The following is a 57,671-nucleotide window of genomic DNA, read 5'->3' on the forward strand; positions in this document are numbered from 1 at the left end:
GTCCTCGGTCGAGTTCGCCGCGAAGAACCGCCTGGAGCTGGTCGACGGCGAGCGGCTGCGCGGCTGGCTCGCCGAGTACCTCGACCTCGACACGGTCTGACCGCTGGCCGGCCGCGTCCACTGGCCGGCCGTCCGCTGGCCGGTCGTGTCCGCTGGCCCCGGGATACCCCCGTTCGCGGGACGACGTCGGCCGCTGGTCCGTTGGATAGTGTCATTCGCTGATCTCGGAGATCGATCCCTCGTCACTATGCGTTTTAGGGATGCCCACGTCAGGCGTCGTTGAAGCCAAATGATCACCCTGCGAAGGCTGATTCTGTTACGCAACGTTACGTAGCGTCGCGAGAAGAGTTGCTAGTACCACCACTTTGGTGCTCTAATGTCACCATGCTTCGCCGAACGTCATAGATCGGTCGCTCCACGCGTACGGGTCGCGCCCAGGCTCGCCGGGGGCGGCGAGTGTGACGTTTGGCGGCGCGCATCCGTCTTCCCGGTCTTCTTCGGGCCGGGAAGCCGCTCAGTGGTGTCCACCGCCGAACTAGAGGCTCTCGATCTCTTGATAGCGCGTGGGGGCGCCGACAACCGTGCGGTCCTGGTCCCGCCACGTTTTCTGCTGCCGTGTTCGAGGGACGCGGACCGCGCGTGACCTGGTCCTGGCCGCAATTTGCGGACCGGATTCTTCGTTCAACCGAGAAGGGGAACGAACTCATGAGCAAGGACGGACTCGCGAGCGAGCCGCCGCACGTTCGCGGGAGGGAAGCGGTGATCGCGGACTCCGCGGGCGTCGTCTGGCGGGACGGCGCCCCGCCCGACTATCACCTGTCCCATCAGACCATGCCGTCGGAAAGGACCGTGCATCATCCTGCTGGCTCACTCGCCGACATAGTGGAGCGAGTCGTCCAGGTGTTCGAGATGGAACTGTCCCACAAGAAGGATCCCGCGCAGTGGGTCAGCATGGTCACCGATCAGCTGCGGGTGAGTGTGAATGGCGGCCCGGCCGTCGGAAGCGCCGAGCTGGCGGAGCGCGGGAGCTACAACGTCCTCATCGGCGAGAGTCCGTACTACTCGGCCAGCAGCGAGACCTTCGAGTCCTCTCATGAGATCTTCCATAACGCATTCCCGGGCGGATTCTTCTGGGAAGTCCTCGAAGTGTATTCGCCGCCGCCCACGATTGCGTTCAAATGGCGCCACTGGGGAACTTTCAGCGGGCCGTACCGAGGTATGAACCCGACCGGCGAACGGATCGAGATGTTCGGGGTCACGGTGGCTCGGGTATCCGATGACCTCCGGATCGTCGAGGTGCACAACTACTACGACAACTCCGATTTTCTTCGACAGCTGGCCTGCGGTCACGGGAGCTAGACGCGAGCACGCGCGGCCCGCGGGACGCGGCCCACCCCCGGCGGGGCCGACTGCTCGCCCGTTCCTGGCGGTGGGGAACGGGCCCGGCAGCAACATGCCCCGCCGCGGGGTGAGGCCGCTATCAGGCACCGAGCCTTTTCGAAGTCGCCTCACGCCCACGCAAACCCTGATCGATCCCGGCGAGGCGGAAAAGGATCAATGGGACGGATGGATGACATACCAATCCGCAAGTTATGACATGTTGTCGGTGGTAATCTCGGTTGCGCTGTCCTTCCTTGGCTGCTTTGCCGCGCTGGTGAGTGCCATCAGGATTCCGCTGAGCTCCGGCCGGCGCAGGCGGCAGTGGATTTCGGCGGCCTCGGTCAGCCTCGGCGGCGGGGCGATCTGGTCGATGCATTTCGTCGCGATGACCGCTTATCACCTCGGTGATATGGAAATTGTTTACAACGTGCCGCTGACCGCGCTGTCACTCGTGGTCGCGGTCGCGGCGTCGGGGCTGGGAATTCGTGTCGTGGCCACCGACCCACGCAGTCTCGGCCGCATCGCGGTCGGCGGGGTCACGGCGGGCCTCGGCATCGCGTTGATGCACTACACCGGCATGGCGGCGATGCGAACGGGCTCCAGGGTCACCTACGACCCGGGAAGAGTGGTCCTGTCGGTCGGAATCGCTGTCGGGGCCGCGCTCGCCGCGCTCGCCATCGCCTTCCGGGTGCGTAGCAGGACCCATGTCCTGCTGGCCTCGACGGTTATGACGGTCGCGGTGTGCGGGATGCACTACACCGCGATGACAGCCGTCCGGGTCGAACGCATGGACGCCACCGTACCGATGACCGGCGCGGATCCCATCGCCATGGTCCTGGCTGTGTGTGTGGTGACGTTCACTGTTCTCGCGGGTGTGATCATCCTGGCTCTCGGTGCTCTTTCGGAAGAAGGAAGCTTCCGTCTGGAAAAAAACTCGGGCCCGACCGGCCAAGTTGCCGCTGATGCCGTCCGCGGCGCCCCGAGCGCATTTTCGCCAAGACCAGTCCAGCGAAGGGCTGACGTCGACCCCACTCCGGTTCGCCCGAGCCACAGGCGTCCTATGAACACGTAACAAAGCAACTTCTGTTGTCTGATTCGGTGTTGATCTCCCGACGTGGTCGTCTCGACCGGGGCGGGGCGCGAGACGATCGCGCGCGGGGGCTTCCGAGCTGGACGAGGAGCCCGGCGGCGGGGGCGGGTGCGGTCGGCCGGTGGCGGGCGGAACCGGGCGGAGGTCGCCGGGTGTTGTCGCCGTCGCTTCGGGTAGGTGAACCGCCAAATCCCGAGAAGGTCGCCGAAAGCGGGTTCAAGCGATGCCGACGCTCCGTGCCCCCGATGGACCGGCAGCCGACGGGCACCTGGGCGGTCGCTACCGGCTGGGCAAGGTGATCGGCGGTGGCGGTGGCGGAACCGTCCACGAGGGCTCGGACCTGCTGCTGCGCCGCCCAGTCGCGATCAAGGAGATCCGGCTGCCGCCCATGGGGTCGGCCGCCGCCCGCGAGCTGGCCGAACAGCGGGTGATGCGCGAGGCGCGCGCGGCGGCCCGACTGCGGCACCCGGGGCTGGTGACGGTCTACGACGTGCTCCAGGCCGAGGGACGTTCGTGGATCGTCATGGAGTACGTCGACGGAGTCCCGCTGTCCCAGCTGGTCAAGGACCTCGGGCGGCTGGAGCCCGAGCGGGTCGCCCGCATCGGCATCACCCTGGCCTACGCCCTGGAGGCCGCTCACCGCGCCGGCGTCGTGCACCGTGACGTCAAGCCGGGCAACGTGCTGGTCACCGCCGACGGCCAGTCGCGCCTGACCGACTTCGGGATCGCGGTCAGCCGCGGCGACTCGACCCTGACCGGCGCGGGAACGCTGGTCGGTTCGCCGGCCTACATCGCCCCGGAACGCGTCCGAGGCGCGCGGGCCGTGTACGCGAGCGATGTGTGGGGGCTGGGCGCGACCCTCTTCACCGCCGTCGAGGGCGCGCCGCCGTTCGAGGCCGAGGGGCTCCTGCCGCTCCTCGCCGCCGTCGTGGAGAACCGCAGGCGCCCGTTCATCCACGCTGGCTCGCTGCGCGATGTCATCGACAGCATGCTGGCCGCCGACCCTGGCCGCCGGCCATCGCCCGCCCAGATCCGGAGCCACCTGCACGAGGTCCTCGACGGCCTCGCGGCCCCCGCGAACGGGCGGCGCGGGCGCACCAGACGGGCCGCCGTCCTTCGGCGCCCGTCCCGTCCCCGTGAGACCGGCCGGCCGGACCCGTGGCTGGAACTGCTCGCCGACAGCGACGGCGGGCCGGCAGACGGCGCCGCCCGGGACCTCGCGGCCGACGAGTTCGCCGACGACGGCGTGCAGGCGGGCGTCGGCGACCCAGCGGGCGCGCCGGAGACGGCCGAGGTCGGCACCCTGACGGCAGACGACGACGCCGAGCGCCTCGCCGACTCCGACAGTGTCGGCGGGGAAGGTGAGGCCGGTGACGGGGGTGACCGCGACGGCCGCGCCGAACCCGGCGGCACAGCCGAACGCAACGAGATCACGACATTCGACGCCGACGCCGACGCCGACGCCGACGCCGACGCCGACGCGGACCTCGGCGGCCGTGGCGACGGCGGCGGGACCTCCGTCCTCGGAGCCGCCGCCGAACCAGCCGGTGTCGGCGCGAGCCGTGCCGCGCCGCCTGCCGGCGCCGGCAACCGACGCCGCCCGCGCCGACGGGCGCTGCTGATCGCGGTGGCGGCGCTGGTCGCGCTCGGGGCGGTGGGGACGCCGCTGGGTCTGGCGCTCGCGGGCAACGACGGCCCAGCGGGCACAGCCGCCCTGGCTGGGCCGAAGCCGTCGATCGTCTCTTCCGGGCAGGTCAGCTCCGGGACACCGCCGCCGGCGGGCTCGTCGAGCCCGTCGGGCCCGGCTTCGAGCGTCGCCGGCCCGTCGAGCGCGAGCGCCCCGGCGACGGGCGCCGCGCCGGGCGAGGGCGACGACGCCAGCCTGGGCCCGCTCGTCCCGACCAGTACGGCCCCGGCACAGCCGCCGGCGGGTTACACCACGCGCTCCGGGCTGTCCGGCTGGTCCGTCGCGGTACCGAGCGACTGGCCCACCGCCCCGCGCGGCGCCGACCGCCTGGTCTTCGCGCCCGCGAGCGGCTATCCGGAGCTCCTGGTCGAGGCTCAGGCCGCGGCCGGATCGTCGGCCATCGGCGCCTGGCGGTCGCTGGAGGCAAGCGTGCGGGCGACGTCGCCGGGCTACCACCTGCTGTCCATCCGCCCGGCTGACGGTGCTGACGGCGCGAACGCCGCGGTCTACGAGTTCACCTTCACCTCGGGTGGCCGCACCATCCACGTTCTCGACCTGGGCGTCATCCGCAACGGCCACGGCTACGCGCTGCGCTGGCGGATGCCCCAGGACACCTGGACCAGCCAGCAGTCCCTGATGCGGCAGGTCTTCGCCACCTTCCGCCCCGGAGCGTGAACGGCGCCTCGCACGGAAGGCCCCACTCGGCCGCCACGAGCTTGATCGCGACTTCGGCCCTCGGGTGGTCGTAGCCGCATCCCTTCAACGACCACCGGAGGGCGCAATCGGTGATCATGTCGGCCGCCGTCGCGCCCGGCTGGCTGGGATGAGGGCGGAGCGGGCCCGGTGGCGGGCGGGTCGTCGTGGGCCAGCCGGCGGCTTGGGAGTCCGTAGGCTGGAAGCCCTACTCGCCTCGACGCCGAGACGTGATTCCTAAGGAGCAAGGTCCGTGGCAGGCACATCCGACCTGATGGACACAATCGTCAGCCTCGCCAAGCGGCGGGGGTTCGTCTTCCCGTCCAGCGAGATCTACGGCGGTCTGCGGGCTTCCTGGGACTACGGGCCACTCGGCGTCGAGCTGAAGAACAACGTCAAGCGGGCCTGGTGGAAGTCGGTCGTGCAGGGCCGCGACGACGTGGTCGGCCTCGACTCGTGCGTCATCCTCGCCCGCGAGGTCTGGGAGACCTCCGGGCACGTCGAGGTGTTCGTCGACCCGCTGACGGAGTGCACCAACTGCCACAAGCGCTACCGCGCGGACCACCTGGAGGAGGCCTTCGAGGCCAAGCACGGCCGGGCCCCGGCCGGTCTGGCCGAGGTCGTCTGCACCAACTGCGGCACCCGCGGCGCGTTCACCGAGCCGAAGATGTTCAACGGCCTGCTCAAGACCTATCTCGGCCCGGTCGAGGACCCGTCGGGCCTGGCCTACCTGCGGCCGGAGACCGCGCAGGGCATCTTCATCAACTACGCGAACGTGCAGTCCACCGCCCGGCGCAAGCCGCCGTTCGGCATCGGGCAGATCGGCAAGTCGTTCCGCAACGAGATCACCCCGGGCAACTTCATCTTCCGGACCCGCGAGTTCGAGCAGATGGAGATGGAGTTCTTCGTCCCGCCGGGCGAGGACGAGCAGTGGCACGACTACTGGATCACCGAGCGGACCCGGTGGTACACCGAGCTCGGCATCAAGCCGGACAACCTGCGTCACTACGAACACCCAAAGGAGAAGCTCTCCCATTACTCGAAGCGCACCGTCGACATCGAGTACCGGTTCAACTTCGCGGGCCTTCCGTGGGGTGAGCTCGAAGGCATCGCGAATCGGACCGACTACGACCTGACCGCGCACTCGAAGGGTTCTGGCGCGGACCTGTCGTTCTTTGACCAGGCAACCAACACCCGGTTCACGCCGTTCGTCATCGAGCCGGCGGCCGGGGTCGACCGGGCGACGCTCACGTTCCTGCTGGACGCCTATGACGAGGACGAGGCGCCGAACACCAAGGGCGGTGTGGACCGGCGGATCGTGCTGCGGCTCGACCCTCGGCTGGCACCGGTGAAGGCCGCGGTGCTGCCGCTGTCCCGCCACGCGGACCTCTCGCCGGTAGCCCGTGATCTGGCCGCCGACCTGCGCAGGCACTGGAACGTCGAGTACGACGACTCGCAGGCCATCGGGCGTCGTTACCGCCGCCAGGACGAGATCGGCACGCCGTACTGCGTCACCGTCGACTTCGACACGCTCAACGACCAGTCGGTGACAATCCGAGAGCGTGACTCGATGGCGCAGCAGCGCATCGCTATCGACAAGGTCGCGACCTACCTGAACGCGCAGCTCGGCCCGCTCTAGACCGGCGGTAGGGCCGAAGGACCGGGGCCGGGGGCCGAAGGGGCAGAACGGCGTCCGCTGTTCGGGGGACAGACTTCGGCCCACTCGGGGGACTGTTTGCTACTCTTGGGAAGACGACGTCGCCCAGGAACACCCCCCGAGTTCCGCGGACGGCGTCGTCTTCATTTTTCCCGTCGGCTTTCCGGTGCCGATCAATCCAGCTGGCCACCCTGCGCGACAGTCCCATCCTTCGCCGGCGGCTCGGGGGCGTCCGCGTAGGGCACCGACAGGTCCAGGGCGTGCGGGCCGAAGCGGTCCGCGAGGAAACGCTCGTGGGCCAGCAGCCGGTCGGCCTCGTCCCGGCTCGCGGCCTCCGTCGCCTCCCTGGCCACCTGCTCGAGCAGCGTGAGCTGGTCGAGCAGGACCTGCCGCGGGGTGCGTCCGTCGGGGAGCCGATGGCTGCCGGCGAACGCCCGCGGCAGGCTCAGGTAGGCCTCCAGCGCCGTCGGCAGGTAGTCGTCGACCAGCCGCTCGATCACGAAGGCCTCCGGCGAGCCGCGGCGTAGCAGGTCCGGGCGGTCGAACAGCTCGCCCAGCGTGGTCGCGAGCTGGTCGACCGCCTTGATCACCTCCGACGGGGCCCGGCCGATCAGAGCGTGCCGGCGGGCCTCGACGGCCGCGCGCAGCCGGGCGACGTCGACCCGGTCGTCGTACGGCTCCTCGTCGGGTGCCGCGGCGGCGCGGCTCGGGAAGACGAGCGCCCCGGCGGCGTACAGCGCGCCGACGCCGAGCGGCCACCACGGCGCCGGCACCACGCCGGTCACGCCGAGCGTCACCCCGACGATGCCGGCCAGGCTGCCCGCGGCGTTGCGCCCCGAGGTCAGCCAGCCGACCAGCGGGTTGCGCCGGCCCGTGCCGCCCGGCTGCTCGCTCCCGCCCGCCTCGTCGTGATCGCGGTTCCTACTGGTAGCCACGGATCTCCCGGAACACGTCGGAGAGGGAGACGCCCGGCGCGGTGGCGTCGAAGACCGCGCCGCCGGTGCTGGTCGCGATCTGGGTGAGCGCGGCCCGGTCCGCGTCGCCGAAGTCGACCGCGAACGTGCGCACGCCCCGGACGTCCGGTGGCCGGGTGTTGTACCGGGCCAGGAAGCCGGCGGAGTCCAGGCCCCGGTTGTTCTCGCCGTCGGTCATCAGCACGATCGAGGTCAGCGCGCTCGGGTCCGCCTTCATCCCGGCGGCGGCCGTGGTGTACGCGGCGTCGAGCGCGGAGTAGATCGCCGTGTTGCCGCCGGCCCGCAATGCGGCGCCATAGTCGGAGATCGCCTTGAGATCGGCCGACCCGGGGGTCGGATCACTCACGGTGAACTGCCTGGTGGCGGTGACCTTGTCGTTGAACGTGATGATCGTGACCTGTTCGCGGGCGCGGAACCGGGCGAACCGGCCGGAGAGGCTGTCGTCCGCCCCGGTGAGACCGGTGAGCGCCTGCTGCAGGGCCGCCAGCCGTGGGCCCTCCATCGAGCCCGACGTGTCCAGGACGTAGATCGCGCGGGTGGGCCGGCGGTACTGGTCGAGGTAGGCGGCCAGCAGCTGGTCGGCGACCTGCTCGGTGGCCGGGAACGGCAGCTCGGCCAGCGCCCGGGTCCCGAACCGGGAGTCCAGCGGCACACCGGGCACGGCCGGGCGCCGGCTGGTCTGGTCCTGGAGGCGGCGCTGCACCTGCGGCGAGCGCAGCCAGTTCACCACCCGGGTGTACTCGTCCCGGCGGTTGTCGGCCAGCAACGCCATCGGGTAGTCGGCGGTGATCACCCCGTCGCTTGGCCGGATGATCGTGAGCGGGCCGGCCGCGCCCGAACGCTGCAACGACAGCAGGACCGACTCGTAGTTGATCATCGCGCCGACGCTGGCGGGCGCGGCCTTGACGAAGGCGTCCGTCAGCCAGCCCGAGCTGCCGGCGGTGAGCACCTGACCGGAGAAGAAGCTCTTCAGCGCGTCCGGGCGGATGTCGGAGGCCTGCAGCGCGTCCGCCGTGCCGGCGAAGGCCGCGGCCACGCCGACGAGCGCGGAGAAGCCCGAGTTGGACGCGGCCGGGTTCGTCATCGCGTACGTGAGCTGGCCGGAGGCCACCTTCGCCGCGATGTCGGCCCAGGTCACCTTCGTGTCACCGGTCCAGCCGAACTGGGTGGCCAGTGGGGTACGCACCCCGAGCACGACGGGGGAGAGCATCACCGGGTTCCGGGCGAGTTCCTTGGCCGAGCCGCCGGGCAGCAGCCGCAGGTAGCGGTCGGAGGAGAACCAGGCCGCGTCGGCGCCGGCGGTGCCGTGCAGGATCCGGTCGGCGCCGTCGAGCGTTCCGGTGTAGCTCAGGGTGACGGTGATGCCGGTGGCCTTCTTGAGATCCGGCAGCAGCGGTTCGAGGTCGGACAGCTCCGAGCCGGCGAGGATGCGTAGCGTTCCCGGCTTGCTCGGTGGTGGGCTGGTCGTGCTGGTTGCCTTGGTACCGCTCGAACCCTGGGTGCAGGCGGCGAGCGCCAAGGCCAGCAGGACCGCGACGGCGCCGACGGCCCGCGTGGCGCGCGCTCCCGGCCGAAGCCGGTTGGGCACGACGGCCCGGTCAGCCCCGGCCGGGCGGGCGACGCGGCTCATCCGCCCGACCCCTGCCGGTACTTCGCGTCGATGCGCTTGATCATCGTCTCCGAGATGTTCTGGGTCGGCGGGTCGACGACGTTGACCAGCTGGGGTGGCACCGTGATCGCGGCCTGCTTGGAGCTGCTGGTCATCCGAGCCACGTCCGCGGTGCGGAAGCCGAAGAACGCGGCCCGGTCCTGGAGCTCCGGGTCCGTCGTCAGCAGCCGGCCGACGGCGTCGCCGGCGTCGGTCAGCGGGACGACCGTGTGCTTGGCGTAGATCGTCGGGCTCGGGTACATGAGCACCCGGCCGCCGGTGATCGAGCCGTCCTTCGCGAACTGGCTGGCCCGGAACTGAGACTCGTAGATCATGACCATCGGCGTCTTGCTCATCCCGATCGACAGGTAGTCGGCGTACGGCTCCTGGGTGGTCGAGTCGAGGAAGCCCTGGAGCAGGAAGAGCGGCGCGAGCGTGTCGGCGAGTGTCGTCGCTGTAGCGGGGTCCGCGACCACGTTGTTGTCGTTGGCGACGTAAGACGCCAGCGCGAGGTAGAGCGCGGCCGAGTTGGACGTCCGCACGTCCGTGGAGCTGATCAGGACCGACTTGTCGGTGGGGTAGTCGACGTTGCCCTTCAGCTGCGACCAGCGGGTCTTCTTGGCGACCAGGTCGAGATAGGTCTTCATGTCGAAGAACGTCGTGCCGCTCTTGTCGGTCTGGGTGACCCCGGCCGTGGCGAGCAGCCGCTCGATCGGGGTGAAGGTCGCGATCGCCATCGGCGTCGAGAACGGGGTGTAGCTGGCCCGGGTCACGCCCTGGTTCTGGCGGATCTGCTCGGCCTGGGTCGCGTTCGACGGGAAGGCGATGTCGTAGTTGGTCAGCTTCCGGTTGACGATCTCGCGTGACCCGGCGGTGTCGACGACCAGCTTGTAGCCCTCGGTGGCCAGCCGGGCGGCGACCTTCGGGTCGTTGAGGTAGGGCGCGGTCTCGGACCCGGCCAGCACCCGCACCGTCTTGAGCCCGGTAGCTCCGCCCGCGCCGTGGCCGCCGCCGACCAGCCGCGGGACGACGGCGAGGCCAATCACCCCGAGCACGAGGACCGCGGCGAGCACCGGGCCGACCACGCGGCCGTTACGGCGACTCGTAGCCACCCGGCCGCCCCCTTGTCTGCTGTGGGGAGGGGCTCGTCCCCTCCCAGGACGCCGCGGCGTCCAGTGGCGTCTGCTCGATCATTTGAGGCGGATCGTGCCAGACAACCCGGCGGCCGGGATGTCCGGGAGACGACTGCGGCGGGCGTTGTCACCGGAAGTTCATGTAATCGACCGGCCTCGTCCCGGCAGGAATGTCCGGTGCGTCTGGGATGACGGCCCGGTGAGTGGGGAAGGCTGGGGCATGTGGACCATCCGACGCAGGCTGGCGGCTTCCTCGCCAGAGTCGAGAGCCGGGTGTGCCAGTCCTGGATGGTGCTTCCACCTCGTTAGGGTCGCTTTCGGATGAGCTCAGCATTCCGCGCACTCGGTGGCCGCGGCCCCCGCGCCGCCGCCACGTCCTCCCCGTCGGCCACGCCCTCCGCCGGGCCGGCTGCCGTCGCCGACCGGCCGGTCGATCCGTCCGAGGAGGCCGTTCCCGCACGCCCGCGCCGCCCGCGGCTGCTGCACGGCCTGCGGGCGCCCTGGTGGCTGTGGGTGACCCGCGCTGCGCTGGCCGTCGTCGCGTTGGTCGTCGTTCTCTCGCTGGTGACCATCGGCGAGGTGTGGTGGGCTGGCGTGCAGGACCAGCGACCGCGGTCGGACGCGTTGGTGGTGCTGGGCGCGTCGCAGTACAACGGCCGGCCCTCGGAGGTCTTCCAGGCGCGGCTCGACCACGCGGCCGAGCTGTACCGGGCCGGCGTCGCACCGCTGGTGATCACCGTCGGCGGCAAGATTCCCGGCGACCACTACACCGAGGCCGGTGTAGGCGCGACATATCTGGAAAAGCAGGGAGTACCGACAAGCGCGGTGCTCGCCGTGCCGGAAGGGCGGGACACGCTGGAGTCGCTGATCGGGGTGGCGGGGGAGATGAACACCCGCGGCCTGCGGCGCGCAGTGATCGTGACCGACCGCTGGCACAGTCTGCGCTCGGTCGCCATGGCCCGTGACCTCGGGCTGACGGCGCACAGCTCACCGACGGTCACGGGACCGGCTAACCGGGGTCTGGAGACGCAGGTCCGGTACATCATCCGGGAGGCGATCGGCTACCGCTTCTACGAGATGTTCCACCGCGCGACGCCGTCGGGCGCCAGCCGGCCCGCCGTCTGACCGCCCGTCAAACCCGCCGGGACTATTTGGTGTCGGCCGCAACAAAGCACCGTCGGGGGCTGTTGCCCCGGCGGCGCCGTGTGGTTCGCTGGTCACGGTGCGCGGGCCGTACCTCGCGGCTGGATGTGGATCCGGCGCCGCGGGCGCCGATAGAACGCCTGCCCCGGCTGATCCAGCCCGGCGCGGCCCGGCGGGATGTGACGCAGACCCGTCGTCTCGGCGGGCCGGAAGCCGATCGTGACGCTGGTACGGTTCGGAATCGCCAGGACAGATCACCAAAGAACAGATCGCCAAGAGGCCGGAAAGTTGCGACGACCGACGGCGGGCCACCGAGGACCCGTCGGGGTCGCGGTGGAGGAGGCAGGCGTGGCAAGTCCCGTGTCCGAAGCGGCGGGCATCGCCGATCTGGAGACGGTTCGCGAGCTGGCGGCGCAGCTGAGGGTCGACTCGATCCGGTCCAGCACGTCGGCCGGCTCCGGGCACCCGACGTCGTCGATGTCCGCCGCGGACCTGCTGGCCGTCCTGGTCGCCCGTCACCTGCGTTATGACTGGGACAACCCCAAGGACCCGGCCAACGACCATCTGATCTTCTCCAAGGGGCATGCGTCCCCGCTGCTGTACTCGGTGTACAAGGCCGTCGGCGTCGTCACCGACGAGGAGCTGATGACCGGCTACCGCCGGTTCGGCCAGCGGCTGCAGGGCCACCCCACGCCGGTCCTGCCCTGGGTGGACGTGGCGACCGGGTCGCTCGGCCAGGGCCTGCCCTACGGCGTGGGCGTCGCGATCGCCGGCAAGTACCTGGACAAGAGCCCGTACCGGGTCTGGGTGCTGTGCGGCGACAGCGAGATGGCCGAGGGCTCGATGTGGGAGGCCCTCGACAAGGCGCACGTGTACGGCCTGTCGAACCTGATCGCGATCGTCGACGTCAACCGGCTCGGCCAGCGCGGCGCGACGGAGCTCGGCTGGGACCTGGACACCTACGCCCGGCGCGCGGCGGCCTTCGGGGCGCACACGATCGAGATCGACGGCCATGACGTCGACGCGATCGACGCCGCCCTCACCGAGGCCGACGGCTTCGACGGCCCGGTGGTCATCCTCGCCAAGACGATCAAGGGCGACGGGTTCAGCGAGATCGCCGACCACGAGGGCTGGCACGGCAAGCCGCTGCCGGCCGACATGGCCGAGCGCGCGATCGCCGAGCTCGGTGGCGAGCGCAACCTGCGCGTCCGCGGCCCGGTGCCGGGTCCCTCGCTGCCCCGGCCGGCCGCGCCGGTCAACGGCACGGTCACGCTGCCGACCTGGGAAGTCGGCACCAAGGTGGCTACCCGGAAGGCCTATGGCGAGGCGCTCGCCGCCCTGGCCGCCCGTGGAGACGTCGTCGTCCTGGACGCCGAGGTGAGCAACTCGACGCACGCCGAGGACTTCAAGAAGGTCGCTCCCGAGCGGTTCTTCGAGATGTACATCGCCGAGCAGCAGCTGGTCGCCGCGGCGGTCGGTCTCGGCGTGCGGGGCTACGTGCCGTTCGCGTCGACGTTCGCCGCGTTCCTGTCCCGGGCGTACGACTTCGTCCGGATGTCGGCGATCTCGCACGCGAACATCCGGCTGTCCGGCTCGCACGCCGGCGTGGAGATCGGCCCCGACGGCCCGTCGCAGATGGCGCTGGAGGACCTGGCGTCGCTGCGCGCGGTCCACGGCTCGACCGTGCTCTACCCGAGCGACGGACCGAGCACGGCGAAGCTCGTCGCCGCGATGGCCGACCTGCCGGGGATCAGCTACCTGCGCACCACCCGAGGCGCCTACCCGGTGCTCTACGGCCCGGACGAGCAGTTCGCGCCCGGTGGCTCGAAGGTGCTACGACGCTCGGACTCCGACGTCGTCACGCTGATCGGCGCGGGCGTCACCCTGCACGAGTCGCTCGCCGCGGCCGACCTGCTCGCCGCCGACGGCATCTCGGCGCGGGTGATCGACCTCTACTCGGTCAAGCCGATCGACACGGCCACGCTGGCCGAGGCCGCGCGGGCGACCGCCGGGCGGCTCGTCGTCACGGAGGACCACTGGCCGCAGGGCGGTGTCGGCGGCGCGGTGGCCGAGGCACTCTCCGACGGCACCGTCCCACTGAAGCTGCGCCACCTCGCGGTCACCGACCTCCCCGGCTCGGGCACCCCCGAGGAGCTCCTCGACTTCGCCGGCATCTCGGCGAAGCACATCGCCGCCGCCGCCCGCTCCCTGCTCGCCTGACGGAGCCCCACCGCAAACGAGCAATGCCTGGTGGTCCGCCTAGAGCTTCAACCGGCGACCACCAGGCATTACTCAACCGATGGGACTCTCAGCCGAGACGCGAGCAGAGGGCCCGACGCTGGACAGGCGCGCGCCTCCGCACTCCTCCCACCCCCGAACCACGTTGGGGAGGGCGCTCAGCGCCCGAGCCGGCGAAAGCGTCCCGCGGGCGCTCCGCGCCCGTTCGGGACGCTTCGCCCCCGCTCGGGCCTAACCGTCCGCTGGCTTGGGGGACTCCATGAAGGTCATGTCCAGCAGGGTGATGTAGACCTGGTCCGGCTTCGGGATGTAGGGCAGCTTCTTGAGTGCCTGGTCCTGGCCGGCCGACTCCACGTTGAACTCGCCGTAGCCGAGGACCCGGCCCAGTGGGTCCCGGGTGTACGTCATGTCGGTGATCGCCTTGAGCGGCATGGTCTTCGCCTGGCGCACGAACACGCCGGACACCTTCACCAGCCGCTTGTCGGTGATCATCAGGTGGTCCATGTGCCACTCGGTGATCCGCCAGAGGGCGCGCAGGATCATGAACAGCGCGATGTACCACAGCAGTGTGGTCACCAGCGAGGCGCCGTCCCCCCGCACCGACAGGAAGATGTTGACGGCCAGGGCGAGGACGACCGCTCCGACCGTCTCGGCGACGACGCGCAGCAGGACGGCCCAGTGCAGCCGCACCATCGACACGAGCTGCTCCTGGGACGCCAGGTACTTCATGTCGCGGTTGGCGGGGTCAGGAAGCCGGAGTCTCACCACGTCAACAGTCTCCCAGACCGGTCACGGGCTCGGCGCGGGATTAGAGCGCCGTCTGGGTGACGAAGTTGGACACTCCGTTACCGATGGACTGAAGGCCGTCGATGCCCTTGGTGATGATGCTGGCCGCACTGTCAGGCTGGGTCACCACGAAGAAAAGCACGAACGCGATGATCAGATACTTGACGATGTTGTTCACGGCGGGCCTCCGGGCCGAGATGTAAAGGTTGCGGCACAAAGTATCGTCGTTGCGAGGCCCCCGGGGAGGCCAATCGCCCCATACGCTCGGCCTCGTGGTGCGGTCCCCGATGACCTGGTACGACGACGCTGATGGCCAACGCCGCCTGAGTGAGCGTTCGAAGGCTACACCTGACGACCGTGGCTGGTTCGCCCGAGATCGGGCCCGCGTGCTCCATTCCAGCGCACTGCGCCGTCTCGCGGCAAAGACGCAGGTCATGGGCCCGCTCGACGACGACTTTCCGCGCACCAGGCTGACGCATTCGCTGGAGACCGCCCAGATAGGGCGCGAGCTCGCCTCCGCTCTTGGCGCAGATCCCGACCTGGTGGATGCGGCCTGCCTGGCACATGACCTTGGCCACCCACCGTTCGGACACAACGGAGAACGTGCCCTGAACGTGGCCGCCGCGGCGTGTGGCGGTTTCGAGGGCAACGCGCAGAGCTTCCGCGAGCTGACCAGGCTGGAGGCCAAGACGGTCGACGAGGCCGGTGTCTCCGGCGGGCTCAACCTCACCAGGGCGACCCTCGACGCCACCCTGAAGTACCCGTGGACGCGCTGGGGGAGCGGCGCGACCGGGCCGGCCGGCGCGGCCACGGGGTCGGGCTGCTCCGGGCCGGATCTGAGCGCGCGCAAGTACGGCGTCTACGACGACGACGCCGCCACGTTCGCCTGGGTGCGCGAGGGCGCGCCCGACGGCCGGCGCTGCCTGGAAGCACAGATCATGGACTGGGCGGACGACGTCGCCTACTCGGTGCACGACCTGGAGGACGGCGTCGTCGGCGGGCTGGTCGACCTGGCGGCCATCCAGTCGCCGGCCGGGCGGGCCGAGCTCGCCGCGTACACCGGGGACCTCTATGCCGCGGACACCGCCGAGATCGCCGCGGCCCTGGCCCGGCTCGCGGCGCAGCCCTGGTGGGGCGCGCCGAGCGTCGCGTCGGTCCAGGGGCTGGTCGCGCTGCGCCGGATGACCAGCGAGCTGGTGGCCCGGTTCTCGGCGGCGGCCCGGACGGCGACCCGGCAACGGTTCGGCCCGGGCTCGCTGCGCCGCTACGAGGCCGACCTGGTCGTGCCCGCGGCGGTCCGGGCCGAGTGCGTCGCGCTGAAGGGCGTCGCCTGGTACTTCGTGATCGGCCTGCGTTCCGGTGACGCGCGCCGGGCGCGGCAGCGCGAGGTGGTCGCCGAGCTCGTCGAGCTGACGGTGCGGGGCGCGCCGGACTCGCTCGAGCCGCTGCTGCGGCTCGCGTGGCGCGCTGCCGCGGACGACGCGTCCCGGCTGCGTATAGTGATCGACCAGGTGGCGCGCTACACGGACGCGAGCGCGACCCGCAAGCACGCCGCCCTGCTAGGCCGCCCGGTTCCGCGTGCCCTCTAGGCCGTGGTCGCGCCCCGCGGGTGCCTCGTGGCGGCCGCTGGCCCGCTGGTCCCCGCGGATCGGCCGTGCCAGCCGTACCGCCGTGTCCCGATCTCGGGACGGCGAGTGCGATGACCCTCCGTCGTCGCGATCGATCTGGCATGATCGGTACTGTCGCGATGCAGACAAGTACCATCGGCCTGTAGGGCTTGCGTGGGTCACGCTTGTGTGAGCGACAGTCGCGCGGTGGCACGGTTCTGTGAAACAGGGCCGGGTCGGTGCCGCGCGGTGGTGTCGCCACGGGCTCCCGCGCGAGCTGTGCCGCAACGGGGACCTGTTGCGCGACTGGGACGAGGACTGGGCGGGCCTCGAACGGGGTGAAGGTGACCCCGGCGGGGTCCGTGCCGTGTGCGCGGGAGGGATCGGTGGCCGGACTCATCCGCGACGCGGACATCGCCCTCGTCCGCGAGCGGGCCCGCATCGAGGACGTCATCGGGGAGCACGTCCAGCTGCGTCCGGCCGGCGGCGGCAACCTGCGCGGGCTGTGCCCGTTCCACGAGGAGAAGACGCCCTCCTTCAACGTCAAGCCCTCGACCGGCGTCTACTACTGCTTCGGCTGCCAGCAGGGCGGCGACGTCATCGGCTTCGTCCGGGCGATCGACGGGCTGAGCTTCCCCGAGGCGATCGAGCGGCTCGCCCGCAAGGCCGGCGTCACTTTGACCTATGAGGGCGGCGGGACGACCAACCGGTCGGTGACCAGCCAGCGCCAGCGGCTGCTCGACGCGCACCGGGCCGCCGCCCAGTTCTACGCCGAGCACCTTTCGACGGCGCCGGCGCGGGCCGGCTGGGACTTTCTCGCGGCCCGCGGGTTCGACGCCGAGGTGGCAGGCCATTTCGGCGTCGGCTATGCCCCGCAGGGCTGGGACGAGCTGTCCCGGCACCTGCTCGCCCGCCGCTTCACCGCCGAGGAACTGGTGCTCGGCGGCCTCGCCAAGCAGGGCACGCGCGGCGGGCTGGTCGACCGCTTCCGCCACCGGCTGCTCTGGCCGATCCGCGACCTGTCCGGCGACGTCGTCGGGTTCGGTGGCCGCCGCCTCGCCGCCGACGACGAGAAGGCCGGCCCCAAGTACCTCAACAGCCCCGAGACGCCGCTGTTCAAGAAGGCGAGCCTGCTCTACGGGGCCGACCTCGCCCGCCGCGAGATCGCCCGGCGCTACCAGGTGGTCGTGGTCGAGGGCTACACCGACGTGATGGCCTGCCACGTCGCCGGCGTCACGACCGCGGTGGCGACCTGTGGCACCGCCTTCGGCTCCGACCACGTCGGAGTGATCCGTCGGCTGCTGTGGGACTCCGACGCCCAGCGCGGCGAGGTCATCTTCACCTTCGACGGTGACGCCGCCGGCCAGAAGGCCGCGATGCGCGCCTTCGAGCACGAGGAACGGTTCGTCACCCAGACCTTCGTCGCCGTCGAGACGACCGGGCTGGACCCGTGCGACCTGCGGCTGGCCCGGGGCGACGCGGCGGTGCGGGAGCTGGTCGCGGCCCGGGTGCCGCTGCTGGAGTTCGCGCTGCGCGGCGTGGTCACCCGTCACGACCTCAACAGCGTCGAGGGCCGGATCGCCGCGCTCGACGCGGCCGCGCCGATCGTGAACCAGATCAAGGACTGGTCGCTGCGGCAGCGCTACGCCGTCCAGCTCGACCGCTGGACCGGGTTCAACGACGAGGCGTTCGTGCTGCGCCGGGTCTTCGAGCACCCGTCCGCGCCGGCCCCGGAGACGGGCCGCCGACCCGGCCGGGACGCGGCCGGTACGGCGGCGGGTGGCCCCGCGGCGCCACGGGCCGGCGGGCGCGCGCCGGCGGGCGCCGCGCCGGACGACGCGGCGGTGATCGTCGAGCGGGAGACCCTCAAGATCGCGCTGCAGCACCCGGGCCTGGCCGGGCCGATGTTCGACCAGCTCGACCCCGAGGTGTTCACGCTCGCGGACCACCGCGCGGTGCTCGGGGCGATCGCGGCCGCCGGTGGGGTGTCGGCCGGGCTCGCCGCGGCCGGGGACGTGCCGGCCTGGGTGGGCAGGGTCGTCACCGCGACCCCGCACGAGCCCGTCATGCGCCTGGTCAACGCGCTCGCCGTGGAGCCGATGCTCGTCGATCACGAGGTGGACGACCGCTACGTCGGCAACCAGATCGCCCGCGTCAGGGAACTCGCCGTGACCCGCCGGATCACCGAGCTGAAGTCGCGGGTCCAGCGGCTCAACCCGGTCACCGACCCCGAGGCGTTCAACCGTGACTACGGCGAGCTCATAGCGCTGGAACAACACAAACGCGAGCTCCGGGAACGGGGCCTCGGTGGCCCGTGACCCGGCCCGCGCTCAGTCGGCCACCAGCCTGAAACAGGGTCGATCCCGCCGAGAAGGAAGTGACGAGATTCCACCCATGCGCACCCAGACCACCGTCCTGCCGCGCGTAGCCCAGGTCGAGGAGATCAAGGATCTCATCACCAGGGGCAAAGAGGCTGGCTTTCTCACCACCGACGACATCACGGTGGCGATCCAGGCCGCTGAGCTGCCGCAGGAGCAGGCCGAGCAGGTCCTGACGCTCCTGAACGACGAGGGCATCGAGGTGCTCGACCCTCGGGCCGACTCCGCGGAGACCTCCGACCTGCTCGCCCGGCGTCGCCGTGAGGAGGAGGCGCTCAACGCGAAGGCGCCGACCTCCGACCCGGTGCGGATGTACCTCAAGGAGATCGGCAAGGTCCCGCTGCTGACGGCGGCCGAGGAGGTCGACCTCGCCAAGCGGATCGAGGCGGGCCTGTTCGCCGCCGAGAAGCTGGGCGGCGGCCGGCGGCTGACCGTCGCGCTGCGGGTCGACCTGGAGGCGGTGGCTCGTGACGGCGACGTCGCGAAGCGCAAGCTCGTCGAGGCGAACCTGCGGCTGGTCGTCTCCATCGCCAAGCGGTACGTCGGCCGGGGGATGCTTTTCCTGGATCTGATCCAGGAGGGGAATCTGGGTCTGATCCGGGCGGTCGAGAAGTTCGACTACACCAAGGGTTACAAGTTCTCGACGTATGCGACGTGGTGGATTCGGCAGGCGATCACGCGGGCGATCGCGGATCAGGCGCGGACGATCCGTATTCCGGTCCACATGGTCGAGACGATCAACAAGCTGATCCGGATCCAGCGGCAGCTTCTCCAGGACCTGGGCCGCGAGCCCCTGCCGGAGGAGATCGCGAAGGAGATGGACCTGACCCCGGACAAGGTCCGGGAGATCCTGAAGGTGGCCCAGGAGCCGGTCTCGCTGGAGACGCCGATCGGTGAGGAGGAGGACTCCCACCTGGGTGACTTCATCGAGGACTCGGACGCGGTCGTCCCGGTGGACGCGGCGAGTTTCCTGTTGTTGCAGGAGCAGTTGGACTCGGTGTTGCACACGTTGTCGGATCGGGAGAAGAAGGTCATCCAGCTGCGGTTCGGGTTGACCGATGGGCATCCTCGGACGTTGGAGGAGGTTGGTCGGGAGTTCGGGGTGACGCGGGAGCGGATTCGGCAGATCGAGTCGAAGACGTTGTCGAAGCTGCGTCATCCGTCCCGGTCGCAGAAGCTGCGGGACTACCTCGAATAAGGTGACGCCGCCGGAACGGGCGCTTAGCGCCCGCCGGCCACGTCACCTCGGGCGCTGAGCGCCCTCCAGCCCCCGACATCCGATGGCGTGGATGTCGGGGGCTGGTGGCGTATCTGGGTTGGCTTCGTGGCGGGGTTGCGCTGTTTGGTGGTGCTGGGTTGCGCTGTTCGGTGTTTCTGGGTTCGGCGGTGCTGGGTTGTGCTGTTCGGTGTTCCTGGGCTCGGTGGTGGTGGTGGTGGGTCGCCGTGCCGGCAACCCTGCGGTGGCGCAGGGTCATTTTGGTGGCGCGGGTTCGATAGTCTTGCGCGCACGATCGTTTGCTCAACGTGTTGGCGGCCCTGCTCGGCCTGCACGGCCCGCTCGGCGTGGCGGTGGGCGGGGCCAGGCAGACAGCTATGCAGGTAGTCCGCTGTGACGGGGGTCACATGGCAGTGGACGGGTATCGTGCCGATTCCTGGCGCGACCGGGGAACCCGGGTCGCGCTTGTCGACAACCATTCCTTTCTGCGGGTAGGTCTCGCGGCCCTGCTCGCCGAGTTCGACGACCTGGAGGTCGTCGCCTCGGTCGGCAGCGTCGAGGAGCTCGACGTCCATCCCGGTGTGCCACCGGACGTGGTCGTGACGGAGCTGAACTTCGCCGGCGGCATCACCGGGCCGAAAGCGGTCCGGTATCTCTGCCAGCAGGGCTACCGGGTCCTGCTGGTCACCGCCGAGACCGACGCCGAGCGGCTGCGGCTCGGCCTGGAGGCCGGCGCCAGCGGCTACCTCGGGAAATCCGGCGACGGCTCGCTGCTGCGGTCCTGCATCAAGGCGGCCGCGGCCGGTGACCGGCTGCGGTCCGACCTCGTGGTGAAACGGCTGAGCGCCCGGGCGCCGAGTGCCTCCCCGATGCTGTCCGCCGCGCTTGTCGAAACGGTCCGCCTGGTCGCCAGGGGAATGGACAACGCGGCCATCGCCCGTAGCCGTGGCGTGAGCGTCGGCACCGTCAAGAAACAGATTCAGGAGGTGCGACGCCTCTACCAGCGCCAGGGCCTGGACGTCAGTTCCCGGATCGCGCTGCTGGACGCCGCTCGTGGCCTCTTTCCCGACGAGGTCTGACCACTGTGAGACACGAAACCCCGATGAGGCATGACCGTGGTCGCTAACCCTGCCCGTCACGAGAGCGCCACCGAGGCCGCCGGCCTCACCCGGATCACCTCCATCCTGCTCACCGCGGTCGTCTCCGGCGTCGAGGGCCCGCCGCGATGGCGTGACGTCGTCGTCCGGTTCCGCGCGGACGCGACCGTCGGCGACCTGCGGGCCGCCCTCGCCGGTGAGCAGCCCGGGGCCGCCCCGGCCGCGGCGGGCTGGCTGCGCCGCAGGGTCGATCCGGAGGCCGGCCTGCTCGTCGACGGGAGGTACCGGGACCCGGCCGAACCGCTCACGGCCGTGCTGCGCCACGGGGTGCTGGTCGCGCCGCGGGCCGCGCTCGCGGCGCCCGACGCCGCCCCGGGCGGCTTCGACGCCGGCCCCGGCCAGCGCGAGGTCGCCGTCGTCGGCGGTCTGTGGGCCGGGGCGGCGGCGCCCCTCGGCGCCGGCGAGGTCGTCGTCGGCCGTGGCTCGGTGGCTGGCCTGCGGGTCGACGACCCGAACCTCTCCCGCGCGCACGCCCGGTTCGACACGGCGGGCGGCCGGGTGAGGGTGCGGGACAACGGCTCCACGAACGGAACCCGGGTCGGCGGCCAGGGGATCGACGTCGCCGAGCTGACCGACGGTGACGTCGTGGAGCTGGGCGGGAGCGTGCTCGCCGTGCGCCCAGCCCCGCGCAGGGACGCCGACCTGGCCGTGGACGGGCCGTTCCTCCGGTTCAACCGGCCACCCCGCACCCTCGACCAGCCGCGCTGGCGCACGATCGCGATGCCAACCCCGCCGTCGCCTCATCCGAGCCAGAGCCTCGTCGCGCCGGCCGCGGCGCTGGTCGTCCCGTTGGCGACCTTCGCGATCCTGTACTTCATGCACGCGCTGCACGGCGCGTTCGTGTACATCATCCTGCTGGCGCCGCTCGCCGGGCTCGTCACGTTCTTCGGGCAGCGCCACTCCGGCCGCCGTGACACCAAGCGGGCGAACGTCCAGTACCAGGCGGCTCTGGCCCGGGCCGAGGCCGACCTCGCGTTCTCCCTGGACGCCGAGGCGAAGCTGCGCCGCCACCGGTCACCCGACGCGGCGACCGTGCTCGCCGCCGCCACCGGGCCGACCCACCGGCTGTGGGAGCGCCGCCCGGATGACGACGACGCGCTGCGGCTGCGCCTGGGCACCGCCGACCTGCCGGCCGGGACCAGCGTCCGCCACCCGCCGGCCGTGCCCGGCGTGACCGAGCAGCCCGACCCGCCGACCGTGCCGAACGTGCCGGTCCACGTCAGCCTGCCCGAGGTCCGGGTGCTCGGCCTGGCCGGCGACGACGAGGCCCGCAGGCATGTGGCCCGCGGCCTCGTCTGCCAGCTCGCCGGCCTGCACGCGCCCAGCGAGCTGCGGCTGACGGTGCTCGCCCCGGGCCGCGCCGCCGACTGGGCCTGGGCGTCCTGGCTGCCCCATGCCCGCGAGCACCTTGACGTGCCCGACGGCCGGGTCACCGTCGCCTGCGACCAGGCCAGCATCGCGGCGGAGCTCAACCGCCTCGTCGCCACGGCGGCGGCCACCGCCCGCCGCAACGGGGACAGCCCGCTGCCGTCGCTGGCCGCGAGCGGCGGCGGATTCGGCGATGCCGCCGGCGAGACACCGCCGGTGGTGCTCATCGTCGACGGCGCCCGGGCGCTGCGCGACAACTCCCGGCTGCGGGTACTGCTGCGGGACGGCCCGTCCAACGGGGTGTTCGTCATCGCGCTCGAACGTCAGCGCACCGCCCTGCCGGAGGAGTGCCAGGCCACCTGCGAGCTGGCCGATGACGGCCACGCCACCCTGCGCCGGACCGGCCGGCCGGAGATCGAGCTGCTCGCGGACGGCGTCACGGCGCCCCACGCCGCCCGGCTGGCCCGCGCGCTCGCGCCGCTGCTGGTCTCGACCAGCGACACCCGCGCGTCCATCCCGTCGAGGATCGGCTTCCTGTCGGCTCACGGCCGCACCGCCCTGACCGCGGACGACGTCGTGCGCGGCTGGGCCGACGACCCCGAGCGGCTGCCGGTGGCGACGCTCGGCGTGTCCGGCAAGGGCGCGTACAGCATCGACCTGCGCAACGGCCACGACGGCCCGCACCTGCTCGTCGGTGGCCGCACCGGCATGGGCAAGAGCGAGGTGCTCGGCACGATGATCACCTCGCTGGCGCTGCGGCTGCCGCCGAGCGCCCTGGCCTTCCTGCTCATCGACCTCAAGGAGGGCTCGGGGCTCGCCCCGTTCGCCGCGCTGCCGCACACCCTCGGCCTCGTCACGAACGTCGGCAACGCCTCGACGAACGTCGAACGGGTGCTGACCTCGCTGGACGCGATGCGCACCAGCCGCCAGCAGGAGCTGACGGCGGGCGGCGGCAACCCGAACTACGACGACTACGTGGCGAACCGGCGCGGCCGGCCGGTCGAGATCCCCCGGCTGGTGGTCGTCGTCGACGAGTTCGCCGAGCTGCGCGACAAGTACCCCGATGCCCTGGAACGGCTGATCTCGATGGCCCGACTCGGCCGCAGCGCCGGCATCCACCTCGTCCTCGGCACCCAGCTGATCAGCCGGCACGTCACCGGCGACATCGCCGGCAACGCGAACCTGAAGATCTGCCTCACCGTCGACGACCCCGCCGAGAGCCAGGCCGTCGTCAACAGCCGGGACCCGGCGATCTGGCCCGACCGGGTTCCCGGCCGGGCCGCGGCCCGCTCCGACCTGGGCTACGCGATCTTCCAGGCCGGCTGGCTCGGCGCGCCCGCGCCGGTGGCCGCCGGACCGGCGGCGCTGTGCACGGTCGAGCCGTTCGAACCGGCCGGGCTCGTCGCGCCGACCGGTTCGGGCGGGCTGGCCGGCGCCGCGAGCCCGGCCGCCGACGCGGCGGAGACCGAGCGGGACGTCGTGTTCGCGGCGCTCGCCCTGGCTGCCGACGCGGCGGGCGAGCGGCCGGACCGCGGGCTGAACCCCCCGCTGCCCGCGACCCTGCTGCTGGGCGAGGTGACTCACCTTGTTCCGACGGCGCCCGGCCCGCAACTGGCCGCCGGCGACGTCGGCCCGCGCCTGGCCGCCGGTGATGTCGGCCCGCGCCTGGCCGCCGGAGGCCCGGTGGGGCCGCCGCGGCTGGCGCTCGGTCTGGAGGACATTCCGGGCCGGCTCGCGCAGCCGCCCTACTGGTTCCGGCCGCGCGACGAGGGCCACCTGCTGGTGCAGGGTGGCTCGCGCAGCGGGCGCACCACGCTGCTGCGTTCCGTCGCGCTCGCCGCCTCGGCGGCCTACCGGGCCGGCGACCTGCACCTGCACGTCGCCGACTTCGCGGGTGCCGGGCTCCGCGACCTGGGCGCGCTGCCGAACGTCGGCACGCTCGTGGAGCTGGAGGACACCGACCGCGTCACCCGGCTGCTGCGGCTGCTGGTCGACGAGCTGCGGGCCCGCCAGGAACTGCTCGCCGCGCACGGCGTGGGCGACCTGACCGAGGCGCGGGAGCGGGCCGCCACCGACCTGCCCTACGTGCTCCTGCTCGTCGATCGGTATGACCTGTTCTGGGAGAGGTACTGGGAGCAGGACAACGGCGCTCTGGTCACCCAGTTCGACACGCTGCTGCGCGACGGGCCGGCCGCGGGCATGTGGTGCGTCGTCACCACCGGCGGCACCGGGCTGGCGGCCCGCAGCAACCTCGGCATCCGCGACCGGCTCCTGCTCCCGATGGCCAGCCGCGACGACGCGGTCAACGCCGGCCTGCGGATCGACCTGCCGGTCCCGACGGCGGCGGGCCGTGGCTACCGGCTGCCGGAACAGCAGGAGGTGCAGGTCGCCATCGTCGCCGAGCCGGACCAGGCCGCGGCCGTCGCCGGGTTCGCGGCGGCGCTGGTCGCCCGCGACGCCGACCTGCCGGGCGCCACGCGCCCGGCGACGATCGAGCCGCTGCCCGCCGCGATCAGCGCGGCGCAGCTGGAGAACCTGCGGACGGGCCCGCCGCCGGCCGGCCAGGCCGTCGTGACTCTGGGCGCGGGCGGCACCGTCCTCGGCCCGGTCGACCTCGACCTCGACAGCGCCGGCGGCTTCCTGGTGATCTCCGGACCGCCGATGTCCGGGCGCAGCACCGCCCTGCTGACCGTCCTGCGGTCCCTGACCGCGCGGGGCGGCTGGTCGCCGATCGTGCTCGCGCCACGGCCGGGCCCGGTCCGCGACCTCGCCGTCGCGGCGGACGGCACGGAGCCCGAGTTCCCCGTGCTCACCAGGCCGGAGGACGTCGCCGCCAAGCTGACCGATCTGATCGACGCGGCGGCGTCCCGGGTGGTCCTCCTCATCGACGACGCGGACCGGTTCTTCGACGGGCCGGCGGGCGGCGTCCTGAACACGCTCGTCAAGGACGCCTACGACCGGGGGATCGCGGTCGTCGCGGCCAGCCGGCCGGACGCCTGGGCCCGCGCGTTCCGCAACTGGGGCGAGGAGGTCCGCCAGGCCCGCACCGGCGTGCTGCTGTGGCCGCGCAACTCGACCGACGGCGAGCTGTTCCAGCTCGGCCCGGCACTGGCCCGCGGCGTCCCGGGCTCGACCGGCCTGGTCGGCGAGGGCCGCGGCCTGCTCGTCGTCCGCGGCCGCTTCAGCGCCATCCAGATCGCCACCCCGTGACGAGCCGGGTCCTGGGCCTGGTGGTCAGTCCCAGGACCCGGCCGCCCCGGCCAGGCTCAGGCCGCGCCGGGGAGGCCCTCCTGGATGCTGTCGAACAGCTGGCGGCCGGAGGCCGGGGTGAAGGTCAGAACGGCCTCGGGGTCATCCGGGTCGACGGGCTCGGCCGGGACCTCCCAGAGCCCGGCCTCACCGGCGTCGATCCAGGCGGTCACGGCGCCTTCCAGCCGCCCGCCGTCCAGCCGGTAGTGCGAGGAGATCACGTAGGACGGGCCGCCCGAGGCGAGCACGGCGGCCAACGCCGTCGCGGCGGTGGCTCCGAGGGCCGGGGTCAGGGTGGCGACCGCCGTCGCCAGGTCACCCCGGTCCGCCGCCGGGCCTGCCTCCCTGAGCACGTCGACCGGCACGGTCAGCGCGGCGCCGTCCCGCCGCGCGGAGGCTGACTCGACCGGGACCGCGTCGATTCGGCGCAGGCCGGTGTACGCGACGATCCGACCGATCAGCTCGTCGAGCGCGAGCTCGCGCAGCTCGTACACGGCGCCCGCGTGCCCGGTGACCTCGACGACCGCCTCCGGCGTCGCGTACCAGGCGGTCGTCGAGAGCGTGGCGGTCGGCTGGTCGGCGTCGTGCGCGTCGATGGCCGCGCCTGGCCCCGCGACCGTCGTCCGGTGCAGCCGCAGCACGAGCTGTGGGCTGGCGACCAGAGACAGCAGCGCGGCCAGCCGCGGGTCGACCCCGACCCCACCCTGGGCGCGGGCCACCAGCCGCCGAGCCGCCAGGCCGTGTACGGCCGTGCTCGCGACGTCCCGCTTTGGCCAGGCGGACAGCCCACCGACGAGCAGCGTCAGCTGCTGATCTGAAAGGCCCTGGATCGAGCCGAGGACGATCAGCTCCTCGCGGCCGAGCCGGAACAAGCCTCGCTCGGCGACCTCGGCGACCTCGGCGACCTCGGCGACCTCGGGCGTGGGGCTGCCGGTCGTGCGGCCGGGGTCGGTGACTGACCCGGTGTCGTTCACGGACTTCCTCCTGACGGGGCGAAGGGGGCCACCCGTCGCCGGGTGGCGACCGGCGGCGGCGGGACGGTCAGAACGGGTTCAGCGCCTTGAGCGCGCCCTTCACCGACTTCGTGGCACCGGAGACCACCTCCTCGCCACCCTTGACCGGGTTGCCCGTGAGAACGTCGGCGACGCCATGGGCAGCCTGGGCGCCGCCGGTCACCACGCCCTCGGCGCCCTGGACCACGCCGGCCACCCGATGTTCCGCGTACCGCGTTCCGGTATCCCAAGCTGTCTCGATCCCGTAGCCGATCGCCTCGCGGTGGTCGTAGAGGTACTTGCCGCCGACGGCGACCCCCGAGATCACGAGGCCGGCGCCCGGGTTGACGAAGGTGACCAGGCCGCCGACCGTCGACAGGGTGTCGAACCCCACGTCGGCGTAGTCGACCTTGCCATCCCTGGGGTGCTCGAGGTCGCCATAGACCTGGAGGGCGCTGAGCCCGACGCTGACACCTCCGAAGACCTTTCCGGCCATGCCGAACTTGCCCAGCAGCGCGGCCTTGCTCGCGGCCTCCTCGCCGATCTCGGCCTCGGCCGCGGCTTCGGCGGCGATCTCGCCCTTGGCCTCGGCGGCCACCTCGGCGGTGGCCTGCCTGACGTCGCTCCCGTAGGCGCCGAGCTCCTTGGTGATCTCGTCGAGTTCTCCGTCGACGGACCTGAAGGCCCGTAGCCCTGCCTTCAGCCCGCCACCGGCCGCCTCGATACCCTCGCCGACGGCGTCGCCGAGCAGGAACCTCGACAGAGCGCCGGCCGCGGACATGGCGAGGCCGGTCCCGGCGACGATCTGATGCTCGGCAGCTATCAGGGACATCGCGAACCTGTCGGCGTCGCCAAGGGCGCCGTCGATGCTCTGAAGACGGTCGATGACCTTCCAGAGCCACTTGTCAGGTGAGGTGGGCACGGGTTGGCCATCGGCGCGCAGGAACTCGTCGCGGCTGCGCGTGACGCCCTGCGCGTCGTCGCCGAACCGGTGGGCCACGCGCAGGACCCCGTCGGGACCGCCCGCCAGGTGGACGAGCTGGTCGACGACCTGGGAGATCCCGATGCCGTAGGCCGCGAGCAGTGACAGACCCGCGGTGACGACATGGGTGCCGAGCGTCGTGGACAAGGACATGATCTCGCCGCCGTCGGCGGCGCATCCCGCGGCGAGTGTGTCGAGCTCGGGGGGATCAACAACGATGCGTGCCACGTCGTCAGAACCTCACTCCGAGGGACGCGATTTTGGACGCCAGCGGGCCCCAGGCGGGGCTGCCACTGGTCGGCAGACTGGCGGAGGTGATGCCGACAGCATGCAGCAGTTCGCCACCCACGCCCGACATCACCGAGTGAATCCGGCGTTCCAGACCCTGGAGCCGGGCGAGCTCCTCGCGGTAGCTCGCGGCGGCCCGACGCAGGTCGGCGGCCAGGTTGTACAGCGCGATCGCGTCGCCGTCGCACTCCCGTTGGCGGTCGGCCATGGACGATCGGAACCTCTCGGCGGAGGTGCCCTGCCACTGGGCCTGGCTCGCGCGGCGCGTGGCGTCGTCACCGATGTCGGCGATCCGGCGGGCCGTGGACTCGGTCAGGGCCGCCAGCCGCTCGATCGACGCCGGGTCGAGCGGCGACACGTCAGGCCTGCTGGTCGGCGTGCAGCGCGTTCTGCAGCGCGGTGTCCACGTCCCGGCCGGCGTCGACCAGCGCGGCGGCGAGCTTCTGCAGCATCGGGGCGTACTGGGTGTGCCAGTCGTTGCGGAACATGGTCGGGACGTTGCCCTGCCAGTCCTCCTGGGTGTTGTCGACGTCGCTCTGCAGAGCCCGGGTGAGGGTGTCCAGGTTGGTGCTCTGGGTGTTGAAGCTGGCCTTCAGGTGGATCAGGGTGTCCGGGTTGACCACGATGCGGGCCATTGCCATCTCCTTGGCTTGCTGGTCGCGGCCGGTGCTCCCGGTCACGGGCGGCCCTCTGGCGCGCCTGGAGATGTTGTATGCGCGACACCCGGCCACCGGCCATGGGCCGCGCGGGGAAGATCTCTGGCCTGGCATACCCCTGGGGAGGTACTCGCGGGCTACCCCCCGGGGAGCTACTCCCGCGTCGGCCAGCCGCCGGAGGCCGCGGGGAGCGTCCGGGGCCGGTCCGGCGCCGGGCGCTGTTCCGGGGGCGGGGACGTGACCGGGGCCGCCGGTGCCGTGCCGCCGGACGGGACGGCGGGATCGGGCGGGGCCGGCACGCGGTCGAGCAGCACCTGGAACACCGCGCGCCGGTGCTCCTCGGGGCGGGTGACCGACTCGGCCCACTCGGCGCCGCGCCGGCCGGTCCTGGTCAGCCGGGCCCGGTCACGCAGCAGGCCGACGAGAACGTCTGCCAGCGCCGCCGGCGACTCGTCGACGGGCGTCGCTCCGGTGACCCCCTCCTGGTAAGCGTCGCGGGAGCCGCCGAACGCCGGGCCGACGACCGCGCAGCCCGCCAGCTGGGCCTCCAGCAGCACGGTGCCGTAGCCCTCGCCGCACGGCCGGGGCCCGGACGGCCTGGTCCTGGTGCACAGGGCGAACAGGTCCGCGGTCGCGTACAGCCTGGCGAGCGCCTCGTCCGTTGGCGACTCGTCCAGGTCGGCGTCGGGCGTCGCCGACAGCAGCTCGTGCAGCGCGCCCGGCGCGGGGCCGCGGCCGGCGACGACCAGCCGCACCGGTCCCAGCTCGTCCCGTACCGCCGTCAGCGCCTCCACCAGCGTCGCGAGTCCCTTGTCCTCCCAGGCGGCCAGCGGGAACACCGACAGCACGGTCGGCACCGGGGTGTGCGGGCGGCGGCGGCCTCCCTCGGCCAGCAGGGCCGCCCGCCAGGCGGCCGGCACCCCGGGCGGCAGCAGCCGGGCGAGGCCCAGCCCGGCGAGCGCGCCCGCGCTGAACGAGCTGATCGTCACCGGGCGCAGCAGCGGGTGGCGGGTGAGCAGCGCCCGGTCGGCCGGTGGCATCCGCCAGATGTCCGCGCCGTAGCACAGCACCGGGACGCGGCGGGCGCCGCCGAGGGAGGCCGCGCCGGCGGCGGCCTTGACCAGGTCCGGATGGCCGACCACAAGGGCGTCGAGCCGGCCGAGCCGGCGCGTCGTGCCGGCCACCCGCCGGGCGAAGTCGACCCTGGCAGCGAGCTGGCCGCCCGTGCCCGGGTCCGCGACCGGCGGGTGGTTGAGCCGGGTCAGCGCGGCGCCGCCGGCGATCAGGGCCTCCTCGACGGCGGCGACGTACCGGTCGACCCCGCCGCCCGTCCCGTCCGCCGCGGCCAGCAGCAGCACTCGTGGCGCCCCGGCCGCCGGCCCGGCGGAGCCCGCCGGCCCCGGTGGGCTCGAGGCCCCTGGCCGTCTGGTGTCCGGGGAGCCCGACACCCCGGTCCAGGGGGACACTGACCGCAGACTGCGCACCGACGAGGATCCTTTGTCCGACCCGACCGAACAATGTGTCATCTGACCATCGCGGATTGTAGTTCTGGATCCGCCGGTGGTGGGCGGACCTGCTCCCGTGTCGCGGACGCCGGCCCACCGCGTGGCCAGGCGTAACGCCCTGTTGGTTGCTGGCATGGTCGGCTGGGTTTGCGCGGGATGCGGCCGACGCCGGCCCGACGCCCGCTCTTGCTCGCCTTAAGTGATCTATCAATCACCTATGGTGGCCGCATGGCGGGAGCGGCGGACGGCGACCAGATCGGCGAATACCAGTCCGATCCGCTCGCTGACCCTCCGCTTGCTGGCCCTCCGCCCGGAGGCGCTCCGCTCGCCGGACGCGTGCCCCGTCAGGCCGATCCGCGGGACGGTGACCGCCGCGCCGCGCCCCGAGCGGTCGACCCCCCATCGGGCTGGCCCGGCCCGACCGCCGGGGACCTCCAGCCATCGATGGCGCCGGCCGCCGCGGCGGACCCGCCCGTCACGCCAGACCTGCTCGCCGTCTCGGACCCCCCTGCCGTCCTGGACCTGCCTGCCGTCTCGGACCTGCCCGCCTCGCCGGAGCCTCAGCCGGTGCCCCTGGGGCAGGGTGGGCGGCGGCGTCGCGCCCGGATCGGCGGCGCCGTCGTGCGCGGGGCCGGGGAGCTTCTGATCACCCTCGGGCTGGTCGTGGCGCTGTTCCTGGCCTACGAGCTGTGGATCACGGACATCTTCCAGGCCCGGACCCAGAGCCGGCTGCACAACAAGCTGGCGGCCACCTGGGCGGCGCCGGCCCGGCCCGCGGCGCCGGCCCCCCCGCCGCCCGCCGCGCCGCTGCATCCGGCGGTCGGCGAGGGCTTCGCCGAGCTGCACATTCCGCGCCTCGGTGCCGGCTACGCGCCGGTCATCGTCGAAGGCGTCGGCGAAGCCCAGCTCCAGGAAGGCCCCGGCCACTATCCCGGGACCGCGATGCCCGGGGAAATAGGTAACTTCGTCGTATCAGGGCACCGGACCACCTATGGAAAGCCTTTCAACGAGCTTGACGAGCTACGCCCCGGAGACCCCGTTGTAGTCGAGGTATCGGACCGTTACTACGTCTACCGGATGACCAGAGCCGAGGTTGTCGCGCCTACCCGCCTGGACGTCACCTATCCGGTTCCCGAACAGGCCGGCAAGGTTCCGACGGCGGCGGTCATGACGATGACGACCTGCAACCCCAAGTACTCCGCGAAAACCAGGCTCATCGTGTTCGCGAAGCTCGACAAGACCGTCATGAAGGCCCCCGGTGTGGGAGTGCCGTTCGAGCCAGTGGAGGGCTGACCGGTGTACGGCTGGATCTACCGTCATCTGCCGGGTCCGACGCCGGTCCGGGCGCTGTTGGCCCTGCTTCTGGTGGTCGTCGTGGTGACGTTGTTGCTCTTCGTGGTCTTCCCGGCGATTGAGCCCTTCGTCCCGCTTAACGACGTGACGGTTCAGCGCTGAGCGTGGCCGTCCCCGGCCTGGCGGTCTAGCGGGTCCGTCACCCTGGCTCGAATGGTTCCGACCGTCCGCGACCGGGTCGGGCCGGCCGCCGGACGGATGCGCGGTGTGCGCCGACCTGGCAGCCCAGCGGCGAAGAGGCCACTTCGTGGCACTCTCTGGATGCCTGCCTGTCTTTTGCCACGCCTACCAGCAAAAACCCACGGACTAGCGGTCAGCGGCGCCCATCCGGGCAGAATTCCCCCTCCTGATTTCACCTGGGTTCGGATAATCTCCCGAGCCATGCGCGGAGTGGTCGGACGGCGCGGTCCGGTATGAACCGCCCTATCCAGGGGCGGCGACCTGGTCGCGCGTCAACGTATCTACCAGTGGTCCGGGCGATCCGGGCCGCGGGGTTCGCGCTGCCGCAATTCGGGGGTGTCGCTGGCGAGCGGCGCTCACAGCGGTCGGGGCGGCCGGTCAAACATCCGGAATGGTCGCGAACAGTGACGTCTTTGGCGCGCAGGCAGGTGAGCATCATCGTTGGGGGACTGATGCACGGGCAAATCTGGACGACGGCGCCGTGCGCTCGCACGGCGCTGGGTGAGTGCGCGGCGGTCCGATGGTGACCGCGATCGGGACTGGTGGCGGCAGCCCGCGCGACGTCGGCGCGTCCGCGCGGCCAACCGGGCCTCCGGCGGCGGCCGGGGCCGACCGGTCGACCGGTCGGGAAGCCGCCACCCAGCCGACAGACATCACGGAGCTGGCCGCGGGGACGGTGACGACCGAGGGGGGCGGCGCCGTGCCTGGGGCGGTCGCGCTGGCCCCGGGAGCGGGGGACAGCCCGACAGCGCCGATGCAGCGAACCCGGCCGCGGCCGGTCGCGAACCCGGCCTACCCGGTGCCGAGCCCGGTCGGGGCGAGCGCGGGCGGGCTGGTCCGCCAGCCGCGGCTGCCCAGCGCGCTGGCGCCGGGCTGGCTGGTCGCCGGGGTGCGCCGCGCCGTGCGCCGCCGCCCGCGCCGCGACGGTGCCGACGCTGGCTGCGGCGCGCCGCGGCGCCTGGCGGGTGCGGGCACCGCCGCCCGCTGGGCTGGCCCAGCACCCGTGCCGGCGAAGTGGGACGCCCCGGTACATGGCGGCGCGCTGGTACGCCCAGTGTTCCGCGCCGACGGGCCGACCCTGCCCAGTCCGCACCGCCCGGCCCCCCTGGGCGCGACGCACTGCCCGGCGCCGATGGCCGCGCCGGGCCCGGACGCGGCGGCGCAACCGGCGACCGGCCCGCTGCCGCGGCCCGTGGCCGCCGGCTGGCCGACGCCACCGGAGCCGGCGCGGACCCGGCCGGCCACGGCCCTGGTCGTGACGGCGGCCGCGCTGCTGGTGGGCACGCTGGGCGCGCTGGCCTGGCTGGCCGTGCTCGGCGGGTACGGGGCCGGGTGGACCGGCGGCGCTCTCTTCGTCGCCTCGGTGCTGGCGGTGGCGGGCCTGTGCCTGCTGTCGCTGCGCGCCAGGCCGGTGCGCAGCCGGTTCCGCGGCCGCGACGAGCTGACCGGCCTGGCCGGTCGCCGGGCCTTCCTCGACGCCGCGGCCAGGGTGGTGGGCGGCGGCGAGCACCGGGTGCGTGAGGTCGCGCCGGCCGCGCTCGTCCTGGTCAACCTGGACCGGTTCCGGGAGATCAACAGCGTGCTCGGCCACCAGAGCGGCGACCGGCTGCTCGTCGTCGTCGCCAGCCGGCTGCGCGAGCTGCTGCGCCCGTCGGACCTGCTGGCCAGGATCGGCGGCGACGAGTTCGCCGTGTTGTTGCGCGACGCCGGGCCGGGCCGGGCCGAGCTGCTCGCGAGCCGGCTGCGGGACGCGCTGCGGGCGCCGGTGCTGCTCGCCGACCTGCCGGTGCAGACCGAGGTGAGCGTCGGGATCGCCTACGCTCCCGCGCACGGCCGGGGCGCCGCGGAGCTGCTGCGCCACGCCGAGGCCGCGATGTACGAGGCGAAGCTGACCCGGGTCGGGCAGCGCACCTACCAGCGCAACCGGCACACGGCGGCCGCGCCCGGCCGGGCCCGGCTGCGGCTGCGGGCGGAGCTGCGCAGCGCGTTGGAGGACAACCAGATCGAGCTGCGCTACCAGCCCAAGGCCGACCCGCGCACCGGCCGGGTCACCGGCGTCGAGGCGCTGGTGCGCTGGCAGCACCCGCGCGAGGGCCTGCGCGGCCCGGGGGTGTTCCTGCCGGAGATGGAGCAGGCCGGCCTCATGCCGGCGCTGACCCGCCGCGTGCTGGAGCTCGCGCTCGCCGACTGCGCGAGCTGGCGCGGGGCCGGAGCCGACCTGTCGGTCTCGGTCAACGTTCCGCCGTCGGTGATCGACGACACCGGCTTCGCGGCCGTCGTCGAGGACGCGCTGACCCGCCACCAGCTGGAGCCGAGCGCGCTGGTCGTGGAGGTGACCGAAGAGGCGCTGATCACCGTGCGGGAGCAGGCCCGGCGCACGCTGGCCGAGCTGCGGGCCCTCGGTGTGCGGGTCAGCCTGGACGACTACGGCACCGGCTTCTGCTCGCTGGCCTACCTGCGCGAGCTGCCGGCCGACGAGGTCAAGCTCGACCAGATGTTCCTGCGGGACATGCACCGGGACCCCTCCGCCGCCGAGATCGTGCGCTCGACGGTGGCCCTGGCGCACGCGCTCGACCTGAAGATCGTCGCCGAGGGCGTGGAGACCAAGGGGGCGTGGCTGGCGCTGGCCGGCTGGCGCTGCGACGAGGTGCAGGGCTACTTCGTCTCGCCGCCGCTGGCCGGCGGCCGGGTCGTCAGCTGGCTGGAGGACTGGGCCCGGCGGGTCTCCCGGCAGAGCCAGGGTCAGCCGTCGCTGCCCGACCCGGCGGCCTCGGCCCGGCCGGCCTCGACCAAGGCGGCGCCGGCGAAGGCGGCCTCGGCCAAGGTTGACCCGGCCAAGGCCGCCTCGGTCAGGGCGGACTCGGCCAAGGCGCCGCCGGCGAAGCCGAACCAGGCCAAGCCGGGCCAGCCGAGGGCCGGCGGCGGGGCCAAGGCCGGACCGTTGAAGCCCGGCCCGGCCAAGGGAGACCCGGCGCCCGAGGCCGCGGCGAGCCTGGTCGAGCCGACGCCGAGCCAGCCCGGTGGGGACCAGTACCCGGCGGGCACCGACCCGGCGGCGCAGCCGCGCGGTGCTCGGACCGACCTGAGGGCCGCGGCGGCGCGCGCGGGCGGGCGCGGTGGCGCGACGCTGGTCCCGGCGCAGCCGGGCGCCCGGCCCGGTGGCGCGGCGCGGACCCCCGGCCCGCGCCCGCGAGTCGGGCCGCGCAGCCCAGCCGGGTGAGGTGTTCGCGCCGCGATGGCTACCGGCCCGCCAGGTCGTCGATCTCGATGTCGTCGCTCCAGCCGCGGCTGGCCTCGAGGTAGTCGCTGGTCAGATCGTCGCCGTCCCGGTCGACGGCGGTGCCGACCAGGTCGGCCCGTTCGGGCCAGACCCGCGCGGCGGCCCGACGCGGCGGTGGCGCGGCGGTGGCGGCCAGCCGGGGTTCCGGCGCGGCCGTGCCGCCCGGCCGGGGTGGGGGAGCGGTCCAGCCGGTGGTCGGCGTCTCGGTGGGCCGGTTGATCGGGGCCCGCCCGAGCACCGCGCTGAAGACGGCCCGGGTGTGCTCGGCGGGCTCGGTCGCCATCCGGGCCCATTCGGCGGCGCGACGGCGCATCCGGGCGAGGTGGGCCCGGTCGGCGAGCAGGTTGGCGAGCACCGCGGCGAGAGCCTCCGGCGACTCGTCGGCCGGCGTCGCACCGGTGACGCCGTCGACGTAGGCGTCCCGGGCACCCCCGGAGACCGGGCCGACGACGGGGCAGCCGGCGAGCTGGGCCTCGGTCAGCACGATGCCGTAGCCCTCGCCGCTGCGGCCGGGGCGAGTCCTGGTGCACAGCACGAACAGGTCGGCGCCCGCGTACAGGGCGGCGAGGGCCGCGTCGTCCGGCGACTCGACCAGCTCGGCGTCCGTCACCGCGCCGACCGCCCGGCGCAGGCCGTCCGGCGCCGGGCCGCGGCCGGCGACCAGGAGCCGTACCGGCCCGACCGCGCGGCGCACCGCCGGCAGCGCGGCCAGCAGCTCCGGCAGGCCCTTGCCGGCCCAGTCGGCGTCGGCGAGGCGGAAGACGGTCAGCAGCGTCGGCGGCTGCCGCTGCGCCAGGGCGGCGTGCGGCACGGTCGTCGGCTGGGTCTGCGCCTGGCGCGTCTCGGTGGCCCGAGCGGCCCTGGCGCCCGCGGCCAGCAGCGTCGCGCGCCAGGCGGCGGCGAGACCGGGCCGCAGCACGGGGGCCACGCCCACGTCGGCCAGTGCTCCCGCGCTGTAGGAGCTGATCGTCAACGGGTACAGCGCCGGGCGGCGAGCGAGCAGCGCCCGGCCGAACCGCCGGGTCCGCCAGATGTCGGTGCCGTAGAACAGCACCGGTGCTCGCTCGGCCCGGCCGGCCGCGGCGGCCGCCGCGGCGACCGGGATGAGGCTGGGATGGCCGGTGAGGACCGCGTCCAGCGGAGCGAACCGGCGGGCGGCCCGCAACGTGGCGGCGGCGAACCGCAGCTGGGCCCGGGCACCCCGCGGGCGCGACGGCCCGTACAGGTCCAGCCGGTGCACCTCGGCCCCGCCGGCGCGCAGCCGCTCCTCGACCGTGCCGAGGTAGCGTTCCACGCCCCCACCGAGCCCTCCCGACGGGGCGAGCAGCAGGACGCGTGGGGCCCCGGTCTCGGCCCCGATATCGAGACGATGTGTGGAGAGCACGGACGGTGACTCTAAGTGTCCGGTCGTAAGCAGAGTGGAGCCCGGCCCCGGCGCGCCGACATCCCCCGGCCGAACCGGGCTGACCGGCCGCATCCGGTCAGCCGCCGCAGCCACCCCCGCAGCCGCCGCCGCCACAGCCACCACCCGAGTCGCCCCCGCTTCCCGAGCTGGGCGAGGAGAAACCGAGGTGGCGGGCCAGTTCCTGGTCCGCGGCCCACAGCGCGGGCGGGCCGAACAGCGCGACCGCGAGCGCCCGCTGCCCCGGCAGCCCGCCCGAGCGCAGCCCCGCGGACGCCGCCCGCGCCTGGCTGAGCAGCAGCTGGCCGCGCTGGGACGGCGCCGGATAGCGCACGCTCGCCGCGGCGACGGCCGCGAGTACGACGCTCGCCAGCATCTCGAGGGTCAGGAACCCCACCGGGCGGTGCCGGGACGCACCGGCGACCAGCCGGGCGATCCCGAGGGCGAGCAGCGCCACATAGAGCCAGGCGACGCGGCGCGCCGTCCGAGCTCGCTCGCGGGTGGCCAGCGCGCCGAGGGCGAGCAGCCGCTCGCGCATCGCCTCGACGGTCGGGTGGCCGGCGAGCTGCGCCGCCAGCAGCCCGGACCGAGCCCGGCCCGTTCGCGCGACGGCGTCACCGACTGCCCACTCGAACGCGCTGACGGTCCCCGGCGGGGGCGCGCCGACCACGCGCATCGCGCCGCCGATCCGCCCTTCTCTGGCCAGGAGTCCCCGCTCGCTGAGCGAGATGACGGCGACGTCGACCGCGCGCCGCAGGCCGCCGGACAGGTAGGCCAGGTCGTCGGCCGGCAGGGCGGTCGACCCGCTGGGCGGCGGGCCCCCCGGCCCGAGCAACGACTGGCGGGCGATCCAGAACACGGCGGTGACCGTCGCGAGCAGCAGCAGGTACACGCCGGCGAATGTGGGCCCGCTGACGCCCCAGGTGTCACCGGACGACGGGGCGGCGGCGAGCGCCGGCCCGCTCGCCTGCGGGCCCGCCAGACCGACGCTGAGAATCAACGTCACGGGTTGATCGTGACAGGCCGGTGCCCGCCGCGACTACTGATCTTTTCCGCCGCCGTGGTCGCCTGGCCGACAGCGGCTGCTCAGGGCGCCGTCGCGTACCGGGCTTCGAGGTCGCGCTTGAGGAGCTTCCCGGTCGCGTTGTACGGCAGTTCCGTGGCGAAGCGGACATGGGTGGGGACCTTGAAGGACGCGAGGGCGGCGGCGACCCAGCGCTGGACGTCCTCGGCCGTGACGGCGGCGCCGTCGCGCCGCACGACGACGGCCAGCACCTCCTGGCCGAGCTCCCGGTGCGGGACGCCTATGACGGCCGCGTCGGCGAGGTCGGGATGCGCGGCCAGCCTGTTCTCGATCTCGATCGGGTAGATGTTCTCGCCACCGCGGATGATCAGATCGCGCAGCCGGCTCTCCAGGTAGAGCAGGCCGTCCTGGATTCGGCCGTAGTCGCCGGTTCGGTACCAGCCGTCGGCGTCCAGAACGGCGGCGGTCGCGCGCTCGTCGGCCCAGTAGCCCAGGAAGCCGCTCGGCCCGCGTACGCAGATCTCGCCGACCTCGCCGTCGGCCGGCTCGACGCCGTCCGGGCCGACCACCTTGAGCTCGGCGGTCGGGGACGCGACGCCGACCGAGCCGGGCGCGCCCCGCAGCCGGCGGCCACCGATGGTCGCGCCGATGCCGGTGGTCTCCGTCATGCCGTACCCGCCGCCGATCCCGCGACCGGGCAGGTTCCGGTCGATGATCCGGAGCACCTCCGGGGCGAGCGCGGCGCCGCCGCCGCCGAGCCCGCGCAACCGGGACAGGTCGTAGTCCGCCAGCCGCGGATGCTCGACGAGACGCAGGAGCTGGGTCGGCACGCCCGACCAGTTCGTGACGCCGTAGCGGACGGTCAGGTCGAGGTGGACCGTCGGGTCCCACTTCCCGGGCGGCGCGAAGACCAGTGTCATGCCGGTGAACGGCGCGTTGGTCAGCAGCGGGCCGATGCCCGAGATGTGGAAGAACGGCCCGGCGAGGATCGTCACCGGCGGCGTGGCCGGCGCGGGCGCTGCCGGGGCGGAACCAGCCGCCAGCTGGTCGATCAGCGCGCTCGCCGCGCCCCGCAGCGCGGCGTCGGGACTGAAGTTGACCAGCGCGCGGTGGGGGAGCAGCGCGCCCTTCGGCCGCCCGGTGGTGCCGCTGGTGAACAGGATCGCGACCGGGTCGTCCTCGGCCAGCTCCGGGCACAGCGCGAGCAGCGCGGCCGCCGCGGTCTGGGGCGTGTCGGCGGCCGGCTCGGCGGGGGCCAGTGCGGCGAACAGGTCGGCGAAGCGAACGACCGGCTGGTCGGAGGCCTCCTGGAGCCCGTCGAGCCGGGCCAGCCGGCGGTCGTCCCCGAACACGACGACGGGCTCGGTCATCCGCAGCCCGTGGGCGAGCTCAGGACCGGTCCACCAGCCGTTGAGCCCGACGGTGATCGCCCCGATCGAGAGCGCGGCCCACAGCGTCACCGCGTACTCGGCGCTGTTCGCGCCGACGAAGCCGACCCGGTCGCCCTTCTTCACCCCGTACTCGGCGCGCAGCACCGCGGCGACCCGGACGGCCAGGGCCGTGACGTCGGCGAACGTGAGCGTGGTCGCCTCGGCGTCGCCCGGTCCGGTGAAGATCAGGTAGGGCCGGTCCGGGAAGCGGGCGCAGGCGCCGGCGAGGACCGCCGGCAGGTGGGGCGCCCGGCGCGCGAAGACGGTCATCTCGACGCCGCGGACCTGCTCGCGGGTCAGCTCGAACGGTGCCCCGGGGCCGAGCAGGCGCTCCCGGACGGGCGCCGGAAGCAGGTCACCGTCGGGCCACCGAAGCATGGAGCGACTCCTTCGCCGTTCCGGCCGGCCCGCGGGGCACCGCGAACCAAGACGCTAAATGGATACTTGATCCAATCTATTCTGGTCCGGCGTACACATCCAGGCAAACGATTCGTCGACCGGCGGGCGAGGGCTGACCTGCGCGACCGTCCACCGTTCGGCATGGTTACAGAGAGTGCTTGGCCTGATACAAAAGGCCGCATGGCGCAGGGTGGGGTTGTGCTCGCCGGGCGGCGGGGACCGATGCGGTGGCGGGTTGCCGGCCGGCTGGACGCGCGGCTGCCCGAGCTGTGGGGCCGCGACCAGGTCGTCGGGTGGGTGCGTGGGCCCGTCGACGGTTACGGTGGCCCGCTGGCCGGCCGGCTCGCGAACGGGATGTCCTTCGACGTGGCCAGCTGCCGGGACGGCTCGGCGCGGGCCCTCTCGGCGCTGCGGTACCGGGAGCCCGCGCTGGCCCCGGTGTTCGAGGCCGTTCTGCGCCCCGGGGACACCTGCTACGACGTCGGCGCGAACATCGGCGTCTACACCCTGTGGGCCGCGGGCCTGGTCGGCCGCGCCGGGCAGGTACACGCGTTCGAGCCGGTGCCGCCGACCATGGCGGTGCTGCGCGAGATGGTCCAGCGCAACGGTCTGGGCCAGGTGGTTCCGGTCGCCAGCGCGATCGGGGCGACGGTGGGCCAGACCGGCCTGCGCAGCTACCAGGGCGCCTCCGGCCGCGCGCATGCGGTGGCCGACCCAAGCCACGCCGACCACTTCGCCCGCCTGGACACCCTCGACGCCTACGTCGCCCGCCACCGGCCGCCGGATCTCGTCAAGATCGACGTCGCAGGGGCGGAGATCGACGTGCTGCGGGGCGCGACGGAACTGCTGGAGGACCGAGCACCGGCGCTGCTGCTGGAGATGCTGACCTCGCGGGTGGCCCGTCGCGGCGGCACCCCGGGCCAGGCGGAGCTGGTCGGCCGTCTGCTGGACGCCGGCTACGTGCTGTTCAATCTGACCCCCAACGGCGTTGTCGCGAACGGCCGCTTCACGTCCAATGTGCTGGCGCTCGCGCCGCGCTGGGACCGGTTCGACCGGGTGGTCGCGGCCCTGGCGCGGGCTCCCTTCCCACGGAGCCAGCCGATCTGAGCCTGGGCGCGAACGGGCGGCTGCCGCGGCGCCCGTGAGACGCGTGGCGGCGCGAGACGCGGCCCGGCGGTTCGCCGAGGCGCGGGTGGTGCCGGTTCGCCTACCGGCCCCGGTCGCGCCGCGCCAGTGGCACGGATGCCGCTGGCGCGAGGGTCGGGGCATCGGCCGAGGGCCCGCGGGGTGGGCCGGCCTGCGGGCGAGCGCCGACCGGGATCGCGAGCGTGGTCCACGGCGCGGCTGGCACCGGTACGCGGCTGGCCGGCGGGAGCTCGCCGTCGAGCACCTGGTATCCGTGCTCGGCGAGCATCGCCCGCGCCCGCCGGGCGTTCGCCTCGGCCACCGCGCAGATGATGGTCGGGCGGGCCTCGGCGAGCACGCGGCGGGCGCCGGCCAGCGCGAGCAGTTCGGCGCCCTCGATGTCGATCTTCAGTACGTCGGGTGCTGGCGCGTGCGAGAGCAGGTCGTCGAGTGTGACGGTCGGAACCGGAATCGTCGTGCGCACCTTCGCCCGGTGGCCGAAGCCGGCCAGGTGGCTCGTCGCCCGGTTGCGGGTTGCCACGCAGAACTGGCCGATGCCGGTCACGTCGCCGACCGCTGCCGCCAGCACCTCGACGGGCGCCCGGTCGCCCGGCAGCGCCGCCGAGCGGCGCAGCAGGCCGACCAGCCAGGTGTCCGGCTCGACGGCCAGCACGTGGCCGCTGGGACCGGCGGCCGTGGCGGCGGCGAAAGTGGACAGCCCGACGTTCGAGCCGATGTCCCAGACAATCGCGCCCGGCCGCACCGTCTCCCGGATCAGGCCGATGAGCACCGGGTCGATCTGGGTGAGCGTCCCGCGCAGGTGCTTCAGACCGGCCTCGCTCGAGGTGTAGATCCGGGTCTTGTTGTAGGGCGCCGGGAGTCGACGCCGCAGCACCACCCGGTGCGTCGCCCGCTCGGCGAGCGACCCGACGCTCGCCGGGACAGTGGGCGCGTCGAGAACGGCGAGCATCGGTGTGACGGCCTCCTCCACGCCGCGCAGCCAGCGCCGCGAGGACTGGCGCATGGCGTAGCGGGCGTTCCAGCCCGGCGTGACCTTCGCGAGGCCCCGCCCGGTGGCGCCTGCCAGCCCGCCGGACCAGGAAGCCCCGCTCGGGGTGGGCACATGGGCCTGCCCGGCACGGCTCGCGGCGGCCGTCGGCGACATGGCGAGGCTCGTGGCCTGTCGGGTGGTCGAGCGGGATGTTCGGGCCCGGCGCGTCCTCTCCCAGTGCGTCGGGCGAGGCTCGTCGGGGAACGGGCGGTCGGCGGGTGGCAGCGGGCCGATCCCGTCGAGCAGGCCATGCCAGGCGAACCGGCAGCGCGCCAGGCCGCGCCCGCGCAGGAGGTCCGAACCGGCCGACCGCGGCACGGAGCCCAGCGCCAACCACAGCGCGACGGCGACGCCGCCGCGGCCCTGGTGCGCGCGGGCGAACCAGATCCGGTTGCGCGTCGTGAAGTAGGTCATGGCATCGCCGCGCATGACGCCGCCGCCGGTGTGCCACGCCTGGTGCGGGCTGGCTATCACCCGCCAGCCGGCGGCCCTGGCCCGCCAGGCGAGGTCGGCGTCCTCGTAGCCGAGGAAGTAGCGGGTGTCCATCGGCACCTGACGGTGGCACTCGGCGCGGATGAGCAGGACCGTGCGGGTGACGAAAGGGACGTCGGCCGGCCCGTTCGGCGACGAGGCATGGCGGCGGCGCGAGGTCAGCCCCAGCGCGGTGGGCCGCGCGGGGCCGGGATGGATGCCTTCGGGGTCGAGCAGTGTCGGGCCGACGATGCCGACCCCGTCGCGCGCGAGCAGGTCGAGGCAGGCGCCCAGCGTGCGCTCCGGCAGCCAGACGTCGTTGTTCACCAGCAGGTAGGCGTGGCTGTCCGGGCGAGCGGCCGCACCCAGTCGGAAGCCGCCGGCGAAGCCAAGGTTCGCGTGCGGCACGAGCCATTCGGTCGTCGCGGGGAGCCCAGCGGGGCGAGTGGTGCCGTCGTTCGCGACGACCACCACTCCCTCGATCCGGCTCATCTGATCGAGGCGCGCCGCGAGCCGTGCCGTCGACTCGGTCCGGCCCCAGTGCACGATCACCGCGGTCGCGTGGGCCGGGCCCGCGGCACGGCGGTGCCCGGCGACGGCGGTCACCGTCGGCCCGCCCGGTCGCGGCGCCGTTCGCGGGCGCGGGGGTCGGCTCGGCTCGTCCGTCACGGCGCTTCCGGGCGGGTTCATCACGCCGTCACCTCCGGTCAGGAGAGCGAGCCTCGCAAGTAGTGAGTTGAGCGCTACTTTCGGTGATTGAGTCTAGGTCCAAGGGTTCGCGTGCGGAACCCACCTGTCGGGCGTGTCGCCGCCGGGGCCACGTTCCCGGTTTACCGAGACCACTCATGACGGGGAATCACGACCCTGGAACCCTTATCGTCAAGCCTGACCCGGGCGCGGATTGCCGCCGCGCGAACTGGTGGCTGCCACCTGAAACATCTCCTGCCACACGTGCGTTTCGGTGGCGGAGCGCCAGGCAGGGGGCAGTAGGGCTGTTCTGTGCGATGCCGTCAACCCCGGACCGGACTCGTTTCGCGCTGCCATCGCACCTTACCGTGGGCTGTCCAACGGAGCCGGACTTCTGCCATCAGCGTGTCCTCCGTGATTGCGCGGCGGATATCCGCCAGACTCGACGGGGCTAGGTGGAGGACGCGACGTCTTCCCGCTTGGCGCGCCATGGGGCCGACTGGTCTCGCCGATATCGGCATATCGACGGACGACACGGACTAGGAGCGGTAATGGAGCTTACGCACACCGAGTCAACCGACCTGGAGGGGCGTTATCTGGACCTGCTGCGAGAAACCCTCACATTCTCGCTCTGGGAAGGCCGTGACGGCAGGATATGGCGGCCCCACCGTGCGGCGCACCGCGTTCTTTTCCGTCTTCTCGAGGCGCGCGGACTGGAACTGATCCGATACAGCGCCGTCGGAGCGCGTGACGTAGGCGGGGACTGGCCGCGGCTGGCGCACACCATGACCGGAAGCCGCCGGCTGAAGCAGCTTCAGGAGGCGGTCGAGCAGGTACTCGTCGACGACATTCCCGGAGACCTCATCGAAACGGGGGTCTGGCGGGGCGGGTCCGCCATCATGATGCGAGGTGTCCTGGCGGCCCACGGCGTGCCTGACCGGACCGTGTGGGTCGCCGACTCGTTCGCTGGCCTGCCGGCACCAGACCCGACGCGGTGGCCCGACGACGCCGGAGATCCCCACCACAAATGGTCCGAACTCGTGGTGTCCGAGACCGAGGTGCGGGAGAACTTCAGAAGGTACGGCCTGCTCGACGACCAGGTGCGGTTTCTGCCCGGCTGGTTCCGCGACACGCTTCCGACGGCGCCGATCGAGCGGCTCGCCGTACTCCGGCTCGACGGCGACATGTACGAGAGCACGAGCGAGGCGCTGGAGGCTCTCTACCCGCGGCTGTCAGATGGAGGCTTCTGCATCATTGACGACTACGGCGCCGTGGAGGGATGTCGGCGGGCGGTCGAGGACTACCGCAACGCGCACCAGATCGACGATCCAATGATTAAGATCGACTGGACTGGTGTGTACTGGCGCAAGAACGCAGGGGATTCGCGGCGCTGACCGCGACCTCCGCACTTCGAGTCCAGGGTGGCGCCCACTGGGGCGGGGTGGGCCCACCGCGGGTGGCGGTTCGGCTGGCGGCTCGGCCAGTCTGGTAGTCGCGCCTGTCGTCGCGGAATTCTTAGTCGGCGCACATTCGCACCGCTGCTGCGCGGAGTTCCCCGTATTGGTGCGGAATTCCCGGTCGCGCACGGGCCGTCCACCTCGGACGAACAGAACTCGTGGGTGCACAGAACTACCTGAGTGCACCGAGCGGCTCATCGTAATGGTCAAGATCCGTGGTTCTCGGTGTCATTGTCTTGGCGGGTCACTGTTTGGCGGCGATGCTGTCGGCAGGGTGGACCGACTGTGGTGAGGCGGGAGTTGCCTGGGCGGGGACGGGTGGTGCGGGTGTGCCGGTGGCGGGACTGGTGGCCGGTTGGGTGCCGAGGACGGCTCTGAAGACGTTTCGGACGTGTTGTTCTGGTTCGGTGGTCAGCTGGGCCCATTCGGCGCAGCGCTGCCGCATGCTGGCGAGGCGGGCCTGGTCTGAGAGCAGGTCGGTGAGCACCGCGGCGAGTGCTTGCGGGGACTCGTCGGCAGGGGTGGCGCCGGTGACGCCGTCGACGTACGCGTCACGCGCTCCGTACGCCGGCCCGACGACGGGGCATCCGGCGAGTTGTGCCTCGGTCAGGACCAGCCCGTAGCCCTCGCCGCTGCGGGGTGGGCTGACCCGGGTCCGGGTGCACAGCACGAACAGGTCCGCCGCCGCGAACAGTTCGGCCAGCGTGGAGTCGTCCGGCGACTCGACCAGCTGGACGGCCTCCTGCCCTGCGACCGCCTGGCGCACCGCGTCGAGAACCGGCCCCTGGCCGGCCACGACGAGCCTCACGGGGCCGACCTGGCCACGGACTATCGACAGCGCCGCGAGCAGTTCGCGTAGCCCCTTGCCCACCCAGTCGGCGTCGTTGAGCCGAAAGACGCTCAGCACGGTCGGCACGGCGTCCCGCGTTGGCCGCCGGCTGCCCGCCGCGAGCAGGGCCGCGCGCCAGGAGTTGGGAATACCGGGCCGCAGCACCGGCGTCATGCCGACCCGGGCCAGCGCTCCGGAGCTGAAGGAGCTCACCGTCACCGGGCGCAGGGTGGGATGCAGGGTGAGGATCGCCCGGTCCACTGTTCTCATCGCCCAGATGTCCGTTCCGTGGAACACGATCAGGCCGCGCCGCGCCTTGGCCAGCGGCACCGCCAGCGCGGCCACGGGGATGAGGTTCGGCAGACCGGCGAGGACCGTGTCGAACGGGCCGGACCGCACCGCGACACGCAGCGCCGCGGCCGTGAACCGCAACCGGGAGCGAAGAGTCAGCGAGTTCCCCGGGCCGCGCAGGTCGACCCGGTGCACCTCGGCGCCGCCGGCCCGCAAGGCCTCCTGAACGGCGTCGAGATAGCGCTCGATACCGCCGCCGAGCCCGCCCGACGGCGCCAGCAGCAGCACACGAGGACGACGAGTCGCGGGCTCGGTATCGATGCAACGCTTAGACATCACGGCGGTGACTCTAAGTGTCCAAACATCGAGACCGTGGAGCCCGGCCCCGGCGCGCCGACCCCGCCCAACCCAATCAGGCCAACCGGACGCAAGCGGCAGGCCCCACCTAGGGTTCGCCGTGTGGATCTTCTGAGCACCCTGGCACGGTCCGGCGCCGGGCAGGGCCCGATTCGCTGGCGACTCGCCGATCGGCTGGCAGCGAACCTTCCCGACGTGCGTGGTCACGACCGCGTCGTCGGGTGGGCTCGGGGGTCGAACGACGAGTACGTCGGCCCGCTGCGTGGCCGGTTCGCCAACGGCATGCACTTCGACCTCGACAGCTGTCGAGACGGGTCGGCACGCGCGTTGTCCGAACTGCGTTACCGTCCGCCGGCGCTGGCCCCGGTGTTCGCCGCCGTGCTCGGGCCCGGTGACTGCTGCTACGACGTCGGCGCGAACATAGGCGTGTATGCCCTGTGGGCCGCGGGTCTCGTGGGCACGTCCGGGCAGGTGCATGCCTTCGAGCCGGTGCCGGACACGATGGCGGTTCTGAGCGCGATGGTCCGGCGCAACGGGTTGTCGCAGGTGCGGCTCGAGTCCTGCGCCGTCGGCGCGACGGTCGGCGAGATCGGCATGCGGGTCTATCGTGACGCCTCCGGCCTCGCCCATCCGGTCGCCACTGGATCCGCCGACCACGTCGCGACTCTGACCACCCTCGACGCGTACGTGGAGCGGCACCGGGCCCCCGATCTCGTCAAGATCGATGTCGAAGGCTTCGAGATCGACGTACTGCGCGGCGCTACGAATCTGCTCAGCACCCGGTCGCCGGCGCTGCTCCTGGAGATGCTGCCCGCGCACCTGACCCGCCAGGGCCGAAGCCAGGCGGAGCTGGTCGCCACGCTCGCCGAGCTTGGCTACATGATCTTCAACTTGACCCCGCAGGGCCTGGCCATGCAGGGCCTGTTCACGTCGAACGTGCTGGCGATCACGCCACGGTGGGAGCGGTTCGACCGGGTGGTCGCGGCACTCGAACGCACGCCGTTCCCGCGGAACCAGACGACGTGACCCGAGCCAAGCACCGGGTCTCCCGCAGGAGCGGCGGATACCTGGCCTCTGTCGGGTCCACCGCGGCGACGAGCGTCGCCATCAGCGGGCTGGGCGCGGCGGGCGGCCTGATCCTCGCTCGCTACCTCGGGCCAGCCGGGCGCGGTACCTACGCCGTGATCATGTCCTACATGCTGGCCGCCGCGACCATCGGCGAGTGCGGCCTGACCTACGCCGTCTGCTACACAGCGGCGCGGGACCGTCCCGGCGCCAGGGACGCCGTCCGCACCGGCGGGACCATGCTGTTGGGGCTGGGGCTCTTCGTCGGCGCGGCGGGCATCGTGGTCGCGCCCCTGGTGGTCCACGATCGCGCCGCGGTGACGGCGTTCCGGGTGGCCTTCGCCGCCCAGCCAGTGGTCTTCGGCGCCTCGGCCTGGATCTTCGCGCTGCAGGCGACCCGGATCGGCAGCTGGAACGTGATCCGCGTGCTTCAACCGGTCGCCTATTCCGCCGCCGTGGTCGCGCTGGCCCTCGCCGACCTGCTCAGCGTCGGGCGCGCGGTGCTCTGCCTCGTCGGCTCGATGGTCCTGCAAGCCATCGCGGCCGCGGCGTTGTGTCGTCAGGCGCTTCCCGGGCGGGGCCGGCTGCGCCGCTCCATCGGCAGGGATCTGGCCGGTTACGGCGGCGCCACGATGATCTCGTCGGTCTCGTATCTGCTCAACACCTCTCTGGATCTGCTCCTGCTGGCGGTGCTCGTCCAGCCCGCCCAGGTGGGGCACTACGCGGTCGCGGTCTCGATGGCCATGCTGCCTCAGCCGGTGTGCGCCGCGTTCGGCAACGTCGCGATGCCCCGTCTCGCGGCCGGGAGACCCGCCGTCGCGGGCGGCTCGGCTTCCGGGGCCGACCGCCGGGTCGTGCTGGCTGCCGTGGGCGCGAGCCTCGCCTTCGGAGTGCTGTGCATCGGCGTACTCAGTGCCGCGGCGCCACTGGCGGTGCATGTGATGCTCGGACAGGCCTACGCGCCGAGCATCGGGCTGTTCTGGCTGCTCGCGCCGGGCGCGGCGGTACTCGGCTGCAACCGGGCGATGGACGACGTCTTGCGCGGGCTCGGGCGGACCCTCCCGGTGGCCCGCTGCGAGTGGACCGGGACGGTGCTGACGGTGGCGCTGCTCGCCACGCTGGTGCCGACGATCGGCGTCGCCGGCGCCGCGGTCGCCTCCAGCGTCGCCTACCTCGTCACCTTCGTCCTCCTGCTCCGCGTAGCGCTGCGGTCTGTCGGCATCACGGCCAGGTCCGTGCCGGCCAGGCTGCGTCGGGCCACCGGACGGGGCCGCCTGGAATGGGTCGCCGTCCCCTCCGATTCGGGAAGAGGTAACGCATGAAAGACGCCGGCCTCGTGGCGGCACCCGTGACACCCAGGGGTACACGCACACCGGCCACGGCTCTGACCCCGGTTGGCGGCGCGGTCCGGGTGGGCGTGATCGGGCCCATCGGCGGTGACAGCTTCGCGGAGAACATCCTTGCCTGCCTGCCTGACGTCGGCGCCTACGGGGTGCCGCTCGGCCCGGCTTTCCCGCAGCCGGCCAGCCGGCCCGTCGCGGCGACCCTCGATCTCGCGCGGCGAGCCTCCGACCGCCTCGGGCTTGCCTACCAGCGCCGTCTGGTAGCGGCAGCCGAGGGTGCCGGAGTCAGTGTGGTGGTCTCGGTCGACCTCAACCTGCTACCGGCCACGGTGCGCGAGCTGCGCCGACGAGGGGTCCGGGTGTGTCTGTGGTTTCCGGACGCCGTCGTCAACCTCGAACGGCAGCGGATGCTGCTCGGTGACTACGACGCGCTGTTCTTCAAGGACCCGCTTCTCGTTCGCCGGCTGGCCGATGTCCTGGAACTGCCGGCGCACTATCTGCCGGAGGCGTGCAACCCGGTCCGCCACCGTCCCCCAGCCACCGTTCCCGACCTGCCGTATGTGGTGTTCGTGGGCCACGTGTACAGCGCCCGTGCCCGGCTGATCGGGCAGCTCCTCGACCGCGGCGTCGACGTGCGGATCTACGGCCCGGCGATGAGCCGCTGGCTTCGTGACCCGCGGCTGGTCCGCCACCATGCCGGGCGCTATGTGGCCGGTGAGGAGAAGGCCGCTGTGTTCCGCGGGGCGTGTGCTGTGGTCAACGCCCTGCACCCGGCGGAGATGCAGAGCGTGAACTGCAGACTGTTCGAGGCGACAGGCTGTGGGGGCACCGTCCTGTGCGAGCGTCGGGACTCGCTGCCCGGTCTGTTCGATGAGGATCGCGAGATCCTCGCGTTCAGCACCTTCGACGAGTTGCTCGATCGGATCAAAGGGTGCGTGGACGACCGGGCGGCGGCGCGTGCCGTCGGCGATGCCGCGTCGCGGCGCAGCCATGCCGAGCACACGTATCAGCATCGGCTCACCGCGTTGCTCGAGGCCGTCCTGTGACCGCCGTCGGCAGCTATGAGGTCCCGCTGGCTCAGGCGGTGTCTCCCAGGTCGGGAATCTCGTCGAGGCCGAAGGACACCGCGTCTGGCGGGCGCGCGTCGGCGGTGTGGACCATGGCCGCCGCGGTGGCGATTGGCCTCTGGGTGATCGACTTCGTCGCCGCCCCGGCTGTCTCCGACCGGGTGGTACTGCGCTCCATCGCCGTCACGGTTGAGTACCTGGCCCTCATGGCGTTCATCGGTGACCGCTATGGCCGCAGTCTGCGCCAGTTCCAACTCGGACCGTGGTACCTGCTGAGTTCCGCCGTCACCATGGGGCTCGCGTCCATTGCGTGGCGGAATCCGCAGGATGGCTTTCTGGCCACCATCGACCGGTCGAGCGTCGCGCACGCGCTCGCCATTGTCGGCCTGGCCGCGCCGTTGTGGGCGATCGGCTATCTCGTCGGTCCCGGCGTGGTCGCCCTTCGTCTTGGACACCGGCTGGCCGCGGTCGCGACCTTGGAGCGCGACGGCAGAGGCGGCGGCGTGTGCCGCCCGAACGCCGTGTTGGTCCTCTCGGGTGTGTCCGTCGTGGCGCGCGTCGCCCAGATCGCCCTCGGACAGTTCGGCTACCTGGCCGACCCGTCCAAGGCTGTGAGCGGCTCGTCGTGGTACGCGCAGATCCTGGTGGAGACCGGTAGCCTCGGCCTCGCCGCGCTGGCCATCGCGTCGGTTGAGCTGGCACGGTTCGGCGGTGTCCGGCGGCGGACGATCTTCCTGGTCCTGCTCGGGACGGAGATCGGCTTCGGGCTGCTCAGCGGGATGAAGGGACAGTTCGCCTACACCCTGCTCGCGGTGTGCCTGAGTTTCACGGTGGCCCGCGGACGGTTGCCGCTGCGCTGGCTGCTTGGCGCCGCGGCCGTCTTCCTGCTTGTCGTCGTGCCGTTCAACGCCGCGTACCGGGACATCGTCCGCAAGCATGGAGAGAACCTGTCGGCACCGGCGGCGGTCGCCGCCGCCCCGCAGGTCATCGTCCAGACGGTGGACGGCGGCACCGGCGGCACCGGCGGCACCGGCGGCAACGACAACGGTCAGTCATCGTCGGGGTCCGTCCTCAGCTCGACCGTCATCGACCGCGTCCGGGCTGTGGACAGCCTCGCCGCCGTTGTCCAGAAGACCCCGAACATGGTGCCCTACCGGAGCGTCTTCGAGCTGGTCACCGACCCGGTGCTCGGTATGGTCCCGCGCGCGCTCTGGCCGGACAAGCCGGTCCGGACCGCCGGCTACACCTTCAACCAGGAGTACTACGACACGCCCGCGAACCTGTACAGCTCGGCCGCGATCTCGCCGCAGGCGGACCTGTTCCGCCATGGTGGGCTGCTCGTGCTGCTCCTCGGGTCCGCCCTCATGGGCGCCCTCTACCGGTTCGTGGACGAGACCCTGTACCCGGCGCGCGACCTGCGGCTGACCGCGTTGTACGTCTCGCTGTTCACGTTGCTGCTGACCTCGGAGACGACTGTGACGGACCTTCTGGTGTCGCTGCCGATCAAAATCGTCATCGTGGTCGCCGCCTGCCGGTTCGCGTATTTTCGGCCACCAGCGAGGGTTTAGGTCTCCGTTATGGAATGGCGGGTCGCACGAGCCCGGATTCGTAGGCGTAGACCACGGCTTGGACCCGGTCGCGCAGGTTGAGTTTCGCCAGTAGGCGGCTGACGTGGGTTTTTACGGTTCCTTCCGTCACGTAGATCCGCGCGGCGATCTCGGTGTTGGACAGGCCGCGGGCGATGAGAACCAGTACCTCACGTTCGCGTTCGGTCAGCGTCTGCAGGTCGGCGGGCGGGGTGATCCGTGCGGGCCCGCTGCCGAGATAGCGCTCGATGAGCCGGCGAGTCACGCTGGGCGCCACCACCGCGTCGCCGCGGGTCACCACCCGGATGGCCGACAGCAGATCGGTCGCCAGGGTGTCCTTGAGCAGGAAGCCGCTGGCGCCGGCCTGCAGGGACGCGTGGACGTATTCGTCGAGGTCGAAGGTCGTCAGGATCAGTATTCGGGTGTGGTTGGCGCCGTCAGCGGCGATGCGACGGGTCCCCTCCACGCCGTCGACGTCGGGCATGCGGACATCCATCAGGACGACGTCCGGTTGAAGCTCGGCGGCGAGGGTAGCCGCCTCGGCGCCGTCCCCCGCCTCACCGACGACCAGCATGTCCGGCGCGTTGTCCACGATGAGCCGGAAACCGGTCCGGACCAGAGCCTGATCGTCGGCGAGGAGTACACGGATCACGCGTGCCGTCCCTGGACGGGAAGGGCGGCCCGCACGACGAACCCGCCCTTGTCGCCGGGCCCGGCCTCGAGGTCGCCGCTGAGCAAGGTCACCCGCCGACGCATGCCCCGCAGCCCGTTGCCGCCACCCGCGACCGTGCCCTCGCCATCGTCGCTGACCTCGATTCCGACCTCGGTGTCGCGGTAGGAGACGACGACCTCCGCGCTCGCCCCTGCTCCGGCGTGTTTCACGACGTTGGTCAGCGCTTCCTGCACGATGCGGTACGCGGACAGGTCCACGGCCGACGGCAGCATGGTGGCGGTCCCCTCGACGCGCAGGCGCACCGGCGTCCCCGCTGCCCGTACCCGGGTCAGCAGGCCTGGTAGCTGGGTGAGGCCGGGTGGTGGATGCCAGGCGTGCTCCAGGTCGTCGAACGCGGTAAGCACGCGCCGCATGTCCGCGAGGGAGTCGCGCCCGGTCGTGACGATCGTCCGCAGGGCGCTGCGGGTCGCCGCGGGATGGCTGTCCAGCGCGGCCTCACCGCCCTGCGCCTGCACGACGATCAAGGCCAGACCGTGGGCGACCACGTCATGGACCTCGCGACTGATCCGCCCACGCTCGGCGGCCACCGCGAGCGCGGCCCGCTGGTCCCGCTCCCGTCGCAGATCCTGAGCACGCGCCTGCAGCTGCGCGAGGTACGCGCGCCGGTTCCGGTCGCCGGCGCCGACGGCCCATGCGGCGATCAGAACGGATCCGAGTACGGACGGCGCACCCCAGATGTGGGCTCCATCGTGGTGGCAGGCGGCGCCGCCCGACTGTGCGGAGGCGGCGTCACGATGGCACACCTGGAGAGCCACCGTGGCCACCGAATGGCCAGTGAGGGTGCCGTATGTCAACCAGACCGTGCCCAGCAGCAACAGCCCACCCAGCACCGGCAGTGACACGCTCCGCGGGTACCGGGCCGCGACCGTGGCGAGCAGGATCGGCACCGCCAGGTCCACAACCGTGGGAGGGACACCCGCCGCCAGCCGCGCCGCGGCCGCCAGCACACACAGAAGGAACATCGGCATCGGCCAGCGCCGCCGCAGCGTGACCCCGACCATGGTGAGCGCCGCCGCGACCCACCACACCCACACGACACCCGGCCCGCTCGACCCGCCACCGGCAGGCCGGCCGGCCATGGCGTGGACCAGCGCGAGCGGGTCGTTCGCCAGCACACACACCACGAACAACGCGGACGCCAGTGCCGCGTCCTGCGGCACAGGTAGGTGCGTCCAGGTGCGGAGAGCGGACGCCACGCGAGCTGCCATGATCAACAAGTCTACGGGCGGAGCCTGGGGCAGCGCGTCTGTCAGCCGAGGGACGTGGACGGGTCGCGATACCTCTCTCGGCAGACGCGGCCGTATATCTCTCGGCAGACGCGGCCGTATAGCCCTCGGCAGACGCGGCTATGAGGCCTGAGCCAGACGCGGGTCTCGGCCGTGTCACGACAAGCTCGTCCCGTGAATCACACGATGGAGAACGATCAAACCCCTGGCGTCGACCGGCGGGGATTTCTGCGGCGGGCGGGCCTGGCCACCGCCGCCGGCGCGGTCCTGCCTTTGCTGGCCACCTCGGGATGCGCGCCCGCCGCGGCGGCGGATTCGCCGGCCCCGAGCGGTGACCCCGACCAGCTGTTCAAGGCGGGCGATTTCGCCGGGGCCGAGCGCGGCTACACGCAGCTGCTACACAACGATCCCGACAACGCGCACGCCGCGGCGCAGCTGGGGTACATCGCTCTGCTTTCCAACCGGTTCCCCAGCGCCGAGCGCTACCTGAGTCAGGCCTTCCGCCTGGCGCCCGGCGACGCTCTCTCGAAACTACGACTCGCTGACTGTTTCGTACGCCAGGACAAGCTGGCCCGCGCCGTGCCACTGCTGCCAGACGCCACCGCGGCCCAGCTGGCCGCCATCACCGGCACACCGTATGAGGTTCATGGCGCGCAGGTGAGCCGCGCTCCCTTTCTCGATGTCGATCCACTGCCCCACCTTGAGGCATCCGTGAACGGGAAACCGGGAGTCTTCGTCCTTGACACCGGCGCCTTGCCGCTCACAGTCACCACCGACGCCGCGACCGAGGCAGGCCTGCGCGCCGTCTCCTCATCAACGCTCACCATCAACGGCAGGACCTCCACCGTTCAGCACGGCGTCGCCCCGTCGTTGCGGATCGGACAGCTGGAAGTCCGCCAGGTGCCGGTCAGCTGGACCGACCAGCTCGCGACTTTCCCGAACGGCCTGGTCCCGACCGGCACGATCGGAACCCAGCTCTTCTACCACTTCCTGACCACGATCGACTACAAACGGCGGGCACTCATTCTGCGACAGAGGACAGCCGCCCAGCAGCGGGCGTTCCGGGCCGAGGCCGCCTCCGCCGGTATCCGCCCGCAGCCACTGTGGCTGGCGGGCGACCACCTCCCCTGCACCGAAGGGAAGCTCAACGACTACGGACCTCGGAAGGCGGTCATCGACACCGGCGTTCTCGCGGCGGGCCTGAACACCAGCGTGGCGAACGCCCAGCGGGCCGGCATCACGATCGACTACGACCACCCTGGTCAGGTCAACGGCGGGGCAGACGTCGTGTATCCGATCACTGTGAACCAGATGCGTATCGGGGACGCGGTCCGCCGGCATCTTCCCGGCAGCGCGGCCGGGAAGATGCCGTGGGACGGCATGACCCAATTCGACACGATCGGCAACTTCACCCACGAGTTCTTCAAACCCTTCGCCGTCACCTTCGACTACGTCGGCATGAATCTCTTCGTCGGCTGACACCCCGCGGGCCCGGATCGGCGGGGTGCGGCCGACCGGAGCCGCGGACCGAGCCCGGAACAACCTCCACGACAGCCTGCGCGGCTCCAGGCAGCCAGGCCTTACCGCAGCAGATCGAGGTGGTCGGTCGTCGGGAACTCATCGTGACCGGACGCCATGGCCGCTGAGCGAGCAACCGGGTCGGTGCCGGCCCGCTGGCCGGGCACCGCGCCCGGCCGCGGCGAGCCGGCGGCTGGCGAGGACGGCGACGGCAGGAGATCGTTGCGACTCAGCAGGGCGACGGTCTCGGCGAGACCGACGACGTTGTCCGCCGAGCTGTACTCGCCGGCCAGCTCGCCGGTCGGCGACGGCTCGCCGATCTCCGGCAACATCGGTGAGATCACGTAGTACTGCCCGTCACCGCGGGTCCGGTGGCACTCCTCCTCGGAGACCATGACCTCGTGCATCTTCTCGCCGGGACGCACGCCGACGACCTCCACCGGTATGTCCCGGTCACCGATCAGCGCGTGCGCGATGTCGAGGACGGTCGCGGCGGGTGTCCGCGGTACCAGGATCTCCCCGGGCCGTCCGCGGCGGATCGAATGGAAGATCATGTCGACGGCTTCGTCCAGGGTGACCAGGAACCGGGTCATGTCGGCGACCGTGACCGTGACCGGCCCACCGCGGGCAATCTGGTCGAGGAACAACGGGATCACCGAGCCGCGCGAGGCCAGCACGTTGCCGTAGCGCACGCCGACGAATCGGGTGCGCCCTGACCGCTCGCGCACGCCCACGTTCGCCGCGATGAAGATCCGCTCCTGTAGCGCCTTGGTCATGCCCATGACGTTGACCGGCTTGCAGCACTTGTCCGTGCCGACGCCGACGACGCAGTCCACCTGGTAGCCATGCTCGGCCACCGCGCGCACGATGTTCGACGCGCCCGAGCAGTTCGTCAGGATGGCCTGGTCCGGGAAGTACTCGCACGCCGGCACCTGCTTGAGCGCGGCCGCGTTCACGACGATGTCCGCGTCGCGCACGCACGCGGCGACGTCCCAGTAGTTCCGGACGTCGCCAAGGCGGAATTCCAGAATCCGGTCGAAGTTCCGGTAGATCGTCTCGTCCGTCGTGACCCGCTGACGCAGGTAGGCCAGCCGCATCGCGTGCTGCTTGGCCTCGTCCCGGGACAGCACGATCACCTTGGCCGGCACCCCGGCCTCGCCGGACAGGATCCGCCGGATCAGCACCTGTCCCAGCGACCCGGTGCCGCCGGTTACCAGAATGCGCCGGCCGGAGAGCATCCCGGCACTGTCCGTCGCATTTGACGCGCTCTCAGCCATCGCGGTGTCCTCCATGGTCTCTCAGCCTGATCCGTTCGGCGAGCTCGTGGCCGAGCATCCCGTCGCCGCGCCGGGCGAGGATTCTCATCAGGTCCTCCCTGGCGTGGCGGTCTCCGCCGGCCGGTCTGGATGTGCTGGCTGTGGCTGGTCGGGAATCGCGGCCGGCCGCGTAGCCGGGATTCGCTCGGGCGCGGCCGGGCGGACCGCGGCGTCGCGTAGGTGCCGCTCGACCCGGTCGAGCAGTGCGGCCCGCTCGTAGTGCGTCACGTAGTACTCGCGGGCGGCGGCCCCCATGGCCGCGCGCTCGGCGGGTGCGAGCGCGCGCACGGACGCGATCGCGTCGGCGAGCGCCGCCCCGTCCTGCGCTGGGACCGCGAGCCCGCCGGCGGCTGCCACGACCCGGGCGGTCGTCCCGTCCGCCGCCGCCACCACCGGCCGGCCGCACGCCAGGAACGACTGCACCCGGCTCGGGATCGTCAGCGCCCACACCGGGTCTCGACGCAACGTCGTGACCACCACATCCGCGTGCGCGAGCAACGCGGGCATCTGCTCGAGCGGACGACGGCCCAGCAGGCGCACCCGGTCACCGAGACCGCGGCGGCTGATCTCGTCCGCCAGCCACTCCCCGCGCTGGCCGTCGCCGACGACCACCCAGTGCACGTCGGCGCCGCCTGGCAGGGCGCGCAGCCGCTCGGCGGCGTCGACCAGCGTCTCGAGGGCCTGCGCCTGGCCGAGGTTGCCCGCGACCATCGCGACGAACCCCTCCGGCAGCGCGGCCTCCCGCCGGACCTGGGGGTCGGGTGGCAGCGGGCGGTAGCGGTCCTCGGCCCAGTTCGGCAGGTAGCCGAGCCGGTCGGCCGGCACCCCGGCCGCGCGCAGCAGCGGCAGGAAGTCCTCGGACTGACCGAGCACCCGCGCGCAGCGCTGGTAAGCCGCGCCGACCGCCTTCTCCAGCAGGCCGAGCATCCGCTCGGAGCGCACCACGCCCATCGCGCGCAGCGTGTGTGGCCACAGGTCCTGCACCCACAGCACGACCGGGGTGCCATGGACCCTGCGCAGCAGCAACGCCGGCACCACCATCGTCACCGGCGAGATCTGGAAGACGAGCACGACGTCGGAGGGAGGCAGCCGTGGCACGCCGAACACGCTGGCGCTCGCGGCGAAGGTCAGGTAGTTCAGCGCGAGCCGCCATCGCTCGCCGGCACCGCGGGAGGCCAGCGGCACCCGCACCACCTGGACGTCCTCGTACCACTCCCGGCCAGGCCGCCGACGGCGGGGAAACACCTCGCGACGTGGGTAGCTTGGCTGCCCGGTCAGGACTGTCACCTGGTGGCCGCGTTCCCGCAGGCCGACGGCCAGGTCGTTGACCCGGAACTGCTCTGGCCAGAAGTACTGGCTGACGATCGTCACTCGCACCCGCGTGTTCCCCTTCCCGCAAGCTCGGTCCCGGCACTGACGGCCGGCACCACGTCGGCGAACACCTCGAGGTGGCGGGCGGCGGCGCGCTCCCAGGTGAACTCGGCGAGCACCAGCGCGCGCAGCCGCGTGCCGTGCTCGGCCAGAGCGTCGGGGCGGGCGAGCAACTGGCGCAGCCCGGCAGCCAGGGCGGGCGCCGTCGCTTCCACCACCAGCCCGCCCCGGCATCGCGCCACCTCGTCGAACCCGCAGACATCAGTGATGAGCACGGGGGTGCTGTTCACCCCGGCCTCCAGAGCGACGATCGACATCGCCTCCCGCCGCGACGGCACGACAAGCAGCGACGCCGCCCGCAGCGCCTCGGTGCGCTCGGCGCCGGCGACGACGCCGACGAACCGGACCGCGGCCGCCACTCCGAGCGCCGAGGCCTGGGCGCGCAACTCGGCGGCGAGTCCTTCGTCCGGCCCGGCGAGAACCAGCAGCCAGCCGTCGGCGGCCGCTCCTGCGGCGGCGAACGCCTCGATCAACAGGTCGACGCCCTTGATCCGGTTGAGCCGACCGAGGAAGAGCACGTAGCGGCGGCCGGCGAGGCCGTGCCGGCGCAGAAACGCCCCGCCCGCGTCCCGGTCGTGGTCCGCCGCGGCTACCCCGTTGGGGATCACCCGCACGGCGGCCGGATCGCGGCCGTACCGCGCGAAGTCTGCCGCCTCGTCGGCGGTGACGGCGATCGCCGCCGCCGCGTCGCGCACGATCCGGGTACCGACGGCCACGTTGTAGGCGCGCTTCGCGGCGCGGCTACGGCCGGCGACCGGTAGCGAGCCGCACGGCGAGACCACCCACGGGACGCCGTGGCGGCGGGCGGCGCGGAAACCGAGGGCACCCAGTGCGGTCCAGTGCCCCAGCAGATGCACGACGTCGGCGGCGGCGACCCGCTCGGCCACCTGGCCTGGCCGCGCGGGCAGATAGAAACGGCGGTTCGCGCAGGGCATGGGGGTCAGCGTGGCGGGAGCCAGCGGTGCGATCCGGGCGTCGGTCAGGTCGAGATCGAGAGTGAGCAACTCGGTGCTCACCTCGGGCCCCCCGGCGCGCGCGTAGGCGCGGGTCAGCTGGTAGGCCCGCTCGGCCAGGCCGCCACCACGGCGGGCGTCGGCCATCATCACCACCGTCAGCACCCGCACGGCGCGTCACCCCCAGGCTCGACGCTCCCGGCGCGGGCCCGGTCCGGGAGGTGGCCGTCGACGATCCGGGCGATCTCGTCGGCCAGCGTGTACGGGGCG

43 protein-coding genes (2 of these 43 cut by a window edge) are annotated in these 57,671 nt (G+C 72.5%); 22 read left to right on the forward strand and 21 right to left on the reverse strand.

Going from position 1 to position 57,671, the window contains the following annotated elements; all coding sequences use genetic code 11:
- The 5 genes from FRAEUI1C_RS10995 to FRAEUI1C_RS11015 all read left to right on the forward strand — a co-directional run.
- Nucleotides 1-100, forward strand: the end of a protein-coding gene (locus FRAEUI1C_RS10995; RefSeq protein WP_013423367.1) for a restriction endonuclease. 1,220 nt of this gene lie to the left of the window's left edge; the window shows 100 of its 1,320 coding nt (coding positions 1,221-1,320); its start codon lies beyond the left edge, outside the window; its stop codon occupies nucleotides 98-100.
- Nucleotides 101-705: 605 nt separating this feature from the next.
- Nucleotides 706-1,359 (forward strand): ester cyclase, encoded by a 654-nt coding sequence (locus tag FRAEUI1C_RS11000; protein WP_013423368.1) that lies wholly within the window; start codon nucleotides 706-708, stop codon nucleotides 1,357-1,359.
- A 211-nt stretch (nucleotides 1,360-1,570) separates the two neighbouring features.
- Complete coding sequence (locus tag FRAEUI1C_RS11005; RefSeq protein WP_013423369.1) at nucleotides 1,571-2,452, forward strand: MHYT domain-containing protein; 882 nt, start codon at nucleotides 1,571-1,573, stop codon at nucleotides 2,450-2,452.
- 241 nt (nucleotides 2,453-2,693) lie between these two features.
- A complete protein-coding gene (locus tag FRAEUI1C_RS11010) occupies nucleotides 2,694-4,832 on the forward strand; it encodes a serine/threonine-protein kinase (RefSeq protein WP_013423370.1) in 2,139 nt (712 codons plus the stop codon).
- A gap of 271 nt (nucleotides 4,833-5,103) precedes the next feature.
- Entirely contained in the window at nucleotides 5,104-6,489 is a 1,386-nt protein-coding gene (locus tag FRAEUI1C_RS11015; protein ID WP_013423371.1) for a glycine--tRNA ligase, read from the forward strand.
- A gap of 191 nt (nucleotides 6,490-6,680) precedes the next feature.
- On the opposite strand, the gene FRAEUI1C_RS11020 is transcribed toward FRAEUI1C_RS11015, so the two are convergent.
- From FRAEUI1C_RS11020 to FRAEUI1C_RS11030, 3 genes are read right to left on the reverse strand one after another with little or no spacing between them, the layout of a single operon-like run.
- Nucleotides 6,681-7,442, reverse strand: coding sequence for a hypothetical protein (locus FRAEUI1C_RS11020; protein WP_013423372.1), 762 nt, complete (start codon nucleotides 7,440-7,442; stop codon nucleotides 6,681-6,683).
- Nucleotides 7,429-9,111: a vWA domain-containing protein gene (locus FRAEUI1C_RS11025; protein WP_013423373.1), complete on the reverse strand. Its 1,683-nt coding sequence runs from the start codon at nucleotides 9,109-9,111 to the stop codon at nucleotides 7,429-7,431. Before FRAEUI1C_RS11025 ends, FRAEUI1C_RS11020 begins: the two co-directional genes overlap by 14 nt.
- Complete coding sequence (locus tag FRAEUI1C_RS11030) at nucleotides 9,108-10,241, reverse strand: hypothetical protein (protein WP_013423374.1); 1,134 nt, start codon at nucleotides 10,239-10,241, stop codon at nucleotides 9,108-9,110. The genes FRAEUI1C_RS11025 and FRAEUI1C_RS11030 overlap by 4 nt, the downstream gene beginning before the upstream one ends.
- A gap of 342 nt (nucleotides 10,242-10,583) precedes the next feature.
- Between FRAEUI1C_RS11030 and FRAEUI1C_RS11035 the strand changes: the two genes are divergently transcribed.
- Nucleotides 10,584-11,387, forward strand: a complete 804-nt coding sequence (locus FRAEUI1C_RS11035; RefSeq protein ID WP_013423375.1) for a YdcF family protein — start codon at nucleotides 10,584-10,586, stop codon at nucleotides 11,385-11,387.
- 366 nt (nucleotides 11,388-11,753) lie between these two features.
- A complete protein-coding gene (locus FRAEUI1C_RS11040) occupies nucleotides 11,754-13,625 on the forward strand; it encodes a transketolase (RefSeq protein ID WP_013423376.1) in 1,872 nt (623 codons plus the stop codon).
- A gap of 249 nt (nucleotides 13,626-13,874) precedes the next feature.
- On the opposite strand, the gene FRAEUI1C_RS11045 is transcribed toward FRAEUI1C_RS11040, so the two are convergent.
- The gene (locus FRAEUI1C_RS11045; RefSeq protein ID WP_013423377.1) at nucleotides 13,875-14,411 is read right to left on the reverse strand and encodes a PH domain-containing protein; all 537 of its coding nucleotides are present in this window, start codon (nucleotides 14,409-14,411) and stop codon (nucleotides 13,875-13,877) included.
- Between the two features lie 40 nt (nucleotides 14,412-14,451).
- The gene (locus FRAEUI1C_RS40175; protein WP_013423378.1) at nucleotides 14,452-14,607 is read right to left on the reverse strand and encodes a hypothetical protein; all 156 of its coding nucleotides are present in this window, start codon (nucleotides 14,605-14,607) and stop codon (nucleotides 14,452-14,454) included.
- A 109-nt stretch (nucleotides 14,608-14,716) separates the two neighbouring features.
- Between FRAEUI1C_RS40175 and FRAEUI1C_RS11050 the strand changes: the two genes are divergently transcribed.
- The 5 genes from FRAEUI1C_RS11050 (at nucleotide 14,717) to FRAEUI1C_RS11070 (ending at nucleotide 25,365) form a co-directional block, all read left to right on the forward strand.
- Nucleotides 14,717-16,018, forward strand: a complete 1,302-nt coding sequence (locus FRAEUI1C_RS11050) for a deoxyguanosinetriphosphate triphosphohydrolase (protein ID WP_013423379.1) — start codon at nucleotides 14,717-14,719, stop codon at nucleotides 16,016-16,018.
- Between the two features lie 404 nt (nucleotides 16,019-16,422).
- Complete coding sequence (dnaG, locus tag FRAEUI1C_RS11055) at nucleotides 16,423-18,354, forward strand: DNA primase (RefSeq protein WP_013423380.1); 1,932 nt, start codon at nucleotides 16,423-16,425, stop codon at nucleotides 18,352-18,354.
- A gap of 76 nt (nucleotides 18,355-18,430) precedes the next feature.
- On the forward strand, nucleotides 18,431-19,612 hold the full coding sequence (locus tag FRAEUI1C_RS11060) for an RNA polymerase sigma factor (RefSeq protein ID WP_013423381.1): 1,182 nt from the start codon (nucleotides 18,431-18,433) through the stop codon (nucleotides 19,610-19,612).
- 425 nt (nucleotides 19,613-20,037) lie between these two features.
- Nucleotides 20,038-20,709, forward strand: a complete 672-nt coding sequence (locus FRAEUI1C_RS11065; RefSeq protein ID WP_013423382.1) for a response regulator transcription factor — start codon at nucleotides 20,038-20,040, stop codon at nucleotides 20,707-20,709.
- 30 nt (nucleotides 20,710-20,739) lie between these two features.
- Entirely contained in the window at nucleotides 20,740-25,365 is a 4,626-nt protein-coding gene (locus FRAEUI1C_RS11070) for a type VII secretion EssC family protein (RefSeq protein WP_041259189.1), read from the forward strand.
- 56 nt (nucleotides 25,366-25,421) lie between these two features.
- Here the strand turns inward: FRAEUI1C_RS11070 and FRAEUI1C_RS11075 are convergent, their stop codons facing one another.
- The 5 genes from FRAEUI1C_RS11075 to FRAEUI1C_RS11095 form a co-directional block, all read right to left on the reverse strand.
- Entirely contained in the window at nucleotides 25,422-26,378 is a 957-nt protein-coding gene (locus FRAEUI1C_RS11075) for a hypothetical protein (protein ID WP_013423384.1), read from the reverse strand.
- Between the two features lie 67 nt (nucleotides 26,379-26,445).
- Nucleotides 26,446-27,606: a hypothetical protein gene (locus tag FRAEUI1C_RS11080; protein ID WP_013423385.1), complete on the reverse strand. Its 1,161-nt coding sequence runs from the start codon at nucleotides 27,604-27,606 to the stop codon at nucleotides 26,446-26,448.
- Nucleotides 27,607-27,610: 4 nt separating this feature from the next.
- Nucleotides 27,611-28,024, reverse strand: coding sequence for a hypothetical protein (locus FRAEUI1C_RS11085; RefSeq protein WP_013423386.1), 414 nt, complete (start codon nucleotides 28,022-28,024; stop codon nucleotides 27,611-27,613).
- A gap of 1 nt (nucleotide 28,025) precedes the next feature.
- Nucleotides 28,026-28,301, reverse strand: a complete 276-nt coding sequence (locus FRAEUI1C_RS11090) for a WXG100 family type VII secretion target (RefSeq protein ID WP_013423387.1) — start codon at nucleotides 28,299-28,301, stop codon at nucleotides 28,026-28,028.
- Nucleotides 28,302-28,474: 173 nt separating this feature from the next.
- A complete protein-coding gene (locus tag FRAEUI1C_RS11095) occupies nucleotides 28,475-29,806 on the reverse strand; it encodes a glycosyltransferase family 4 protein (protein ID WP_013423388.1) in 1,332 nt (443 codons plus the stop codon).
- Between the two features lie 465 nt (nucleotides 29,807-30,271).
- Between FRAEUI1C_RS11095 and FRAEUI1C_RS11100 the strand changes: the two genes are divergently transcribed.
- The 3 genes from FRAEUI1C_RS11100 to FRAEUI1C_RS36145 all read left to right on the forward strand — a co-directional run bounded on the left by FRAEUI1C_RS11100 (nucleotide 30,272) and on the right by FRAEUI1C_RS36145 (nucleotide 34,580).
- Nucleotides 30,272-31,120 carry a class E sortase gene (locus FRAEUI1C_RS11100; protein ID WP_157734902.1) on the forward strand — a complete coding sequence of 283 codons (849 nt, stop codon included), beginning with the start codon at nucleotides 30,272-30,274 and terminating at the stop codon, nucleotides 31,118-31,120.
- Nucleotides 31,121-31,123: 3 nt separating this feature from the next.
- Entirely contained in the window at nucleotides 31,124-31,282 is a 159-nt protein-coding gene (locus FRAEUI1C_RS40180; protein WP_013423390.1) for a hypothetical protein, read from the forward strand.
- A gap of 598 nt (nucleotides 31,283-31,880) precedes the next feature.
- The gene (locus FRAEUI1C_RS36145; protein WP_013423391.1) at nucleotides 31,881-34,580 is read left to right on the forward strand and encodes a bifunctional diguanylate cyclase/phosphodiesterase; all 2,700 of its coding nucleotides are present in this window, start codon (nucleotides 31,881-31,883) and stop codon (nucleotides 34,578-34,580) included.
- Nucleotides 34,581-34,599: 19 nt separating this feature from the next.
- Here FRAEUI1C_RS36145 and FRAEUI1C_RS11110 read toward each other — a convergent pair whose 3' ends face one another.
- The 3 genes from FRAEUI1C_RS11110 to FRAEUI1C_RS11120 form a co-directional block, all read right to left on the reverse strand.
- A complete protein-coding gene (locus tag FRAEUI1C_RS11110) occupies nucleotides 34,600-36,117 on the reverse strand; it encodes a glycosyltransferase (RefSeq protein ID WP_013423392.1) in 1,518 nt (505 codons plus the stop codon).
- A gap of 4 nt (nucleotides 36,118-36,121) precedes the next feature.
- Nucleotides 36,122-37,048, reverse strand: coding sequence for a TIGR04222 domain-containing membrane protein (locus FRAEUI1C_RS36150; protein WP_013423393.1), 927 nt, complete (start codon nucleotides 37,046-37,048; stop codon nucleotides 36,122-36,124).
- Between the two features lie 80 nt (nucleotides 37,049-37,128).
- Nucleotides 37,129-38,874 carry a class I adenylate-forming enzyme family protein gene (locus tag FRAEUI1C_RS11120; RefSeq protein ID WP_013423394.1) on the reverse strand — a complete coding sequence of 582 codons (1,746 nt, stop codon included), beginning with the start codon at nucleotides 38,872-38,874 and terminating at the stop codon, nucleotides 37,129-37,131.
- Nucleotides 38,875-39,075: 201 nt separating this feature from the next.
- On the opposite strand from FRAEUI1C_RS11120, the gene FRAEUI1C_RS11125 reads away from it, so the two are divergent.
- On the forward strand, nucleotides 39,076-40,002 hold the full coding sequence (locus FRAEUI1C_RS11125; RefSeq protein ID WP_232425385.1) for an FkbM family methyltransferase: 927 nt from the start codon (nucleotides 39,076-39,078) through the stop codon (nucleotides 40,000-40,002).
- Nucleotides 40,003-40,102: 100 nt separating this feature from the next.
- On the opposite strand, the gene FRAEUI1C_RS40910 is transcribed toward FRAEUI1C_RS11125, so the two are convergent.
- Nucleotides 40,103-42,232 carry an FkbM family methyltransferase gene (locus FRAEUI1C_RS40910; protein WP_013423396.1) on the reverse strand — a complete coding sequence of 710 codons (2,130 nt, stop codon included), beginning with the start codon at nucleotides 42,230-42,232 and terminating at the stop codon, nucleotides 40,103-40,105.
- A 548-nt stretch (nucleotides 42,233-42,780) separates the two neighbouring features.
- Here FRAEUI1C_RS40910 and FRAEUI1C_RS11140 point away from each other — a divergent pair.
- Nucleotides 42,781-43,623: a TylF/MycF family methyltransferase gene (locus FRAEUI1C_RS11140; RefSeq protein ID WP_013423397.1), complete on the forward strand. Its 843-nt coding sequence runs from the start codon at nucleotides 42,781-42,783 to the stop codon at nucleotides 43,621-43,623.
- Between the two features lie 307 nt (nucleotides 43,624-43,930).
- Here the strand turns inward: FRAEUI1C_RS11140 and FRAEUI1C_RS11145 are convergent, their stop codons facing one another.
- Nucleotides 43,931-45,094 carry a glycosyltransferase family 4 protein gene (locus FRAEUI1C_RS11145; RefSeq protein WP_232425386.1) on the reverse strand — a complete coding sequence of 388 codons (1,164 nt, stop codon included), beginning with the start codon at nucleotides 45,092-45,094 and terminating at the stop codon, nucleotides 43,931-43,933.
- Between the two features lie 171 nt (nucleotides 45,095-45,265).
- Between FRAEUI1C_RS11145 and FRAEUI1C_RS11150 the strand changes: the two genes are divergently transcribed.
- The 4 genes from FRAEUI1C_RS11150 (at nucleotide 45,266) to FRAEUI1C_RS11165 (ending at nucleotide 50,206) form a co-directional block, all read left to right on the forward strand.
- Nucleotides 45,266-46,189: an FkbM family methyltransferase gene (locus FRAEUI1C_RS11150; protein WP_013423399.1), complete on the forward strand. Its 924-nt coding sequence runs from the start codon at nucleotides 45,266-45,268 to the stop codon at nucleotides 46,187-46,189.
- Nucleotides 46,186-47,550 (forward strand): lipopolysaccharide biosynthesis protein, encoded by a 1,365-nt coding sequence (locus FRAEUI1C_RS11155; RefSeq protein WP_013423400.1) that lies wholly within the window; start codon nucleotides 46,186-46,188, stop codon nucleotides 47,548-47,550. Before FRAEUI1C_RS11150 ends, FRAEUI1C_RS11155 begins: the two co-directional genes overlap by 4 nt.
- Nucleotides 47,551-47,645: 95 nt before the next feature.
- On the forward strand, nucleotides 47,646-48,617 hold the full coding sequence (locus FRAEUI1C_RS11160) for a CgeB family protein (RefSeq protein ID WP_232425387.1): 972 nt from the start codon (nucleotides 47,646-47,648) through the stop codon (nucleotides 48,615-48,617).
- A gap of 113 nt (nucleotides 48,618-48,730) precedes the next feature.
- Nucleotides 48,731-50,206: a DUF8712 domain-containing protein gene (locus FRAEUI1C_RS11165; protein ID WP_198318744.1), complete on the forward strand. Its 1,476-nt coding sequence runs from the start codon at nucleotides 48,731-48,733 to the stop codon at nucleotides 50,204-50,206.
- 7 nt (nucleotides 50,207-50,213) lie between these two features.
- Here FRAEUI1C_RS11165 and FRAEUI1C_RS11170 read toward each other — a convergent pair whose 3' ends face one another.
- Complete coding sequence (locus FRAEUI1C_RS11170; protein ID WP_013423403.1) at nucleotides 50,214-50,876, reverse strand: response regulator; 663 nt, start codon at nucleotides 50,874-50,876, stop codon at nucleotides 50,214-50,216.
- Nucleotides 50,873-52,165, reverse strand: coding sequence for a sensor histidine kinase (locus tag FRAEUI1C_RS11175; protein WP_063747982.1), 1,293 nt, complete (start codon nucleotides 52,163-52,165; stop codon nucleotides 50,873-50,875). The genes FRAEUI1C_RS11170 and FRAEUI1C_RS11175 overlap by 4 nt, the downstream gene beginning before the upstream one ends.
- A gap of 204 nt (nucleotides 52,166-52,369) precedes the next feature.
- Between FRAEUI1C_RS11175 and FRAEUI1C_RS11180 the strand changes: the two genes are divergently transcribed.
- Nucleotides 52,370-53,662 (forward strand): pepsin/retropepsin-like aspartic protease family protein, encoded by a 1,293-nt coding sequence (locus tag FRAEUI1C_RS11180; RefSeq protein WP_013423405.1) that lies wholly within the window; start codon nucleotides 52,370-52,372, stop codon nucleotides 53,660-53,662.
- Nucleotides 53,663-53,763: 101 nt separating this feature from the next.
- Here FRAEUI1C_RS11180 and FRAEUI1C_RS11185 read toward each other — a convergent pair whose 3' ends face one another.
- The 4 genes from FRAEUI1C_RS11185 to FRAEUI1C_RS11200 all read right to left on the reverse strand — a co-directional run.
- A complete protein-coding gene (locus tag FRAEUI1C_RS11185; protein ID WP_013423406.1) occupies nucleotides 53,764-54,978 on the reverse strand; it encodes a polysaccharide biosynthesis protein in 1,215 nt (404 codons plus the stop codon).
- Between the two features lie 87 nt (nucleotides 54,979-55,065).
- On the reverse strand, nucleotides 55,066-56,394 hold the full coding sequence (locus FRAEUI1C_RS11190) for a glycosyltransferase family 4 protein (protein ID WP_083819514.1): 1,329 nt from the start codon (nucleotides 56,392-56,394) through the stop codon (nucleotides 55,066-55,068).
- The gene (locus tag FRAEUI1C_RS11195; RefSeq protein WP_013423409.1) at nucleotides 56,385-57,572 is read right to left on the reverse strand and encodes a glycosyltransferase; all 1,188 of its coding nucleotides are present in this window, start codon (nucleotides 57,570-57,572) and stop codon (nucleotides 56,385-56,387) included. The genes FRAEUI1C_RS11190 and FRAEUI1C_RS11195 overlap by 10 nt, the downstream gene beginning before the upstream one ends.
- On the reverse strand, nucleotides 57,560-57,671 hold the final stretch of the coding sequence (locus FRAEUI1C_RS11200) for an NAD-dependent epimerase/dehydratase family protein (RefSeq protein ID WP_083819517.1). 986 nt of this gene lie beyond the right edge of the window; the window shows 112 of its 1,098 coding nt (coding positions 987-1,098); the start codon falls outside the window, past its right edge; its stop codon occupies nucleotides 57,560-57,562. The genes FRAEUI1C_RS11195 and FRAEUI1C_RS11200 overlap by 13 nt, the downstream gene beginning before the upstream one ends.

This window comes from Pseudofrankia inefficax (assembly GCF_000166135.1).
Taxonomy (GTDB): Bacteria; Actinomycetota; Actinomycetes; order Frankiales; family Frankiaceae; genus Pseudofrankia; species Pseudofrankia inefficax.

Bases quoted from the DNA above. Each gene is read 5' to 3' on its own strand.
- FRAEUI1C_RS11175 (WP_063747982.1), bottom strand. From the start codon at position 52,165: ATGGCAGCTCGCGTGGCGTCCGCTCTCCGCACCTGGACGCACCTACCT.
- FRAEUI1C_RS11100 (WP_157734902.1), top strand. From the start codon at position 30,272: ATGGCGCCGGCCGCCGCGGCGGACCCGCCCGTCACGCCAGACCTGCTC.
- FRAEUI1C_RS11110 (WP_013423392.1), bottom strand. From the start codon at position 36,117: ATGCGGCCGGTCAGCCCGGTTCGGCCGGGGGATGTCGGCGCGCCGGGG.
- FRAEUI1C_RS11000 (WP_013423368.1), top strand. From the start codon at position 706: ATGAGCAAGGACGGACTCGCGAGCGAGCCGCCGCACGTTCGCGGGAGG.
- FRAEUI1C_RS11140 (WP_013423397.1), top strand. From the start codon at position 42,781: ATGGAGCTTACGCACACCGAGTCAACCGACCTGGAGGGGCGTTATCTG.
- FRAEUI1C_RS11065 (WP_013423382.1), top strand. From the start codon at position 20,038: ATGGCAGTGGACGGGTATCGTGCCGATTCCTGGCGCGACCGGGGAACC.
- FRAEUI1C_RS36145 (WP_013423391.1), top strand. From the start codon at position 31,881: ATGGTGACCGCGATCGGGACTGGTGGCGGCAGCCCGCGCGACGTCGGC.
- FRAEUI1C_RS11165 (WP_198318744.1), top strand. From the start codon at position 48,731: ATGGCCGCCGCGGTGGCGATTGGCCTCTGGGTGATCGACTTCGTCGCC.
- FRAEUI1C_RS11090 (WP_013423387.1), bottom strand. From the start codon at position 28,301: ATGGCCCGCATCGTGGTCAACCCGGACACCCTGATCCACCTGAAGGCC.
- FRAEUI1C_RS11125 (WP_232425385.1), top strand. From the start codon at position 39,076: ATGGCGCAGGGTGGGGTTGTGCTCGCCGGGCGGCGGGGACCGATGCGG.
- FRAEUI1C_RS11185 (WP_013423406.1), bottom strand. From the start codon at position 54,978: ATGGCTGAGAGCGCGTCAAATGCGACGGACAGTGCCGGGATGCTCTCC.
- FRAEUI1C_RS11120 (WP_013423394.1), bottom strand. From the start codon at position 38,874: ATGCTTCGGTGGCCCGACGGTGACCTGCTTCCGGCGCCCGTCCGGGAG.
- FRAEUI1C_RS40910 (WP_013423396.1), bottom strand. From the start codon at position 42,232: ATGAACCCGCCCGGAAGCGCCGTGACGGACGAGCCGAGCCGACCCCCG.
- FRAEUI1C_RS11035 (WP_013423375.1), top strand. From the start codon at position 10,584: ATGAGCTCAGCATTCCGCGCACTCGGTGGCCGCGGCCCCCGCGCCGCC.
- FRAEUI1C_RS11180 (WP_013423405.1), top strand. From the start codon at position 52,370: ATGGAGAACGATCAAACCCCTGGCGTCGACCGGCGGGGATTTCTGCGG.
- FRAEUI1C_RS11025 (WP_013423373.1), bottom strand. From the start codon at position 9,111: ATGAGCCGCGTCGCCCGCCCGGCCGGGGCTGACCGGGCCGTCGTGCCC.
- FRAEUI1C_RS11010 (WP_013423370.1), top strand. From the start codon at position 2,694: ATGCCGACGCTCCGTGCCCCCGATGGACCGGCAGCCGACGGGCACCTG.
- FRAEUI1C_RS11050 (WP_013423379.1), top strand. From the start codon at position 14,717: ATGACCTGGTACGACGACGCTGATGGCCAACGCCGCCTGAGTGAGCGT.
- FRAEUI1C_RS11070 (WP_041259189.1), top strand. From the start codon at position 20,740: ATGACCGTGGTCGCTAACCCTGCCCGTCACGAGAGCGCCACCGAGGCC.
- FRAEUI1C_RS11060 (WP_013423381.1), top strand. From the start codon at position 18,431: ATGCGCACCCAGACCACCGTCCTGCCGCGCGTAGCCCAGGTCGAGGAG.
- FRAEUI1C_RS11005 (WP_013423369.1), top strand. From the start codon at position 1,571: ATGACATACCAATCCGCAAGTTATGACATGTTGTCGGTGGTAATCTCG.